This is a genomic window from Bacillus sp. AFS053548 (genome assembly GCF_002575105.1).
Lineage (GTDB): Bacteria > Bacillota > Bacilli > Bacillales > Bacillaceae_G > Gottfriedia.
In genome coordinates this window covers 1-57,671 of sequence record NZ_NUHI01000003.1, presented here as the reverse complement: position 1 = coordinate 57,671, position 57,671 = coordinate 1, and the positions used below count along the sequence as shown (strand labels likewise).

Sequence of the window (57,671 nt, the reverse complement as noted above, 5' to 3'; positions counted from 1 at the left end):
ATTTTTGCGAAATCAGCCAATGTACCAAAATTCGCATCAACCACATCAATTGTTTGACCTTTTAGTAGTCTAGATTCAATTCCAAATCCAGTTGTACAATAACGAATTTCAGCAGTTGTTTGTTTGTTGGCAGAATTAAATGTTCCTACAAAACCTGGAAGCGCAACTTCGGTGTTTGTGGAACCAACTGTAATTGCCAATGGAGAAGCAGCTGGAGAACCTATAGTATACATAGCTCCTCCACTATTTCCAGCAGCTAATATAGCAGTTACTCCAGATATCACTGCATTATTAACCGCAACAGAAATAGGTGATAAAGGACTATTATATGTATTACCAAGGGACATATTGATAATATCCATTTTATCTTTTACAGCCTGTTCAACCCCTGCAATAATATTCTCTTCCGAACCTGTTGAATAAGGACCTAAAACACGATATACATGCAATTCTGCATCTGGTGCTACGCCCAGCTTTGAGTACATCGCATCATTTTTCTGCTGACCAGCAATAATTCCGGACACATGTGTCCCATGATCCGTATAATAAGCCCGTCCTCCATTTTCAGGTTTCCCAGCATTAATCCAATCATCATAAGTAGTTTCCATTGGATCATTATCATCATCTACAAAATCGTATCCACCTTTAAAAGCATCCTTTAAATCAGGGTGATTATAGTCCATTCCCGTATCTAAGATGCCAATTTTAACTCCTTTACCTGTAATACCTTCCTTGTGTAGCTTGTCTACACCCATAATTTCTTGAGGGTCCTTACCAGTGTAAGCTGAAGTTCCTTGTGCTTCTGTCTCAGTCGTACTATCTAATTGAATTGTTTGGTTTTCCCAAACACTTTTTACAGCTTTTGATTCCAATAAGTTCTTAACTTCATTAGCAGGCAGACTCAAAGATACACCATTAAACACTTGCCCATAAGTTCGATCAATTTTACCTTTTATCTTTAAAGATTCTAAGTCTTGAATAAATGTAGCATGGTCTTTTTCGACCAATTCGTCGGCCTCATCTTGAGTCAGGTCTTTACCATTCATTTTTTCGATTAATACCGCTGTTTTTGAAGGTTTATTTTTAAACTCAACGATTACAGAAATCTCTTTTTCTGTTGACAAATCGGTTTCAGGTGACATTTGAAGTCCTGTTGTCGTTGATTGCGTCAAATTTTGAATCGCTCTTCGTTGTTCTGGCGTCATTTGTTGTAATGCTTGATCAACCTTAGTTTGAGTAGATGCTTGTACTACATGAACTGGCTTCATTGTAGTAGCAAATAATTCGGCTACCATCGCTGTTGCTAAGACAGCGGAAACAACTTTCATTTTCAATGTTAGTCCTCCTCAGAAAATATGAATTTAAGTTTATGTATTATACGTTTATTAACCTCTTCAACGTTCTACCTTAAATAGAACTCTTAAATTACCTCCTCCCCTCTTTTGTAAGATTTTATATAAACATAGATTCATAGTAAATTGGGGGATTTTAACATTTTTCAACTTTGCAAGAATATGACCTTTAACTTATTTTATCGACGTTTAACTGTGGAATTATTTAATATTTTTAAGATTATTTGGAATTTTATTAAAAACATCTTAAAAATTGTATGATGTAATTGGGGGAATATAGAAGGATTTGATAATTTTTAAGTATTTCGTTAATAAATCATTAATTAAATTAGGAAAATTGTGCTAATTATTAATTTGTACAAATAAATCCACTCTTAGGTAAGGTATTTATTATTTTTAGCCTTTTTACTTACTCATGAACCTCTTATGAGTATGCTGACTTCAACTTTTTACACTTATATATATACCCATAAACCACTTACGAGTTAATTCATACAATTTCACAAAAAAACACCAGAACTAGTCTGGTGGGAATCCTGAATTAATATGAATTAAGACCTAACTCTTGAAGAACATCTTCCAATTTCTGTCCTTTGTATTTTGTTACTGGTTTTTTCTGAATCGTAACATCTGGGTTTAGTAATAAATAGTTATTTTTTACGTACTCAATATCTTTTGCATCAACTATTCCATCATAATTTATATCTGCATTTCGTTTATTTGTTCCCCAGTATGTTTGAATATAGATCGCATCTAGATATCAATTACATTATCTTGATTTACGTCTCCAGCTCTTGCTGTTCTGTAGAAGATATACTTCAGCCTTCCGACTTCTTGACCTTCGTAAAGATCAATTAAATCGTCAACTTTTGTATGTCTATCAAAATGACCTGGTACTTTAACGACGAGTTCATAAGTTTGTTGTTTTAGTGGTAGATTCTTAATTGAAAATCTTGCAGAACAATTAATCGTTGCATCACCTTCTTCGTTATCTTTCCATTTTCTCCATTTATCGATTAACAAACCTATCAGTATACTATAGATAGATATAAGGTTATCAAAGGCACACTTCATTCTGGTCTTTTATTAATGATATTTGTTTTTATGTATTCAGTATGATTCTTATTATCCTTATCAACCCAACTGATTTTCAAATAGACTTCTTTTATGTTTGCTGCCGCTTCTTCAAATTTGATATCAGGCAAAAGATTAAAACTTCTACCAGTTGAAATTCCAGCTGGAGATTCAATTTTAGGAGATATCGTATATTGTTTAGTGGTTTCTTTATCAGAAAACGAATCCTTAATTAAAACATTCGAAACCAACAAATCAGAAGTATGAAGATATTGATATGCATTTTGCATTAGGATACCAGAGATGATGATGTTCTTCATAAAAGATTTTGGTTCTGTTAAGTTGATATCGATTTCGATTTTGTTTTGTATTGATTGATAAGTAATTGCTTCAATTATATAGTTGCTACTGCTTTCTATAAATGTAGAAGAATTTTTCTTCTCTAAATCTTTTGTTTCTAATTGTAAATAGTTATTTTCTTCAACGTTTTGGGATACCGATTGATTTTGTGCGTTTTTTACTGTTGTTGCTTTTGTCTTAAGTACTTCGTGATTTTCACAAGCTGTTAGAGATAAAAGTAAAAGAGATGAAGCAAAAAGCACGTTTGTTTTTTTCATATATTTATAGAACGAAATAGGAGGACATCCCCTTATTTCTCTCCTTATCCGTTTTTATTTTATTTTTTAATAATATTCCGGACTACTATAATATTAGTAACCTTTGTACCAGTTTTTCCAACCTTGCATAACAGTCTTCATGATATGGTACTACCTTGAAAAACGATGTGGCGGTTACTAAGTCACCTTGAATACGTATTTCTTTTAAACATCCCTTACTCAAATTCAATAAATATTAATTAAGTAATTCGATTATTTGTTACCGTTTCCTTTAACCCAATTTTAATAATTTGCTAGATTTACATTTGTTTTTTTTAACATTCAAATCATTTAGTTGATAAAAGAAATAGTAATTATGTTTATAACATGATAAAAACAAAATAGGAGAAGGAATAATAAATATCTCAATTTTTTCACTTTAGAAAATGGCCCATTTTGTTTTGTCCATTTATGATAGTTAACATAAAACAAATAGTTGATTAACTATATAACATTCAAACTCTAAGCAAGGATAAAGAATCCTCTACTTCAATAGCAGAAGAGATTATGACTGATAATCTTACAAAAAAAAGAAGTTATTACAATAGTTTAGTAGTGATGTAAGAAGACTTTTACTAGTTTTGTACAGGAGAATGCCCTAAATTGCAAAAAAAAGACCATTCAAATGATTGGTCTCCAAAATTACTTAAGATTTCTTTTTAGTATTTTCCCAGTACTATTTTTAGGAAGTTCTTTTACAAAATTAATTTCCTTAGGAACTTTATAATAAACAAGTGCTTTTTTACAAAAATCGATGATCTCACATTCTAAAAGTGAATCATTTGAAACGACTAAATAAGCACACACGCTTTCACCTATTAATTGATTAGGTTTTCCGACTACCGCTGCTTCAATAACTGTAGGATGTTGATAAAGTCTCTCTTCTATTTCTCTAGGGTAAACATTATATCCGTTCGTTATAATAACATCTTTTTTTCGATCTAATAAAAATAAATATCCATCTTCATCTTTTTTACCGAGATCACCAGTTTTAAACCAACCGTTAAAAAATGCCTTTTCAGTTTCTTCTATATTATTTAAATAACCACTCATCACATTCGGTCCAATCGCAACAACTTCCCCTACTTCACCAGTTGGAACTTCTTCGCCATTTTCATTTACTATTCTTGTCTTAACACTAGGTAGATCAAGACCAACTGATCCTGGTTTACAAATTCCTCGATATGGATTGAAAGTAAGAACCGGAGCTGTTTCAGATAGTCCATAGCCTTCTACAATTAAAACATTGTATTTTTCTTGAATTGACTGTAATAATTCGATTGGTATAGATGCCCCGCCTGAAATACATGCTCTCAAACTACTAAAATCGTTTGCTGTCGCACTATTTAATTGATATAAATAATTATAAATCGTCGGTACTGCCGCAATTAAAGTAGCTTTTTCTTTTTTAATTACCTCAACTAATTCAACTGGGTTAAATTTAGGAATGATGATTGTTGATGCTCCATTTAACAAAATCATATTCACACATAACGTTAAGCAAAATGAATGAAACATTGGAAGGACGGAGATCATTTGATCATTTTCGCTTAATTCGATTAACTTGGAAAAATCATTTGCATTTTCAATTAAATTAAAATGAGACAACATTGCACCTTTAGGGTTACCGGTTGTTCCTGATGTATATAGAATAACAGCTGTATCATTTTGTAGAGTTTCAATTTCTTCTAATTGATTTTTTATTTTTACGGTCGGTTGTATTTCATCAATTAAAATAATATTTAATAATGTAGGACACTGATTTTTAACACTTTTTAGTTTTTTCTCCTGTTCACTAGTTGAAATAACAAGTTTTGCAGAAGAGTCTTTTAAAATATAGCTGAGTTCACTTTCCGTAAAAGCTGGATTTAATGGAATGACGATTGCACCTATTCTTAAGATTGCTAAATAGGTTTGTACAAACTCAGGAGAATTCCCTAATAAAATCGCTATTTTATCTCCCTTTTCAATCTTATTTTCAACTAATAGATGTGCTATATTTTCACACGATGAAATGAGTTCATCATAATTCATTTTGCTTCCATCGTATCGATAAGCTATATTTTTACCTTTATTATCTGCTACTTCTTTAATCATCCCATATATATTCATTACTTTATCAATCCTTAGTTAATTTCATATAATAAAATATTCTAGAAAAACGCAAAAGTTAGAAAGATAACTTTCTAACATTTACTTACACTCATCTATTTTGTTATTTTCATCTTAAGCTTCTTCTTTTTATCTCAGTAAAAGGGCAGACTTTAGTCCCTATTTCTTTATTATTCTATCAAACAAATAATCTTTAATGATATAATTTTTATACTCATAATCATATCATAATTAGCGAGAAGGTGAAAATGAATGGCACAACCAATGATCAATAATAAAACGAAAAAATCGTTAACAAGAATCGGTATTGTAGTCGCACTAATAGGTACAAAATTAAAGCTACTTTTACCTCTATTAAAAGCTGCAAAATTTTTATCTTTTTTAAGCATGATCTTGTATTTATTTGTATACGGATTTACTTTTGGATGGTATTTTGCTTTCGCACTTGTTTACTTATTAATTTGTCATGAAGGCGGGCATTTAATTGCTGCAAAACAAAAGGGCCTACCAACTTCACCAGCATTTTTTATTCCTTTTGTTGGAGCGGTTATTTCACTTAAAGAAATGCCAAAAGATGCTGTAACTGAATCTTATGTAGCTTTTGGCGGTCCGTTTTTAGGCTTAATTTCAGTTCTACCAGCAATTCCTCTCTATCACTACACACATAATGAATTTTTCGGATTAGTAATTGCTTTAGGCTGTATACTTAATTTGTTTAATTTAATTCCGATTTCTCCTCTAGATGGAGGGAGAATTTTAAGTGTATTACCTCCAATTTTTTGGTTTATCGGTATTATGATGATGCTAGTGTACTTATTTTATCAACCTAACTTTATCGCATTTTATATTATTATTTTAGGTATTACTACATTCATTAAACGAATTCGAGAAGCTTACCAGTTAAAGGTAATTAAGGAAAAAATAAAACTATACGAACATACTATTAAACAATTTCAATTTGGGATTTTTAATGTCTATTCTGATCGAACGATTGTAAAACGTTTCTTTTTCCCATTTTTTGAGGATCATAAGAAATTAGAATTAGAAATTCATAAGGAACGTCTTGAATTAAACTATCTAATCCGTTCCGTTCGAGCACGTTTACATGAACCAGACTTAGACTGGAGAACTTATATTGATGAAAAGATTCAAGAAATTAAGCATAAAAGGATTGCACCTTTACTGAAACAACAAGATACATTAGAAACTTACTATGTTTCTAGTAATCGTAAAAAATGGCAAATTTTTATTGCCTATATCATTCTAGCAAGTAGTTTAGCTTTACTTGGATTTTGGAGTTTTAGTTTAATTGAACATGTTTTAGGAAAATAAGAGAAAAAGAACCTATTTTGAAAATAATTCTTTCAAGATAGGTTCTTTTATTTTAATTATTAATACTCTCTTGGTATTCGTGACTGTTTTCCATTTATCTCGAGCGTTGAATAGTGCAGGGCTAAGCCGTTGTTAGAGCTAAGTGGAATTTTAGTTCAAAAAGGAAGAGGAATTTTATGGCAAAAAATGGAATATCTTAAGATAGAACTAAAACGAATTTTTATTATACATACATTTTGTGTAAATTTGAGTTTTGTCTATATAACAATTAAAAATGACAGGAGGTATACGACATTGTTTGGATATATAATATTGGGATTTGTTATTATTATGATTGCATTTGGTTTTTTTATGGAAAAGAAGTTTGGAACTGGCACTCCAACTAAAAGTGATATTCAAACATTTAATGAAGAAATTGGGAAAAATACAACTATTCCTACTAATTCGAATAATATTAATGGACCAAATTAAAAAGTTTCGCTAAAAAGGAGATTTATGTTAAGGAGCAAATTAATTTCTGATTTGGTAAATAAAATATTGTGCTTAAAAACGGATCATCCAATTCGAGTAGGAGTTAGTGGAATCACGGCATCTGGTAAGACAACAATTGCTAATGAAATCGCACAAGAACTTAAACGCAGGAGAAAGAAAGTGATTAGAACAAGTATAGATTATTTTCATAACCCGAGAGAAATTCGTTACAAACACGGGAAGGAATCTGCTTTAGGCTATTATGAGGCTGCCCATGATTACGAGTCTTTTAAGCAAAAACTTTTAATACCTTTAGGGCCAAATGGCAACCTGCAATATCAAACAACCTCCTTCGACTTACTAAAGGATGAGTATGTTAATTCAGATTTAAAAGTTGCAACAAATGATATGATTTTTATTATAGATGGAACATTTTTATTTAAAAGGGATTTATGTAACCTGTACGATTTTAAAATATTCGTAGATACCGATTTTAATATAGCAAGAAAAAGAGGAGCAATCCGCGAAGAACGAGCATTTGGAAGCTATGAAAAAGCCGAAGAAATGTTTATTAAAAGGTATCATGCAGCTTCGAAACTCTATTTGGAAGAACACTCACCCCAACTCACTGCTGATGTAATCATTAAAAATAATGATTTAAATAACCCGAGTTTTGTATATAAAAAATAAATTTTACTATGCGTTAACTATTAAAAGCAACTTCATAAAAATGAAATTATTTTAGTAGCTTAATTTTCTATATTAGGAGGAGTTTTAATTGCAAATGTTTTTTAGATATAATTGGTCGGTAAGACAAGAATGGTATAGGTGGTGTGAAGAGTTAAGTGAAGAAGAACTACTGTTGACCCGAACTGGTGGAGTGGGAAGTATTTTACATACTCTTTTTCATATAGTTGATGTAGAGTGGAGCTGGATACGTGTTTTACAAGGCAAATCTGATTTTCAGGAGAGTTTTAATGATTATAAAAGCTTAGATAAAGTTCGAGAATTGGACGCAGAATTTCATATTGAAGTGAAAAATTTTGTAGACAGCTGGGATAATGAAATGGAAAATCGTTTATTTTACCATACCTTACCAGATGGAAGAAATGTGACGGATACTTGGGGTGAAATCATTAGACATACCATCGCTCATGAAATTCACCATATAGGACAATTATCAATTTGGGCAAGGGAAATCGGGAAACAACCTGTTTCTGCAAATCTAATTGGACGAGGTCTTGCTACTTATTCGAATAGATAATTAACAAAGAATATAGTTTAATCGATTTTTGGGTTATGTTTAAGTTCTAGCTACCAGCGACGGTAGCTTTTTTTCATTTGTACTCCTTTAAGTTAGTTTTATTAAAGTATAACTCTTGCCCAATTATACCAACAAAATATGCTTTTTGATTTGGGGGAATTTCACATTTTTTCATATAAAATCAAACATTCCTTATTGTACTAAACAGCCATTTTGTGCAATAAAAAAGAGTCACCAAAGTAACTCTTGATCTGCAACTAATGCATTGCTTTAGTTGAATATGGTTAACAATTATCTTAATCTCCTAGTGCTTCGACTAAATTATTTCCCTGGAGTGCTTCTTCACATAACTCCTTCAACTTCATTGAAAAGTATCTTACTTTTTGGTCATCTATTTTATCAGAATTGTATTTTTCCGATAAACCTTTACAAATGTTTATTAACTCGATTATCTCTTGTATGGAAAAATCTTTGTCAACGTATTGATCTAAACCTATAAGTAAATCAAACTTCTCTCTTGGGCCATTTGCTTTATATCTTTGCCAATATTTCTCACTTGTGCAAAGAAAACCCTGTAATTCTTCTCTAAACTTTATATGATTTCCAGAATACCTTGATTTGATATAGAAATCTAAACCTACACCAGAATCAAAAAATTCACTTAAACTTTTTTTATGGAAATTTTTACCCATAATTTAACCACCATTTCTTTTAAATATCCGTTCTATAGCGGGGTACAACTATCCATGTATTAGTTCTATAAGTGGATCCTATTTAATTACTAAACCAAAGCCCAATTTAGTAAAAATACTTCAATTAATATTACTGATATGTAAACGATAATAACTAAGAATATTTCTTTTTTAGCTATTTCTTTGGCTAATTTATACCTTTTAATAAAATATACACCTAAAAAAGTTGTTAACAATCCAATACTAGAGGATTGATGTCTAAAGTAAAAAGAAACAAAACATGTTAAGAGTAGCCCACATACTATAAAGAATACACCTAGAATTTTCATAGTTTTAATGCTTTTCATCATTTCTTATTCCTAATAGTGTCGTATTAAAGAATTTAATGACAATACCAATAAGAGGACACCAGTAAACAATGTAAGATAGCCTATGAATTTTGGTTTTACAATCTTTATAGTAATTATTCCTCCAAGAATAATTGTCAGAGACATTACTGGCAAGAATAACATTGAAATTTTAGTAATAGTTATTAGGCTAATTATGTAAAACGTCAAACTAATTATAGCAAGAAATAGATTAACATCGGCTAGTATTTTTCTTGATTTCAAAACTTTCCTCCTACCTCAATCTGATTCATATTTCCAACAATTATATCAACACAGTGAGTAATTGTGATTTGGGGGATTTCGCCTTTTTTCTTATAAACCAGACAATCCATATGCAAATATACGGCCATTTTGTGCAATAAAAAAGACTACATAAGTAGCCGTTTCTGTTAAACTAAAGCACTGCACTAGTTAAAAAGAATAAATTTATATCTAATGCATATCCCGCATCTTTAACTCTCCATTTTCCATTTTTACTATCTCTAACCAGCGTCCAACCAAAATTATCCATCGTTTTATTTGCATCCCAACCCCCTACAACTGTAGGAGCGGTTTTAATGGTAGAAAAGACAACAATGGCATTTTCATCTTCCATATAAGCTTGAATTGTATCTGCATCGATCGCTTGAAACTCTGAATAGTGTAGTTCTGTAATTGAGCATCCTTTGTTAGTATCAACCTTATTGAATTCTTTCTTGACGGTTTCAAACGCAGTGATTATATCGTCCTTCGTTAACTTTTTAGATAAACCTATTCTTACTTTTACATGATCAGCATCAGTATAATTATCTTCCGCTTGTTCAACTCTCCATTTACCCTTTTCATTATTTCTTATTAAAGTCCAAGTATATCTAGTCTGAGTTGAATTGGGCTTCCAACTTCCATCACCACCGGAAGAATCGACTTTAAAGTTTGATAGCAAAACAATTACATTTTTATTGCCTACAACTGTTTCATAGCCTCCACCATAATTCATATAATCTTTGGTGATAGCAAGAGAATCTTTTTCTGAGTACCATAGATCCGTCAATGTGCACCCTTTATAACCTTTGAACTTTTCCTTTACAGTACTTACTGCTGCCTTTATTTCGTCCTTCGTGAACTGATTTGATTGCCCTATTTTTACCTTTACAGTTTCAGCATTAGTTTGGTGCTTATATAATAGAATTGAAGATACAACAACTATTACTATAAAAAGAGAGAAATATCGTTTTTTATTTTTCATACTATGTACTCCTATTTATATTTTTGTTTCAAATTTCCAGTTACTCCCACAAAGATGATTATACAGTAAAGAACTACTACTGTAATTTGGGGTAATTTCGCTTTTTTTGACACAAAAATATTCTTTTGTAACTAAACTGCCACATAGCTGTATAAGAAAATCAAAAATCTACTCTAACAGATCCTAATATTTCAGCCAATAAAAAACTAATAAAATTTTGTATGTAAATCTTTAAAAACATTTATAGCTTGAAAAAAATATTCATTATAAGTACCTTCATCTTCTAAACTCCAACATGTTGATAACACAGCATGTGAATAACCCCACAGTAGTACTCTTTCTTTATTTAGATTCAATTCTTTTACTAGTAGATTAATTCGATTTTCTAGAGTCGTAGAAATATCTTTCCCCTCTAAGTTGTTCAAAAGAAACTGGATAATGTCATATTCTCTTTCGCCTATTAATCCTTTTGGATCAATCACTTTCCATGAGTTTTCTCCTGATTTTAATATATTATAATGATGTAAGTCTCCGTGAAGTAAGTATTTTGTAGATTGTGTACGATTCATTTCTTTGAAAATATCAAAAGCATCTATTAGCATTTCTTTTGATACAGGGCCTAAGCCATTAGGAAATTTTTCAACGATTCGACTTAAGCTTTTTTCTCTACTTAATATGGATGGTATTTTAGTGGATTTAGGCGCAGCTTTCCATAAATTTTTCATCACTTTGACGGCAATCCCCATTGCCTCTTGTTCATTTTCAATCGTAGCAAGAGTATCACCAGGCAATAGTTGTTCTAAAATTAGGATTCCTTCATAAAGATCTGAATCAATGACTTTAACGAATTCATTATTTTTAAACTCTTTTAAAGCTTCAACCTCACTATTAAATTCCTCATTAGGGACTGCTAGTTTAATAACTGCGTTTTTTTGACCATCAATTAAAATTGGCGCTACAAAATTATATGATAATTCAAATGGAGATAATATTTTCATATTCCATCGAATTTCACATCTATTACACAAGTCATCAAAATTTCTAAGCCAAATTTCTCCTTTTTCTTTATGGATATCTTTAATCGTTTTTATAAACTGATCTGGAAGGGTTATCATTTAATCATCCTTTTTTATAAAGAATAAATGTAGAGTTAAACTGAAGTAAAATGCTTTTTATAAAAGTAGAAAAATTAAGTCCCTCACTTTTTTAAAATATCACATGGAGGGACTCAACTCACATTAAATGTAAGAAGATGAGAATAATCATATTAGTTGTTCTTTTAATTTGTCCTCTTCAATTAATCGATTTTTTTGATACATACCTTTTGCATATTGAATAATTTGATCTTTAATATTTGGATATAAGATGATATTGTCTAATTCATTAATCGGTATCCACTTTACGCCAGTTTGATTTGGATCTGGATTTGGTGGCATCTTAGGAATTGAGTCTTCTTTAATATGGCAGCGGAACATTAAACTTAATCCATGTATTCTATGACCGGTCAAATGAGGTGCATTTTCTGAAACAAATACTAGTTCGCCAACCTCAACTTCTACACCGGCTTCTTCAAATGCTTCTCTTTTTACAGCCTCAATAATTGTCTCACCAGGTTCGGTACCGCCAGCTGGTAAATTATAGTGAATTCCGTCTTCATCTGTAAATTGAATTAATAAAACTGAATCATTTTCAACTATTAAAGCACATGCTCTTACACGAATATGATACATAGCCTAGCTCCACCCCCAATAAAAGTGATTATTCCATTATCTAAAAAATAAACTCAACTTTCAATCTATTTTTACGAATCAAGCAGAAAGACCTAAATAATAAAAAGGCATCATGGAATATGTCCATGAATGCCTTCTAGTCAAAATATACTATCCCTCATTTAACTTGGCTATCTAAAAAATAAGAAGAAAGAACTTGTTTCATTATTTGGATTGCTTCATCTATTTCTTCGTATGATAAATTGATCGGTGGTAATAATCTTAATACATTAGGTCCTGCAGTACCAACGATTAAACCATTCTTTAAAAATTGCTCCACGAGTTGATCCACAGATAGATTTAACTCGATACCAACCATTAACCCTTTACCGCGTATTTCTACTATTTGCGGAAACTCTTCTTTTATTTCAGCTAATTTATCAACTAAATACTGTCCTTTATCTTTTACACTTTTTAAAAATTGCAAATCATTAATAATATTGATTGTTTCATAAGCAGCCGCCATTGCTAAATAATTTCCTCCAAAAGTTGAACCATGCGCTCCTAACGAGAATGTATTAGCTAGCTTTTTCTTACCGAGCATTGCCCCAACTGGAAAACCATTTCCTAAACCTTTTGCTAGCGTAATAATATCTGGATTCAGTGGAGTTTGTTCATAGGCAAACATTGTTCCTGTTCTGCCCACTCCGGTTTGTACTTCATCAACAATGAGTAATAATTCATGTTTTTCACAAAGAGCTTGAACCCCTTCAAAAAAATCATTATTACCAACAACTACACCACCTTCACCTTGGATTACCTCCAAAATAATTGCTCCAGTATTTTCATTAACTTCATTTTGTAAAGCATTCAAATCATTATATGGTACATATGTAAAACCACTTAACATTTCACCATATCCTTCATGGATTTTAGACTGACCTGTAGCAGCCATTGATCCAAATGTACGTCCATGAAAGCTTTGTTTAAAACTGATTATATGAGATTTACCTGAATGTTTTCTAGCTAATTTTATAGCTGCCTCATTCGCTTCTGTACCACTATTACAAAAAAATACTAATCCATCCTTAAAGCTTTTTACTAAAACTTTAGCTAGCTCTTCTTGTTTTTTTATTGTAAATAAATTTGATACGTGCCAAATCGATTCTACTTGCTCTTTTAATGCATTTACAACTTTTGGATGACAATGACCTAAGTTACAAACAGCAATTCCACTTAAAAAATCTAGGTACTTGTTATTTTCGTCATCATATAGATAAGTACCTTTTCCGTTTTGAAAATTAATATTTTTTTTATTATAAGTTGGGAATAAATTACTCACTTAACACAACTCCTTTTGTAAATACTGTACCGTTAATCGTTCCATTTTCATTTAAGAAATTCTCACCAACAATTGCCACTGAATTTACTACATTTAATGCATTTAAGGCACTCGTAACTTTAGGAATCATTCCACCATAAATTGTTTTTTCATCGATTAATTTATCAACTTCACTAGGCGTAATCTTTTCAATCAATTTTTGTTCTAGATCTAAAACACCACTTGTATTTGTGATAAAGCAGAGTAATTCCGCATTCATTGCCTTTGCAATACTTTTTGCTGCTTCATCTGCATTAATATTATATTTTTGGCCAATTTTATCCACCCCAACAGGTGAAATAACAGGTACATAATCATTATCAAGAAGTAAATTTAATAGATTCGTATTTACATCCTCAATTTCTCCAACCCAACCTAATTTTCCCTGATTATAAAGTGAAGCTTCTAGTAATAGATGATCACACCCTGATAGACCAATAGCTTTAATATTATATTGATTACAAATAATCGTTAAATCTTTATTGATTTTTCCATTTAGGACATATTCTACAATTTCTAAAACTTCCGATGAAGTCTTACGAATGCCGTCTTCCATTTCAACTGGAATTGAAAACTTTAATAATAAGTTATTTATAAGTGGTCCCCCTCCATGTACAAGGATGACTTTTTTACCACTCATTTTTAATTGATTAATATTTTCAAAGAATGTAATTGATAAGTTATGGATTAAACTACCACCAAGTTTAATAACTACTGTTTCCAATGTTTAATTCCCCCTTATGTGCGATAGCTTGCATTTATTTTCACATAATCATAAGTTAAATCGCAGCCCCATGCAGTACCAAGTGCATCTCCTTCGTGTAAATGGACATCAATATAAATAATCTCATTTTTCAAAGCAATTTTAGCCTCTTCTTCATTAAATTCAACTGGTTTGCTACCAAATAATACTGTTACACCATTAATGGAAATATCGATTTGATTAAAATTACCTTCGACCCCGCTATATCCAATGGCACCAATAATTCTTCCCCAGTTAGCGTCTTCTCCATAAACAGCTGTTTTTACTAAATTTGATCCGACGATCGTTTTAGCAATTTGATTTGCATTTTTTTGGCTTGAAGCTCCATTTACATTTACTTCAATTAACTTAGTTGCCCCTTCACCATCTCTAGCAATCTTTTTAGCCAAGTCTTCACAAACTAATTGAAATGCAGCTACAAAATTAGCCCAATCTGGATGACTTTCAGTTAATTCCTCATGTTCAACTGCTCCATTTGCCATTACTAAAACCATATCATTTGTTGAAGTATCTCCATCAACTGTAATTTGGTTAAATGTCTTATCTGTCACTTCTTTTAGTAAACTTTGTAACTGACCAGAACTAATCGTAGCGTCAGTTGTCACAAAACCAAGCATAGTTGCCATATTTGGATGAATCATTCCAGAACCTTTAGCAGACCCAGCAATCGTTACGACCTTTCCGTCAATCAATACTTCATAACAAGTAGTTTTTATAACAGTATCTGTCGTTAAGATTGCGTGACCGAAATCTCCTCCATCTTCCGACTTATTACCAAGCGTTAATTTGTCGATGCCACTTTTTAATCGATCCATTTTTAAATATTCACCGATTACACCAGTCGATGCGATTGCGACTAAATGTTCAGGTAAATTAAGATGCTCAGCACACCATGATCTCATTAAATAGGCATCCTCTTCTCCTTTTTTACCTGTACATGCATTTGCACAACCACTATTTACTAAAACTGCTTGAAGCTTATTACTATATGCAATACTCTTTTTTGTTATTGCAATTGGTGCTGCTGGAAATAAATTTAATGTATAAACTGCCGCAACTGATGCTGGCTTTTCAGAATAAATTAATCCTAAATCTTTACGTTTATAACGTAGTCCAGCATGAACTCCACTAGCGTAAAAACCATTTGGTGATGTAATTGTTCCATTTATTTTTTTTATATTCTTTTCTTTTGTTATCAACTTTTATCTCTCCTTATGGAAATATTGGTGTAAATTGTAAACCTGTTTCATCTGACAAACCTAACATTAAATTCATATTTTGAATTGCCTGCCCGGCCGCTCCCTTAACAAGATTATCAATGACAGAAACGATTGTAATTCGATTTGTACGTTTGTCGTAAGTAGCGTATAAATCACAAAAATTTGAACCATAAACATCTTTTGTAGAAGGTACTCCGTCTCGTACTCTCACAAAATAGGAATCTTCATAACTTTGGTTATAGATTTCTCTTAATTCTTCGTTACTAATTTCACGAGCTGACGTAGCATAAATTGTTGACAAAATCCCTCTTGTCATTGGAACTAAATGCGGTGTAAACGTTATAAAATCCTGTGTTGAATCAATTGTTCCAATAAATTGTTCAATTTCAGGTATATGTTGATGTTCAGTAATTTTATAGGCTGTTAAATTTTCATTTCGATTCATAAATTGAGTCGTTTGATTAGCCGTTTTACCAGCTCCAGAAATTCCAGATTTAGCATCTACTATAATTGAATTTTTCGCTACAATTCCTGCCTTTAATAACGGCGCGACTCCGAGTAGTGTTGCAGTTGGATAACATCCTGGATTAGCAATATTATTGGATTGTTTAATCGCTTCTCGATTAAGTTCAGATAGGCCGTATGTAAATTGATTCGTTTTTGAAAAACAAGGATGTGTATGTTTATACCATTTTTGGTATGTTTCTTCTTTTTTTAATCGAAAATCTCCAGATAGATCAATCAGTTTTGTTTTCGAAAAATCGATTTCTTCCATTAATTCACTGCTAACTCCATGTGGTGTAGCAAAAAATAAAATATCATTTTCTGAAACAGATTTATTTTTATTCCACTTTTTTATTGACCCATTAGTACTAGTAGTTAAATGTGGATAATACGTAGACAAATCTTCCGTATAATCTGATGTTGAATAAAAATTCATACCGCTTATTTCCGGATGCATTGATAGTAATCTTACGAGTTCAAGACCACCATATCCGGTTGCCCCCATAATACCGACTTTCATATTAATATCCCCTTTTATAAAATTATATTCTTCATTATAATTATGAATAAATATAAAATCAATTGTATTTTTATAAATATTTGAAAATAAAAAAAGATTAACCAATTTTCTTGATTAATCTTTCATTATTTTTTCATTGTATTCTTTAAATAAAAATAAAGTACAACTAGTTTTTACCCTATAAATAAAACTCAAATACTTTCGCTATTTTTTCTTTTATTTTTTCTTTAAAAGGTAAATTTTTAATATAAGTAGGCGTAATTTCAAAAGCATGATTAAATACATCGGCTAATTCTGGTTCTACCTGTTTGATAAATTGTTGATCGTAAATATAACAATTCAATTCATCCGTTAAATGAAATGACCTGGAATCAAAATTTGTAGTGCCAATCATAAGAACTTGATCATCAATTTTAATTACTTTACCGTGAAAAATACCTTTTTTAAACCCATATACTTTTATATTATTTTTCCAAGCTTGCTTTATATATGGAAATGCTGCTTGTTGTACTAGAAGTGCATCTGACTTATGAGAATATAGTATTTTTACTTCAATTCCTCTATTTGCTGCATCTAATAATGAATCCCAAATCACTTTATTATTCGGTATAAAGTATGGAGAATAAATTGTTATGGAATGTTTTGCTTGTTTAAACAATTTACTATATTCTTGTTCAATTCCTATTTTAGTATAAGAAACAAATTGATGCTGGCTTCGCCCAATTTTTTTACTGATCTCCATTTGAGTAATTTTTTGGTCTGAATTTTTTCTCCAATCATGTACAAATTGTTTTTCTAAGCCTTCAACACCGCTACCTACTAATCTAAGCTGAACATCTTCCCACGGTTTTAATCCTTTTTTTTCATCTATATACTTTTTACCTATATTAAACCCACCAATATAGCCAATTTCCCCATCAATAATCGTCATTCGACGATGATTTCTGTTATTTATCGATGCAAAAAAATAGGATAATTGCGGTTTATTAAAATAGGTAAAATGTACTCCATGATCGATTAAAGATTTTCTTTCTTTCCGTTCTAATAAAATTCCACCAAGACGATCAACAGCATAATAAACTGGAATTCCTTCATCACTCTTCTTTTTTAAGACATCTAAAAATTCATGTGAAACACGGTCATTCGAAACTGAAAAAAAGTAGATATGAACTTCCTTTTTTGCATTCCGAATATCATGAAATAATTGGTTATTTAACTTCCTTCCGTTCGTATAAATCGACAAATCACTATGTCCCATTGGATAAGTTATTGGCTTTTCAGTAAAAATATTCTTTTTTTGAGCTTTCTCCATTTCAATCTCATTTAAAGCAAATAATATGACCAATAGTGAAAATAGGAGTACTAAAGTTTTAAAAATGAATTTTATTATTTTTTTCATAGATTCCTCTTACATAGTCTGGCATAAGAGTATTTTTTGAATAAAATGACTTAAATATCCATATTTATTTTAATTATGGAATTTTTTTTCATTTAGGAACTGTTTAATTAAAAAGTTGATTTTTGGACTAAATAAAAGGGCTGTCTAATTAGACAACCTTTAACAACTCATAATACTGAGAATTTTTATTTCACCAATTAAGCCTTTAACATTTTCATCAAAAAATCAGCAGCTGGTAAACCAAATTTACTATCAACTAAATCTTGAATCGTTAAACTATTTATCACATTGAAATACCAAACTAATATTTTACGTGGATCTTCTTTTAAGAATTCACCACTTTCTTGTCCTCTTATAAAAATAGGAATTAGTAAATCAATTAAATAATCAGGTGAATATTTTGATAATAATTCAGTCACTTTTTCTGGTACTTCGGTGTTTTTCCTCGCTTGTTGGATCATCATAAATGCATACTTATGATTTTTGTCTAACATTTTTTCAGTTAATAATTCTAATAGTTGGTAAGGAGTTCCTTGGAAAAACTGCAATGAACTTAGCTCACTTTGAGACTCAATCATTAAACCTTCAATAATTTGAAAAAACAACTCTGCCTTTGATTGAAAATGGCGAAAAATTAAACCTTCACTAACATTTGCTTCAGTTGCAATTACACTTGTTTTCGTATTTTTATAACCATTCAATGCAAATATTTTCAATGCAGATTGTTTTATAAGCACCCTTCTATCAGTTTGTTGATTATGATCTTTTGGTAACAACTTACTCACTCCAATTTATATATTCTTACTTAATTATTAATTGCTAATGGTCTTACTCTATTTATTAATTCTTCTAAAAACTGCTCAGGTCTAGCAAAGCAAGCTAAATGACCAGCGTTATTTATATAAATAAACTCTTTTAATGGTGCTTCGATTTCTTTTAAAAATCGTTCTGCATTTTTGGTAGGGGTAATAATATCATTGTCTCCTTGAAAAATAAAGAAAGGTATTGAAAATACTGTTCCTAATCGTCCATAGTTAAAATTCTTTAGTTCGTTAAACAATTGTTCACCCGAAAATTTCATCCCTTTAAAAATATCGAATAAATCGTTAATATTATGTCGTGGTGATGAAAGCATTGAAGGTAAAATAAGATCCATTACCATATTAGGAACATTTTTTATAGATTTTACTAAGATCTGATTTCTTTTATCAAAATCTTTTAATGTCCATTTCGTTTGATCTGGTCCTAGTTCTTTAAATTTCCTCAGTCCCCTCGTATTCCCTGCATCAGACAAGGAATCAATAGCCAATTGGTATGCAATATTTTCATAATCAAAACAGTTTTGATCAGTCCCTACATACGCGTAAAAAAGATTTGGCTTTTCCTTAATCATTAATGTAGCTATAAGACTACCGACGGAACTTCCAACCAATATAATTTTATCTTTCTCAAGATCATTACAAATAAGATTACTTAATTCAATTCCATCTTCTGCCAACTGGTGTAATGTAATTTTACCACAGCCTTCTTTCCCATTCCTTTTAAACGTTTTTCCTGCACCGCGCTGATCCCATTGAACAATGGTAAAATGCTTTTCCCAAGGACGTATTAAAGAACTAAAAATAGTATAAGTTGAGGCAGGACCACCATGAATCAATAAAAGAACAGGGTTTCTTCTATCTTCTCCTCGGATTGAAATCCATTGATCAATCCCTCCAATCGTTACATACTTTTCTTCATTGATCATATATTCAGTATTAATTTCTAACTTCTTTTCATTTTTTCTTTGATTAAATTTACGAAAAAAGATATTGGGTAAAATATTGGATTTTGTCATTTAGAGTTTTTCCTTTCTAATATCTTTTAGTTAGTGAGTGAGTTACTCACTTATAATATATTATGCATGTTGCTCTGTCAATTCTACTTAGGGGATATAAAAATGTCGGAAAAGATCAATTTTACATTTAATCCCATATCTACCTTAAGATATTTATTTGTTAGTTCAATTATGTTTGTTATTCACCTTAACTGATTTTTTGTTCCAAAAAAAATCGACTTAAGTCGTTCAAGTTGTGCAACTAAGTATTCGTTAGTTCAATAAGAATTTAATAATAAGTATCTAGTGAAGTATGAGTAAAGCCCTAAAAAACTAATCCTCTTTTATTTCCAAATTTTTATTAGCTTTTTTTTCTAAAAAATAACACAAAATAGATGTTATCAATTACTAAACATCGGAGTTGATTTTTAGCTGTGAAAAAAGTTATTTTTATTGTAATCTTGTCTCTTTCATTAATTTGCTTTGCAGATTTTACTTACGCTAAGACAGACAAACCAGTACTCACCCCAATTAGCTTTCAAATAGAAATTCAGGATTGGGAAGCTGTTAACAAAATAATCCCAAAATACTCGTTGTTCACTGTAATCGATGTGGAAAGCGGCAAGAGCTTTAATGTACAAAGAAGAGCTGGTAGTAGGCATGCAGATGTGCAGCCTTTAACAAGAGAAGATACAAGGATAATGAAGGAAATATACGACGGGAACTGGAGTTGGCGAAGAAGGGCTGTATTAATTTTAGCTGATGATAACCTAATTCCTGCTTCCATGCACGGAATGCCACATGGTGCAGGTTCGCTTCCAAACGGTTTCTGTGGTCATTTTTGCATTCATTTTATGGGAAGCACGACACATCGGACAGGTAAAGCAGACTTTTCCCATCATGTGATGATCCTTAAAGCTGCTGGGAAGATAAATGAATATATGAATAACCTTCCACCATCTCAACTGCTAAATGTATTATTCGTAACGATTAAAAACAGAGATAAAGGCTTGGTTAAAAATATTGCCATAAGTAATCAAAAAAATATTAAAAAAGAGCTTAAGAAAATAGAAAAAATTGAAGCTATACAGTGGACTTTGCCACAAACAAAGGTGTTAGGGCCATCCTCTTTAGAAACTGAAATCCCAGTTGAGGTTACTCTTTTTATAAAAAATAAAGGTCGGTTAAGGACCAATCTTTCTTTTACCTTGGTGAGAACGTCACCTATCTCTCCATGGAAAGTGAATATCGACCCTTTGTTTTCAAGCATTAACTAGGTCGAGACAATTAAAAGGGCTACCATAAAGTAGCCCTTCTAATTATGCATATGTATTCCTTAAAGATCTGTACTTTTATATATTACTAAAATCTTGAATACTGTTCTAAATATATAAATAACTAACGAGATTATTAGCAACCAAAAGTAATAATCGTAATGATGTTCTGACCATATTGAAACAATCACAAAGGAAAATAATAAAATAGCTCCTATACTTTTCCATTCGTATGCGACTATAGACTTTAATTTATTCATTGTTGATTCCCCTCTTTTTCCTCAACAAGTTATTCCATGTTACCGTGTGGTTTACTCCCCACAATAAAAAACCTAGCTAATGATCTTTACCCTTTGTTTTTTCCTTAAAAATTCAACTAATGCAAAAATCGATAGACCTATTATTACCGTTATGATATGAAAAACCCATTTCTTTTCATTAGGAATATTGTCTTTTATAATCCCAAAACCTGCTATAAATGAATTTGAACCAATAAAATAGTTCATTCCATTACCAATTAATATGTACTTTCTATAACAATAAAAAGATGCAAATATAAAAAATACAAAAAATAATATATCAAAAATCAAAATTTTTCTCCCTATTTAATTGAGTATTTTGAAAGTCGTTTTATTAAATTTAATTATTGTATTGCGTTATTTCAATAAGAACTTTCTTTATATGTTTTATTACATATTTTCTGTACTACGATTTTACCATTTTTTTCTAAAGATTCTTTCCTTCGACTACTATATCTTCAGCTACAATCTTAAATTCTATAAGCGGGATGTCAAATAGGACATTAAGTTCGAAGCCTGATTTTGTTGGATAAACTTCATCGTAAAGCCAAAAACCACCTTTAATATTCTCAGGCATAATTATTTTTCTTTAACTCCCAAAAAAGTGAGTTTGATTTCAGAAAAATCATTAAATCCGCCTTCGCAATCTAGATTGATAACAAATGTATCATTTGTAGGATATTCAATAGATTTTACATTTGAATCATGTAAAGAAATCTCATTTAATTTTACAATGTTTAATGGAAGTAAATCTTTACTCGAGTTATAGTTTGATAGATACTCTTTATCCAGATCCTTCATTTGCTGGTTGTATTCGTCCTTCCAATTATTAATCATATTTCTAAGTTTGTCTGATGGATACGATGTATTCACTGTTCCATCATTAATATATTGATGGAACGGCTCAGGAAGAAAGTTTAGCAAATCATTTTTTAAAATTTCTAAGTCTTTTTTACGGATTTTAATATAATCTCTTCCATATGATTCAAAATTCTTAATAGATTCATCCCATTCTTCTTTTGTTTCTGGAAAGGACAACAAGAAACCATATACTTGCATTTTGTTGTACCAGTCTTTTGAATAATACTTCATTTATTTAATCTCCATTTCGCTGATAAGTCTCACTAAAATTTTACTTTCTAAATTTATTAAATTCGTCAATATATAATGCGACAAGTCCACAATTTGGACAAACAGCTGCTTTAGGGCTTACAGAAATATTGTTAAAAAATCTTTTTCCCTTTTGGCTTATCTTAATTTCAAAACCATTAAAACTATCAATGTTTATATTACAATTTTCTATCATTTCAGTTTTACATTGATTACAAATCCTCATTCAAACACTCCTAATACAGCGATAGATGATTAATTTCATTTTTTAACTAAAGCATACTTTTGTTAAATAAGATTTTCTATTAATTCTAAGTTTATTGTATCTAATATTTCTAACTTTGTAATTTGGGGGATTTTTGCTTTTTTACATAGAATTTCAGATATCACAATAAAAAAGCCACATATTGTAGCTCAGTTCTACAACTATTGAATGCTTTTGATGATGTAAATATAAGCCTAATAAGTCAAAAAAAAGAGAATGATTCAAAATCATCATTCTCTGTATATCTATTTATTTGTTTGTTTGCTCAGCATATTTTTTAAAGTTATCTAAAATTGCTTGCCATCCTTGTTGTTCAAACTCAACAGGATTAGTTGTTTCAGGATCGAATGTTTCAATTACTTCCGTTTCGCTTCCTTTACCACTAAATGTGATATTAACCTTTCTTCCATCACCTAGAGTATATGCAATAACCTCATATTTTTTTACTTCATCATAAATCCCACCAAAGTCGAAACCAAAACTACCATCTTTTGCTTCCATTCTTGAACGGAATTCTCCACCAACACGTAAGTCATTTTCTGCAATAGGTGTGTGCCAGTCGTCTGAAGCACTGTTCCATTTTTTAATATGTTCAGGTTCTGTCCAAAATTCCCATACTTTTTCAATTGATGCTTTAATAGTTGCTTTTACTGTTACTTTTTTAGAAGTTTCCATTTCAATACCGCCTCTCTTGATTCCAATATTTATTAAGTTAATCAATATTTGTGGCTAACTATATTGTATACGATTTCAAAAAATCATTCTATCTATTCATTTTTTTCTTTTCTTATCAATGTTTATTAAACTGCCAAAACAGGTTTAATTTATTTAATAAAATTTATAATTTAATGGGTAGAATATAAAGGATTTATCAGAGAAATGCAAAGAAAGGATGAATGAGGATGGAGAATTTAGAAAAAAAATCATCTAAAACAAGCATTAATTGTCCAAACTGTAATTCAAACGTTTCCATTAAAGAAGAAAATTCAAATATTAGTGACGAAATTCAAGAACATTATTTATATGAGTGCCCCAATTGTGGAAAACCAGAGCTTTTTTATAATAAGAAGTAATTTTAAAAACGACTCTTATGAGTCGTTTTTCTAAATAAACATAAAAAAGACTCCTAATTCTTCAATTGCTTCTCTTTGGGTTGTTTGTTCAGATGTTTCAATTTCCTTAATTCCTCCGCGTGTTAATAAAATTAAGTTTTTCTTTTTAATTGAAGGTTCGATTAGATAGTTGTGTTTTTAATTCAAGCATTTCTCACTTTGTTTATAATTTTAATAAACATATAAAATGCTAAATAAAAAGTTAAGAAATTAAAAATAACATCTTGTACTAAACCAGTATAATGCCCTGTCTCTGTATAGCCGAAAACTGCATTTGGTTTCCCAAACCAATTGTAATATGGTAATTCTTTGAGGTTTGTTATTGCCCCTTTAAATATTTTTTAGATAATTATATCAACCTAAAGATTTTGTAATTTGGGAAATTCCGTATATTTAATTAAATAAAATTTTTGCTGAACTATTCCATGTGTTAATTGAAGTACTTTAAACTTCAATACTAATTTTTAGGATTCACTATAAATTTTGCCACTCCAGAGTATACTTTATTGTTACCCTCACTCCATTTTAAAGTAAAAGATAAATGAGATTTTTTTCTAGAATAAACACTTCCTTCATAATCATAACTTCCAAAGGATTTGAGAGGTGAATTGGGTTTTACATTCTCATATCCTACTTCAGTATTAGCGTAATCCGATACAGTTAAATGAAGTATTTTTTTTCACCCAAATATGTAATCGACGTATCATAAACCCATTTATTATGATCTAAACTTGGTATTAATTTAATATCCCAATTCTTAATTTCTTTTGTTTGTAAAACGTCTAATCCTTTTGGTTGAGCTGTTTTATTAGTGACACTCATTGAACATGCTGACATAAAAAAGCAAAATGTTAGAATTAATCCTAAATAATATCGTTTTTTCATAAATTCTCCTTAATTATATAAAAATCTATGTTTTGAGTATTCAAAAACCATTTAAACTATTATTTTTATTGTATTATCTCGCTAGTTAGTCGATCACGTTGTAAATCTAACTCTCTGGGTTAGATAAATAAACAGCGATCTTTGGTTACATAAATATTACATTTTAAGAATCCAATTTAATCCATTTACCTTTAGTTTTCTTCTTTAAAATCAATCCAACCCCATACTGATTAAAAGCACAATCAGTGAAATCAATGCAGCTTTCCAATTAATCAAGATTTATCACCTCTATAAAATTTAAAACAGGTACTAAACTCTACTTGTATTAAGATAACAATGTAATCGGTACTTGTAATGTGGGGGATTTCTGCCTTTATCAACAGAATTTTCAATTATCCTAATTCAACTATACTGCATTTTATTGAACTACCTAAAGCTACCAAAACAGGTTTAGGTAGTTCAACTAATATATTGCGTTAGTTATATAAGAATCCTTGGAGTGATGCTAAGAACAAAAACATAGATACTATAAAATTAATAATAGTAAATCTTATTCGTTTTAGTTGAAAATCAGAAATACTTGCCAACAAGAACGTTGCTCCTAAAAAAAATTGCATATAGGGCGCTAATGCAAAGTTTTTAGTTATTAAGCCATGAATAATCAATATTAGGCTTATCAAACTAAATATTAATCTCAAATATTTTAACAATCGAATTTCCTCCACTAGATCTACTTAGTTATAAATTCCAACTATCTTATGCGTTATTCAATATGATTAGTTCGTTCGGTAGTTCAAGATTGAATTTAACTTGAATTTCTTCTATCTGTTTTTGAGTTGCTGGCTCATTAAATTCAGCTTCTTCAGAGATATTTTTTATTAAATCTTTCCACTTAGATTTCATACCTTCCAATACAAATTTCACTCCAAATTAGAGCATTGCTTCTTTCAGTGAATTGCCTTTGAAAGCAAAAAAAAGCAGGAGAACAAGTTAACCTGCTCTTCCTGCCTTTGAAGTCATTCTTATTTTGGCTGCATTCGAATTGCACCGTCTAAACGGATTACTTCACCATTTAACATTGGATTTTCAACAATGCTTTTCGCTAAGTGTGCGTATTCTGATGGCTTACCAAGACGTGATGGGAATGGAACCATATTTCCTAATGATTCTCTAGCTTTTTCTGGTAATACATCAAACATTGGCGTTTCAAATATTCCAGGAGCAATACTCATCACTCTGATGCCGTATCTTGATAAATCCCTAGCAATTGGTAATGTCATTCCAGCTACTGCACTTTTTGATGCACCGTAAGCTGCTTGCCCCATTTGGCCATCAAATGCTGCTACTGAAGCGGTGTTAATAATAACACCTCTTTCACCAAATTCATTTGGTTCATTGTTAATCATTTGTTCAGCTGCTAAACGAATAACGTTAAATGTACCAACTAAGTTTACATTAATGATTTTTTGGAAAGATTCTAATGAATGAATTCCGTCTCTTTTAATTACTTTTTCAGCTAAAACAATACCTGCACAGTTTACTACTGTATTGAATGAACCATATTTTGTTAAAACATTACTGATTGAATTTTTTACACTCTCTTCTGAAGATACATCTGTTTTTTCAAAACAAACATTGTCTTCACCCAATTCAGAAATTAAGCTAGCAACTCTTTCTTCATTTAAATCGAAAATAGCAGCTTTCCCACCATTTTCTACGATCATTCTAACTGTACCTGCACCTAGACCTGATGCTCCACCTGTAACGATTGCTATACTATCACGAATATTCATTTTTTAAATCCCCCAGTTTGTTGTTGGTTATTAATTTAATCTCTCAATAATCGTTGCATTTGCCATACCATGGCCTTCACAGATCGCTTGTAATCCGAAACGACCGCCTGTTTTCTCTAAAGCATTACACAAAGTAACCATAACCCTCGCACCACTTGCACCAAGTGGGTGGCCTAACGCGATCGCTCCACCGAATATATTTAATTTTTCAAATGGTACATTTAATTCTTTTTGCCATGCTAAAGGAACTGTGGCAAATGCCTCATTTATTTCAAACAAATCGATTTGATCGATTGTTAAACCACATTTATGTAGAACTTTTTGAGTTGCTTGAATTGGCCCTGTTAACATTAATTGAGGATCCGATCCTACTACCGTTCTCCCAATAATTCGAAACTTTGGCTTAAATCCTAATTGATGAGCTTTTTCTTTACTCATTAATAGTAATCCTGCTGCTCCATCACTAATTTGACTTGCATTTCCAGCAGTAACCGAACCATTTTCAGTAAATGCTGGTCTTAAAGTAGATAATTTCTCAATAGAAGAGTTTTCTCTCGGTCCTTCATCTTTCGTAACTTTAACAAGCTCACCTTCTTGATTCTTAACAGAAACTGCAACAATTTCGTCTTCAAAATAGGCTTGTTTCATTGCTTTTAATGCTTTTTGATGGCTATTATAAGCAAATTCATCTTGTTCACTTCGACTGATATTCCACTTATCATTTATGCGTTCTGCTGAGATTCCTTGGTTAAAGTCACCAAATTTATTCGTTAGTTTTTCATTCCATTTTGAACCTTTTAAATTCGAAAACATTGGTACACGTGTCATACTTTCAACACCAGCTGCAATGACAATGTCCATATCTCCACTTAAAATGGCTTGTGATGCAAAATGGACAGATTGTTGACTTGATCCGCATTGTCGGTCAATTGTAACTCCAGGCACTTCAATTGGTAGACCTGCTAATAAAGCAGCAACTCTACCAATATCACCAGCCTGTTCACCAATTTGAGTAACACAGCCCATAATCACATCATCTATTTCTTTCGGATCAAATTCATTTCGACTTACTAATTCCTTTAGTACAATTGCAGCCAAGTCATCAGGTCTTGTTTCGCTAAAGCTGCCGCCTCTTTTACCAATAGGTGTTCTTAAAGCATCAACAATAACTACTTCTCTCATCAATTTGATCCTCCAATTTTATGTCTGGTTTAATTTAATCCCATTTGTTTTGCGATAATTGTCTTCATGATTTCATTTGTCCCTGCATAAATTGACATGATTTGAATATCTCTGAAACGTCTAGCAATCTCGTATTCTTCCATATATCCATATCCACCATGCAATTGAAGACACTCTGAAGCTACTTTTTTACCTAAATCTGTAATCCACCATTTTGCCATTGATACTTGCTTAACAACATTTACGCCTTCCATATGCTTATAGATTAAGTCATCAATGAAAGTACGACCAATTTCAATTTCAGTAGCCAATTCTACAAGTTTAAATTGAGTATTTTGGAATCCAGCAATTGATTTCCCAAATGCTTTTCTACTTTTCACATACTCAGTTGTCACTTTCAGCATTTCTTCAGCTGAAACTAATGCTTCTAAAGCAACTACTAATCTTTCTTGCTGTAATTTTTCCATTAAGTAATAGAAGCCTTTTCCTTCTTCACCTAATAAATTCTTTACAGGTACTTTAGCATCTTGGAAAATTAATTCAGCTGTATCTTGGCTATGAAGTCCTACTTTATTCAATTTCTTCCCTCTAGAAAACCCAACTGTATCTTTTTCGACAACTAGCAAGCTTATTCCTTTATGAGCAGGTCGAATTGTCGTATCAGTTTTAACTGCAATGATAATCAGGTCTGAATGAATACCATTCGTAATAAACGTTTTCTCACCGTTAACGATATAGTAATCACCTTCTTTTACCGCAGTTGTTTTAATATTTGCTAAATCTGATCCAGCACCTGGTTCAGTCATGGCAACTGCACTAATATATTCACCTGAAATACACTTAGGCAGCCATTCCATTTTTTGCTCTTCATTTGCATAAGCAGTCAAATAAGGTACAACAATATCATTGTGTAATGCTACACCAACTAAACTTGAACCAACTTTCTCAAGTTCCTCTATAATAATGACTGAATAGCCAAAGTCTACACCTAAACCACCATATTTTTCGTCAACATAAGGACACAAAAATCCTTCATTTCCTAATTTATCCCAGAATTCTCTAGGGATCATTTTGTTTTGTTCCCACTCTTCATAGAATGGTACAGCTTCTTTTTGTAAGAACTTTCTAAGAGCCGTGCGGAAGATTTCATGTTCTCTAGTTAAGTAAGAATGTTTCATAATAAGCCCCCCAAAATATTTAATCACTTTATTAAAACGCTTACAATACTCAAAATACTAAATTTTTTAAATATTACATTTGTAATAATCATATGATGTTAATTGTAATTTATCAAGGAGCAAAAAAAAAAGAACTGAATAGTTCAGTTCTTTTGATTGAAGACAAACTTCAAAAAATAATACAAATTAACCAATTTTCACTGTAATCTTACCAAAATTATTTCCCTCACCCATTCGTTGTAATGCACTTAGGACATCCGTAAATTCAAATGATTGATCTATAATTGGTTTAATTTTATGTTCTTCAAAAAATGCTAACATTTGTTCAAACTCTCTTGGACTTCCCATCGTTGTCCCTCTAATGTCCATATTTTTAAAGAATACTTTTGGTAATACTGTTTGAGGAACTGGTCCATTTGTCGCACCGAATGATACGATTCTTCCACCTTGATCAGTCAAATCAATTAATCGATTAAATGATTCTCCACCAACTCCATCGATTGTAAGGTTTACAAATCCAAATTCTTTACGAAGTTTTTTATACCAATCATTTTCTCGATAATTAAATCCAGCAGTCGCACCCATTTCAATTGCCTTTTCAATTTTTTCATTGCTACTAGATGTAACTAGTACTTTTGACCCGAATGCAACAGCAATTTGTAATGCATATAATGCTACACCACTACCAATACCTGGAATCAATACCGTATCATTCTTTTGTAATTGACCACGTGTTATTAATGCTCTAAATGCAGTAAGTGCAGCTAATGGAATTGCTCCAGCCTCTTCCCATGACAAGTACGCAGGTTTTTTATAAACATTTTCAACTGGTAGTTTAATAAATTCAGCAAATGTACCATTTGAGGGCATTCCAAGTACAGTGAATTCATCAGAATTGATATCGTCACGATCTCCCCAGTTTAAACTCGGGTTCATGATAACTTCATCACCTACAGTAAACCCCGTTACTTCTTCTCCAATTGATTCAATAACTCCGGCACCGTCAGATCCTAAAATTCCATCTAATTTCATCCCTGGATACATACCGTGCGTTATAAAAAAGTCACGTCTATTTAATGATGCTGCCTTTAACTTAATCACTACTTCATTCGGATGAACAGTACCAATCTCAACATTTTCCAATTTTAGTGACTCTGGCCCTTTAGTGTCTCTTAAAATATAAGCTTTCAATTACATCACTCCTATTCATAAAAGAATTAATATATGTAAAAAGACGATAAATAAATCTTACTCAATTTTATTTTACCAAAAAAGTTAAATACGGTTTAGTAAAATGATCAGGTAGGTAAGATTATGGGGGAAAATAGGAGGTGGATTCTGGGTTTTATGTGATATAGTTTATGATGTTTAGGGCAGGTTTTTAGATATTAATAGATTTTTGTTTTACTTTATTGATTAGTTTTGTGTTTTTTTATTTATTCAAATTAAATTCGGTACGTGAAATTTCTTTTAATGCCCTGGTTTGAGTTCTTAAACAAAGTGGAGCGTTATTCATAATAAACTAGACATTATTAGCAAAGTACTTCTATTTTTGTTCTAATTAAAAGCTTTTTATAGAGGATTCTCTTGATTTTAAGCTTATTTTGAACGTTGCACACAGATTGGAGCATCTTATTTGCAGTTTTGGGTATTTTGTTTGCAGTTTTAATATTTTTATTGGTACATTTGATAATTTTAATTGCAGCTCAATGAATTAGTTTGCAATTTTAACAATTATATTTGCAGATTAGATAATTTTGTTTGCACTTTTGACGTTTTTATTTGCAGTTGTTAAAAACGACAATCCACCAATAGTCCTTAATTACAGAATATTATCACTCTATTTTTTCGAACGTTCTTTCCTATTGAAATAATGGTAACTTAAACTTCTATCCTACTAAAATTAATTTCCACAGGAATAATCTACTGATTTCAAAATAGAAGTGTTTTTATACTTAAAAATTACAAATTTTCTGATATTTTTGCATTTCGCTTTGTCAAAAGTTGTTTTATCACCAATAATTATGTCTCTTTATAAACAACAGAAATTTGTTCTTATTTACTTTTAAACTACTTTTTATTATATCTATAAACTTTTTAATTTGAAAGTTTTACTAAACAAAAAAACTCTCACCACTTTGAGAGTCGAAATGAATTTTCTTAATTAGCTAGAAAAAAGATTCCTATTGCACTAGGACCAGTGTGAACGCCGACTGCTGAACCAACTGAGTTTTCTATTATTTGCTCACTACCAATTAGTTCCTTTAATTGTTTAATAAATTGTTCGGTAGAATCATCTTTTACCCCATATACAACACCAACATTTTTACTAAGTTCATCTTTTCGGATCTTCATTAATTCTAGCATGCGATTTAATGCTTTTTTTCGACCTCGTACCTTTTCAAGTGGTTTAAATTTTCCTTCGCTTACTTCCATAATCGGATTTATATTTAGCATGCCACCTAAAAATCCGGCAAACTTACCAACACGACCGCCACGTATTAAATATTGGAGATCTTCTATCGTAAAAATATGTTGGATCTTATTTATATTGTAATTTAATTGTTTCATTAGATTCTCAAATGATTCATTATTATTTAAGCCTTCTATTAACTCCATTACTAATACGCAAATTCCTAGTGAAACTGATCTAGTATCGATAATATGAATAGAGGCATTTGGATTATTTTCTAAAATATCTAGTTTTACTAATTGTGCAAAATTGTACGTACCTGATAAGTCACCAGAACAAGTAAGATAGACACAATTTTGTTCTGCACTACACGAGACTAAAGTTTGGTAAATTGCATCGTAAGAAGGTAAGGACGAAGTAAAGTTCTCTCCATTTTTCATTCTTTGCATTAACTCATGTGATTGTAAATTTACTCCATCAAGATACTCTTTTTCTAATTGGTCATACACTCTTAATGGAATAACTGAAATATCGTATTTCTTCAATAGATCAGTAGGAAGATCAGAAGAGCTATCTACAATAATTTTTAGGTTCAATTTAATCACCTCTCTCTAGATTAATAATGTATTTAATCTTATTAAACAATAATCCAAATATTCAAACAACTATTTTTTATTTAAGTTAATTTTATCGACAAATTTGCATTAAAAAGGAGCAACTTATCTATTTTCCGTATTCCTCATGCTTGAAATTAAAAAGAAGTATCTCATAAGTAAGTTAACTTATAAGACACTTCCTATTTTAGTTATGCGTGTAATTTTTCATATTTCTCAATGTCAATTTCATATTTCATCGTAATCGAAATATCATCTAAGCCATTTAGTAACTTTTCTTTCCAAACAGGATCGATTGCAAAATCAAAGTCCCCAAATATCGTTTTAACGACTTGTTTTTCTAAATCCACTTCAATTTCTTGGTTCCCACTTAATGTAGATAATTGTGAGCGAATCTCATCTTTTAAGACAATCGGTAGCATCCCATTTTTTATACAGTTATTGTAGAAAATATCTGCGAAGCTACCAGCAATTATAATTGTAAATCCATAATCATTTAACGCCCAAGGTGCGTGTTCTCTAGATGAACCGCAACCAAAATTATTTCCACTTACTAAGATTGAAGCATTTTTTCGATCCTCATTATTTAATGAAAAAGATTGATTAGGTGAGCGATCATCATGATATCGCCATTCATCAAATAAAAATTCTCCAAAGCCAGTTCGTTCTATTCGCTTTAAATATTGTTTTGGAATAATTTGGTCTGTGTCGATATTATCTAACATAATTGATACAGTTGTGCCTTTATGCGTACGTAACGGTTTCATTTGCTTGCTCCTTTCGAATATCAATAAAATGACCATGTACTGCAGCAGCCGCTGCCATTACCGGACTTACTAAATGTGTTCTTGCTCCTTTACCTTGTCTTCCTTCAAAGTTTCGGTTTGAAGTAGATGCACAATGTTCGCCAGCTGGCACTTGGTCTGGATTCATTGCTAGACACATTGAACAACCAGCTTCCCTCCATTCAAATCCTGCTTCTATAAAGACTTTATGTAGTCCTTTTGCCATCGCTGCATTACGAACCTTTTTTGATCCTGGAACAACTAATGCACGCACATCAGATTTTACTTTCTTTCCTTTTAGATAATTTGCTGCTTCCTCTAAATCTGACAATCTAGAATTTGTACATGAACCGATAAATACATGTTGAACTGGAATCTCATTAGGTGTGATTTCTGGCTTTAATCCCATATATTCATAAGCTCGTTCGTAGTTCTCATCCTTGGCTTTTGGAAGGGCTTCATCAATTCTTACGCCCATTCCAGGATTTGTTCCCCAAGTTACGTAAGGTGCTAGGGTAGCTACATCCACTTCGATTGTTTTATCAAATGTCGCTCCCTCTTCAGTATATAATTTCTTCCATTCTACTAATTTTTCATCATATGAATTTACTGTATATTTTCGCCCTTTTAGATAATCGAATGTTTTTTGATCAGGAGCAACTAATCCTGCTTTTGCTCCTCCCTCAATCGCCATATTACATAAAGTCATACGCTCTTCCATTGACATATTTGTAATTGCTTCACCATAAAACTCAATGACAAATCCAGTTCCCATTGATACACCATAAGTTGCTAGTAAATGAAGAATGATATCTTTAGCATATACGCCTTTTGGAAGCTTACCTTCAAGTTTTACACCCATCGATTTCGGCTTAACTTGCCATAAAGTTTGTGTTGCTAAAACATGTTCAACTTCACTTGTTCCAATCCCAAATGCTAAAGCACCAAAAGCACCGTGGGTAGATGTATGACTATCTCCACAGACAATTGTTTTTCCTGGCTGAGTTAACCCAAGTTCTGGTCCAATTACGTGGACAATGCCTTGGTCTTCATCCGTAATATCTGCTAAAGGAATATTGAACTGCTGACAATTATTTCTTAACGTATCCATTTGTTGTTTAGCAATTAAGTCAGTGATGACTAATTGATTTTGTGTTGGTACATTATGATCCATCGTCGCAAATGTTAATTCTGGTCTTCTTACTTTTCGATTGGATAATCTCAATCCTTCGAAAGCTTGGGGAGAAGTTACTTCATGGACTAAGTGTAAATCGATATACAAAAGCTGGGGTTTACCCACTTCACCTGTTACAACATGATTTTGCCAAAGTTTATCAAACAATGTTTGTTTCATCAAATACTACCCCCAACTGTTTGAAATTGTAATTCCTTTACTACTTGCTCTGTAAATTCAATCGTTGAACTTTTACCACCTAGGTCACCAGTTAAATAGCCATTATTTATTGAATTAACAATCGCGTTTTCAATCGAGTTAGCTTCATCAACTAAGTTAAAATCGCGAAGCATCATCGCCACTGACCTTAATATTGCAATTGGGTTAGCCTTATTTTGTCCAGCGATATCTGGTGCTGAACCGTGAATTGGTTCATATAATGAAGGACCTTTGCCAGATCTACTTGCTGAAGGTAGCATTCCTAATGAACCAGTAATCATGGAAGCTTCATCACTTAAAATATCCCCAAATAAATTTTCAGTAACGATTACATCAAACCTTCTTGGGTTTCGAATTAACTCCATCGCTGCTGCATCAACAAGAATATGCTCAACTTCTACTTCTGGATAGTTTGAACTTAATTCATTTACAATTTTTCGCCAAAGTTTACTAGATTCTAATACATTTGCTTTATCAACTGATGTAAGCTTGCCTTTTCTAGTTTTTGCTAGCTCAAATCCATACTTTACAATTCGTTCAATTTCTTCTCTAGTATAGGAAAGAGTATCTGTTGCTTCATTTTCATTATGGAAACGAGGTTCAGAAAAATAAATTCCGCCTGTTAATTCTCGAACGACGACAAAGCTTACATTTCTTACTTGTTCAGATTTTAAAGGTGAATGATTGACAAGTTCATCATAAACATCGACTGGTCTAATGTTTGCGTATAAATTAAGTGATTTTCTTAACCTTAATAAGCCACTTTCTGGTCGTTCAACACCTTGATCCCATTTTGGTCCACCTACTGCTGCTAATAATACGGCATCCGAATTTAAACAATTATCTAATGTTTCTTTCGGTAATGAAGTGCCTGTTTCATCAATCGCGTGACCGCCGAATAAATTTGTTGAAAAAGTAAAGTCATGTTGATAAGATTGTGCAATCTGTTCTAAAACCTGTACTGCTGAATTCATAATTTCTGGTCCGATTCCGTCTCCTGGAAGACATGCGATCTTTAATTTCATTTTAGAACCTCCTTTTTGCTCCACTTACTAATAATGTTTAATAAATCTGCATCTGTAATTTCTTTTTTAGTATCTGTCAAAGCTTTAAATTGAATAAACGCTTCGTTTATAATTTCTGTTGAAAAGTTGAATCCAAGTTCTTTTAATCTGTCAGTAAAAGCATGACGTCCTGAATGTTTCCCTAGTACTAATGAATTTGTAGAAAGTCCAATTAGTGAAGGGGGGATAATTTCATATGTTGTTGGTTCTTTTAGGACACCATCTTGATGAATACCTGATTCATGAGCAAATGCATTTGTACCAACAATTGCTTTATTCTTCTGGACAACCATACCTGTAAGACGACTAACAAGTTCACTTGTCTTCGTAATTTCATGTAATCGTAAATTAGAATTTTTTCGGTAAACATCTTCCCTAATATGTAGTGCAACGGCTATTTCTTCTAGTGCTGCATTTCCTGCTCTTTCCCCAATTCCATTTACGGTGCATTCTACTTGGGTTGCTCCAGCTTGTATTGCTGCTAAAGAATTCGCTACTGCCATTCCTAAGTCATCATGACAGTGACAAGAAAAAATGGATTTATGATAAGACGGTACATTTTCTTGTAAATATTTAAATAGATCGTAGTATTCTGAAGGACTTGTGTAACCAACAGTATCTGGAATATTAATCACATCTGCCCCTGCTTTAATGGCAGTCTCTGCGAATTCGGCAAGAAATGCTCGATCAGTACGACAGGCATCCTCAGCTGAAATTTGGACTTTTGGAAAAAAGGATTTTGCAAGTTGCACACAATGTTTAGCAGTTTCCAAAACTTCTGATCTCGTCATGTTTAATTTATATTTCATATGAATATCACTTGTTGCTAGAAATATATGAAGTCTCGGTTCTGCAGCATTTTTTAACGCATCCCATGCTGTTTTAATATCTGAATCTTTTGCTCGAGAAAGGCTTGAGACGGAGACAGAACGAATCTGTCTCGCAATCTCTTGAATACCTAAAAAGTCACCTTCTGAGGAAGCGGCAAAACCAGCCTCAATGATATCAACACCTAAAGCTTCTAGTTGTCTTGCAATTTCGAGCTTTTCAAATCGATTTAAATTAACCCCAGGAGATTGTTCGCCATCACGTAATGTTGTATCAAGAAACTGAATTTTACTCATTTTTTATTTCACCTCGACCTTTTCTTTTCTTTGGATAAATGGCATCATAGCACGAAGTTTTTCTCCAACCTCTTCAAGTTGATGTTGTTTTTCACTTTCATTAATTTCATTGAATACTGGACGACCATTTTTATTTTCGTTAATCCAGCCTTTAGCAAACGTACCATCTTGAATTTCTGCTAAAATATCCTTCATCGCTAATTTTGACTCATTCGCTACTACTCTAGGACCAGATACGAAATCACCCCACTGTGCAGTATCAGAGATTGAATATCTCATATAGCTCATTCCGCCTTCGTACATTAAATCAACGATTAGCTTCAACTCATGTAAACACTCAAAGTATGCTACTTCTGGCTGATAACCTGCTTCTACTAATGTTTCAAATCCCGATTTTACTAAAGAAGTTACACCACCACATAGTACCGCTTGCTCTCCGAATAGATCTGTTTCAGTTTCCTCTTTAAATGTAGTTTCAAGAACTCCTGCTCTAGTAGAACCAATTCCTTCAGCATAAGAAAGTGCTACATTTTTTGCTTCGCCTGTTACATCTTGGTAAACAGCGAATAATGCTGGAACCGCTGCTCCATCGACAAAAGTACGTCGAACAAGATGTCCTGGACCTTTTGGAGCTACTAAAAATACATCAACATTTGCAGGGGGAACAATTTGATCAAAGTGAACATTAAATCCATGTGCAAACGCAAGCGCATTTCCATTTTCAAGATATGGTTCAATTTCATTTTTATAAACAGTTGGTTGATGCTCATCCGGTAATAGAATCATTACTACGTCTGCTACCTTTGAAGCCTCTGCAACCGTAGTTACATGTAGTCCATCATTTGCTGCAGCGTCCCATGATTTACCAGGGCGACAACCAACAACTACCTTATGACCATTTTCATGTAAATTTAAAGCATGTGCGTGACCTTGTGATCCATAACCAATTACTGCAATCGTTTTCCCTACTAATACATTTTCCTTCACGTCTGTACCATAATATACTTTAGCCATTTTCAAATTCCTCCAATTTTTTGTTTTATATTTTTATATTTTTATTTAATAAGAGAGTAGCTTTTGAGCATGCTCCTTATGTTTAGCAGATCTAGTAAATGCGGTTACACCTGTTCGAGCTATTTCTTTTAGTTCGAAAGGTCTTAATAATTCAATCAAAGCCTCTACCTTATCAGAAGTACCAGTTACTTGAACGACAATCTGATCACGGCTTACATCAATAACTGAGGCTCTAAACGGTTCAATTAGACTATAAATTTCATTTCTAGTAGCTGCATTTGTACTCACCTTTATTAAGGCCAGTTCTCTAGCAATAACTGATTCTTCTGTTATATCTGCTACTTTTATCACATCAATTTGCTTGTGAAGCTGTTTAATCAATTGTTCAACCTGTTGTAAATCCTCTACATGTACGACAAACGTAATTCTTGAAATATGATCTTGTTCAGTATGTCCTACAGAAATACTTTCGATATTAAAGCGTCTTCTGGAGATTACTCCTGTAATTCTGTTAAGTACGCCACTGTTATTTAATACAGTTGATGTAATGACCCGTTTCATTATTTCACCCCTTCCATTTCATGAATTCCTTTACCAGGTGGAACCATTGGTGTAACGATTTCAGCTTGATGAACTCGACAATCAATTAAAACTGGCCCATCAAATTCAATTGCTTCTCTTAATTGACTTTCAACTAAATTTGGATCTGAGATTGTCATCCCTTTTATACCGTAAGCTTCAGCAAGTTTCGTAAAACTAGGCTGGCAGTCTAATAGAGAACTAGAGAAGCGGTCATTATAAAAAGCTGATTGCCACTGTCTTACCATTCCTAAAGCTGCGTTATTTAAAATTAAAATTTTAACTTGTAAATTATGTTCCTTGATCATGCTCAATTCTTGCAATGTCATTTGGAATCCGGCATCACCTACGATGGCTACAACTAATTCATCAGGCTTTGCAAATTGTGCTCCAATTGCAGCTGGTAAACCAAATCCCATCGTTCCGAGTCCACCTGAAGTGATCCATTTATGTGGTTCGTCAAAAGGATAATACTGAGCCGCCCACATTTGATGTTGACCTACATCCGTGGAAATCGTCGCTTTCCCATTTGTAATCGAATGGAGTAAAGTTAAGACATTTTGTGGTTTAATGACTTCTCTACTCGGTTCATACTGCAAAGGAAAGGCTTCTTTACGACTTTTAAGTAGCTCTAACCATTCACTATGGTTTTGTTTTTCTACTTTTTGTTTTAATAGAACTTTCAGAACTTCCTTAGCACATCCAACGATTGGAATATTTGTTGGAATAACTTTGTTTATTTCGGCAGGATCTATATCGATATGTGCTACAATCGCATTTTTAGCAAAGTGTGCTAAATTACCCGTTAACCTATCATCGAATCTTGCTCCGATGTTTATTAGTAAATCACTTTCATACATTGCCATATTTGCTGTATAAGTTCCGTGCATGCCCCCCATTCCTAGGAATAATTCCTCATTTGCTGGAAATCCACCTAGCCCTAAGAGCGTATTTACAACTGGGATATTGAACTTTTTTATAAATTCAGTAAACTCATCAGCTGCTTTTGCATGTAATATTCCTGCTCCAGCTAATACGACTGGTTTTTTAGCTTTTTCAATTGCTCCTATTAACTTTGTAATTTGAATATAATTTGGTTCATATGTCGGTTGATAACCTGGTAGTTGAATTTCTACTTCGTCCTTTTTCACTCCTTTTTCAACCATCATATTTTTTGGTAGATCGATGACGACTGGACCTGGACGGCCTGTTGAAGCAATATGGAATGCTTCTTTTACGATTTGTGGGACATCTTCAACATTACGCACTTGGTAGTTATGTTTTGTTACTGGCATTGTAATTCCGATCACATCTGCTTCTTGAAAGGCATCCGTTCCGATTACATTTGTAGCAACCTGACCAGTAAAAACAACTAGTGGTAATGAATCCATCATCGCATCTGCTAAACCAGTCACTACGTTTGTTGCACCTGGACCACTTGTTGCGATTACAACTCCTGGTCGACCAGTCACTCGTGCATATCCTTCTGCAGCGTGGATGGCCCCTTGTTCATGCCTTGCTAGAATGTGAGGAATATCAGCATCATAAAGTGCATCATATAATGGTAATACTGCCCCTCCAGGGTAACCAAAAATCATTTCAACATTTTCATTTTTCAAAGCATCAATTAGTAAATTTGCACCTGACAATTCTTTTGACAGAGTTCTTATCGAATGATGACTCATTTCTACATTTCCCTCCATTTTTGGATAAAATTTACCCATTTATTCGCAATAAAAAAAGCCGTAACTCCACACTTCAGCAGATGCTGAAGGGGCGAAAGACTTTTCGCGGTACCACCCTTCTTCTTAGGTTAATAACCTAACTTTGGGATTTTGGCTAACCAAAATCTGGTTATAACGTGACCAACGTTCAAGCTTACATTACAATTAATTCAGCTTGACACTCAAGAGTGAGTTTCATTAATCAAGGTCATCGGTTCACACCAGCCACCGACTCTCTGAAGATCCTTTTCATAACTACTTTTCTCTTTCAATGCTTTTTCATATTTTTAATACTCCACCTGTATTAGCAGAAGTAACTAACTTTGCATATCTTGCTAAATAACCCGTTTTAACTTTTGGTTCATGTAATTTATATGATGATTTACGAGATTCTAAAATTTCGTTTGAAATTGATAATGTAATACTTCTTGATAAAAGATCGATTATGATTTCATCGCCGTCTTCAATATATGCAATTGGTCCACCTTCAGCTGCTTCTGGGGAAATATGTCCGATTGCAATTCCTCTAGTAGCACCTGAAAAACGACCATCTGTAATTAACGCAACTTTTGTTCCTAAGCCTCTTCCAACAATTGATGAAGTTGGTGCAAGCATTTCAGGCATTCCAGGTCCACCTTTTGGACCCTCATATCGAATGACAACGACATGACCTTCTTTAACGAGACCATTGTCAATCGCTTCAACAGCTTCATCGTGTGAGTCAAAACAAATTGCTTCACCAATAAATGTTTGAATTGAAGGGTCAACGGCACCTACTTTAATAACTGCTCCGTCTGGGGCTAGATTCCCATGCAAGATCGATAATCCGCCTGTTTGTGAATAAGGATTTTCTTTTTTACGAATCACATCACTATTAGTGATTGTAGCTTCTTGCACATTCTCGAATAAAGTTTTTCCGGTAATTGTAATGCGGTCACTATTGATGGCTCCAGGAATGGTAGTAAGTTCTTTAATAATTGCTGGAACACCACCTGCTAAATGAACATCATGCATTGAATAGTGCGAAGCGGGACTAATTTTAGATAAATAAGGTACTCTTCTAGCTACGTCATTTATATCCTTTAAGTCGTAATCAACTCCTGCTTCATTTGCGATGGCCATTAAGTGTAAAACAGTATTTGTCGATCCACCCATTGCCATATCTAGTGCAAATGCATCATCAATTGCCTCTTTTGTAATAATATCTCTTGGTTTAATATCATTTTCAATGCAATCCATTAGATGATAAGCTGCATCACGGATTAATTGATGTCTGTCTTTACTAGTTGCAAGTATTGTTCCGTTATATGGTAGTGCAACACCAAGCATCTCCATAATGCAATTCATTGAATTTGCTGTGAACATTCCTGAACATGATCCACATGTAGGACATGCTGACTTTTCAATATCGAGTAATTCTTCTACACTCATTTTTCCTGATTTAAAAGCACCTACACCTTCAAATACTGAAACAAGAGATAGAGCCTTTCCATCTTTAGATAGCCCACCTGCCATTGGTCCACCTGATACAAAAACTGCTGGTACATTTGTACGAACAGCTGCCATTAGCATTCCAGGTGTGATTTTATCGCAGTTTGGCATATAAAATACTCCATCAAACCAATGTGCATTAATTACAGTTTCGGCTGCATCGGCAATGATTTCCCTACTTGGTAAAGAATACCTCATTCCGATATGCCCCATTGCGATTCCATCATCGACACCAATCGTATTAAACTCAAATGGAACTCCGCCAGCATCGCGAATCGCTTGTTTTACAACATCAGCCATTTCCCTTAAATGAATATGACCTGGAACAATATCAATATATGAATTACAAATCGCTATAAATGGTTTATTAAAATCTTCCTCTTTTACACCTGCCGCTAATAATAAGCTACGATGCGGCGCACGGTCGATTCCTTTTTTGATCATGTCACTTCGCACAATTTATCACCCTTGTTTTACGTAAATTTTTTCTCCATCTTCAACTACTAATTGACGAAATGCTTTTAATAATCTTTGTGTATTTGGTCCTGGTTTTCCATCACCAATCACTCGTCCATCTACCTTAGATACGCCAATTACTTCAGCTGCTGTTCCTGTTAAGAAAACCTCATCGGCAATATAAACATCATGTCGAGTGAACAATTTTTCCTCAACTTCGTAACCTAATGTGTCACCTAATTCCATAATTGCATTTCGAGTAATTCCTTCTAATGCACCTGCTGAACTCGGTGGAGTAATTAACTTATTCCCTTTTACTAAAAAGACATTATCTCCTGAACCTTCAGCTACAAAGCCTTGATCGTTTAGCATTAATGCTTCTTGAACACCAGCTAGTTTCGCTTCAATTTTTACTAATATGTTATTTAAGTAATTTAAAGATTTAATTTGTGGATTTAATACATCACTTCGATTTCTTCTCGTTGCTACTGTTACAATTTCCATACCATTTTCGTATAGTTCTTGTGGGAACAGTGCTAGTTGTTCTGCAATGACAACAACATTTGCTCTTGGACAAGAAGTTGGATCTAATCCAAGATTTCCTTCACCTCTTGAGACGACGAGTCGAATATAACCACTATGTAAATTATTTCGATTTACTGTATCAACAACAATTTGTGTTAACTCTTCTAAAGAATAAGGAATAGTTAATAAAATTGATTTTGCTGATTCATATAATCGAATGAGATGTTCTTTTAAGCGAAATACATTGCCATCGTAAACGCGAATCCCTTCGAATACTCCATCTCCATATAGATATCCATGATCATATACAGAAACTTTAGCATCTTGTTTTTGAACGAATTCACCATTTAAAAAAATCTGTTGCTCTGTCACGGTTAATCCTCCTCAAGAGTTAAAATATTTGTACTTACTTTATTCCAATCTACTAAATAAATCAATAAGTTTTTAGAAAATTTAAAATTCACAATTTATTCAAATGTCGTACAAATATTGGTAAATCAACAATGAAAACCTTTACATTTTTTTAAAATAACTTTTCGACAAAATTCTACCCTTGAAAAATGTTTTTAAAAGGATTATCATATGATTAATTTATACAGAATTTTCTGTAAATTAAAATCGGAGGCGAGTAAAAATGGCTACTTTACAAATTAATGGGACTGTTAACGAAATCAATGAAGTGTTGAAAGTAATGAGTAATCATTTTGACATTCAGATTAAAGACGAAAAATCCGATCAGGAGTATTCAGTAGATTTCTCTTATGAAGAATGGGAAAATGATTCTTTTGTAAGTGAGATGTTAACAGGAGCCTATAATGATTAAACATTAAAATTCTTATCGTGTGATAACAAAAAGAGGGTAGCCGATTATTTAGGCAACCCTCTTTTTTATTAGTTGTGCAAATAAGGGATGATAAGCTGCAAATAAACGGAGGAGTACAATTAAGGGATCTGTCTGTGCAATTAAGGGATGAAAAACTGCAAATAAACGGCGAACTGCAAATAAAATTAGTAAATCTGCAATTAAATCTAGTGAATCTGCAATTAAATTTGTTAAAACAGCAATTAAAATTATCAAATCTGCAATTAAATCTATTAAAAGTGCAATTAAGATACAAAATTACCCCTACCAGTTAAGGTATTTCATCCCAAAAACTGTTCATATGTTCATACACTTTAAAAGAAAACTAGCAATTTCTCACTAATTCTATCTTTATCGAATAAAAAGTCGCTACGAATCTGCTAAAAATATTAATTGTGATAGATCAGCGCTCTACGTTTAAGTGTATTACAACATAAAAAGGACCGCTTAGATCAGTTCCCCTGACCAATAAGACAGTCCATTTCGTTTATTTTAGCAAACCCTCATTCTTCAAAAACTCTCTAGCAACACTTTCGGCAGATTTTCCTCCAACATTTACTTTATAATTCATTTCTCGCATTTCATCATCCGTTATTTTATTTTTTAATTTATTTAATATATTTTTGACTTCTGGATATTTTTTAAGTGTTTCTTTTCTTAGAAGTGGTGCACATTGATATGGTGGGAATAAATTTTTATCATCGACTAACACTTTCATGTTATAACTTTGGAGCTCGCTATCAGTTGAATACGCGTCGATTATTGAGAGATCCCCTGATTGAATTGCGTCATATCGCAATTTGGGCTCCATCGTTTTTAAATTTTGGAACTTCAATCCATATAATTTTTGTAATCCTAAATATCCGTCTTCACGATCTGTAAATTCTAACGTGAAACCTGCTTTTAACTGATTTTCTACTTTGGTTGCATCTGAAATTGTTTCGATTCCATATTGTTTTGAAATGTGTTCAGGAACAGCTAATGCATACGTGTCATTAAATTTCATAGGTTCCAAATAGCTCAAATTATACTTTTTTGCTAAACCTTCAGCAGCTTGTTCATATACTGCATTTGCATCATTACTAACAGCCTTTTCTTTCAAAAAAGTTGAAATGACCGTACCTGTATATTCTGGATAAATATCAATGTCACCTTTTTTTAATGCATTATATACAAATGTTGTTTTACCAAAATTGGGCTTAACTTCAACGTTTAGATTTGTTTCATCTTCAATCATTAATTTATACATATTCATTATTATTTCTGGTTCAGCACCTAATTTTCCAGCGATCACTAGATCGGTTTTATTCCAAGATTTAATTGTTAATGGAGAAAATAATAATGCTAATAAAATAAAACTAGCAGTTATTATTCTTAATGAAAAACTCTTAAAACTCCTCTTCTCTATTAATCTTAAAATAAAATCAAATATAATGGCTAAAAGTGCAGATGGTATTGCCCCTATTATGATAAAATTCATATCGTTTCGGTCGATTCCTAATAATATTAAACTACCTAAACCTCCAGCTCCTATTAAGGCAGCGATTGTTGCAGTTCCAACAATTATGACCATCGCAGTTCGGATTCCCGCCATCATAACTGGTAATGCTAATGGTAATTCAACCTTAAAAAGTCTTTGTCTACCGTTCATTCCTAACCCAGTTGCAGCTTCTAATAGGATTGGATCAATCTCCTTAATTCCGGTATATGTATTTCGCAAAATCGGCAATAATGCATAAACACTTAACGCAATTACCGCTGGAATCTTTCCAATACCGACCAATGGTATTAAAATCCCTAACAGCGCCAATGAAGGAATCGTTTGAATAACTGCCGTCGTTCCAATTACAAATTCAGAGAGAACTTTCTTCCTCGTTAAATAAATTCCTAACGGGACAGCTATAATTATTGCAATAATTAGTGCAAATACTGAAATTTGAATATGTTCTAACAAAGCTGTTAATAATTGCTCTTTTCTATTTTCAAGAGTCGTTGTAAATGAAGTGAGAATCATCTTATATTCCCTCCTTTACAACAGCTTTACCACGATAATTGTCTATAAATTGTTCAACAAAAGGATTGACTGGATTATTTAAAATTTCATCCTTCGTTCCAACTTGAACTAGTTCACCATCGTGCATGATTCCGATTCGGTCTCCTAAATAAAATGCCTCCTCTAAATCATGAGTAACGAAAAGGATCGTTTTATTAATCTTTGTTTTTAATTGTTTAAGGTCCTTTCGTAATTGTAATCTTGTAATCGGATCTAATGCACTAAATGGTTCGTCCATTAATAATAAGTTTGGATCACCTGCTAAAGCCCTCGCTACACCTACCCGCTGTTGTTGACCCCCAGATAATTCTGAAACTGGTCTTTTACTAAATTCCAATGGATTTAATTTTACTAATTCTAATAGTTCTCGAGTGCGCTCTTTTATTTGTGCTTTGTTCCATTTTTTTAATTCTGGTACGATTGAAATATTTTCTTCAACATTCAAATGGGGAAATAGTGCAATCTGTTGAAGTACATATCCAAACTCTCTCCTCAGCTTATGTTCATCATAATCTTTAATGTTTTTATCATTATAAAAAATTTCACCATCAGTTGGTTTAATTAATCTATTTATTAATTTAATTGTTGTTGTTTTTCCACTGCCACTTGGGCCAATTAAAACAAAGCATTCACCTGTTTGAATTGAAAAAGATAAATCCTGAACTGCATTTTTTCCATTTGAAAACCTAAAAGATATATCTTGAAATTGGATCATTCTAGTCCTCCCTTAAAAAAGCCTATAAGTATATATAGTTAGAGGACAAGTTATCTTATGCTTTAAGTATTAAAAATTAGGACAAAAGAAAAAAAATTTCATTATTTATGAAAATTGTAAGAATTTTAATAGATTTTGTAGTAAATAGAGTTATTTTTTGGTAGAATGAGAAAATCATTTTCAAAATGCAACTATGTTCGAGGTGAATTATTTGAATACTTTAACAAAAAAAGAAATACTGTTTATTGGATTTATGTTATTTTCGATGTTATTTGGCGCTGGTAATTTAATTTTCCCAGCATACATTGGACAAGCAGCCGGAGAGAATGTATGGCAAGCAATTATTGGATTTATTATTTCGGATGCAGGCATTGCGATTTTAGCATTTATTGCAATCGCAAAATCCGGTAATTTTGATACGCTTGTAAAGAGAGTACATCCTATTTTTGCGCTTCTCTTCCCGATGGCAATCTACTTGTCGATCGGACCTGGACTTGCAATTCCACGAGCTAGTAGTCTGGCATATGAAATGGGAGTTAAACCATTTTTGTCCGAAGGTTTGACTATTTCGCCAATAGGACTATTAGTTTATACGATTGTGTTTTTTAGTATCGTTTATTGGTTTGCTAAATCACCTTCAAAATTAGTTGACAGATTCGGTAAAATTTTAACTCCAGCTTTACTAATCTTAATTTTTATTGTTTTTATTAAAGCAATGTTTACAGACTTATCTAGTTTTAAGGTTGCATCCTTAACATACAAATCTAATCCTGTCTCACAAGGAATTTTAGATGGCTATCAAACAATGGATGGGATTTGTGCATTAATCTACGGGATTGTTTTCATCAATATTTTTCAAAGATTAAATGTAACAAATCAAAAATTACATATTAAGTATTTAATTATTTTCGGTTTAATTTGTGCATTATTATTATCGATGACTTATTTTATAATTGGCTACTTAGGTGCCTCAGCAACGATTACTGGACAAATTGACAATGGAGCAATCGTCTTAACAACAGTAATGAATCAATTATTTGGCAATGGTGGAACGATTGTTTTAGGACTTATTTTTACACTTGCATGTTTAAGTGTTTGTATTGGTTTAATCACATCATGTTCTCAATATTTTAATAGTATTTTCCCTAAATTATCTTATAAAAAATGGGCAATCTTATTATGTTTTGTTAGTGGATTCGTAGCAAATTTAGGACTTACGCAAATATTAAAAGTATCTGTTCCAATATTAGGTCTTTTATATCCAGTGGCAATTGCGCTGATTGTATTAGCACTTTTACATGATCAATTACCATTTAAAGGTAGACCTGTTTATTTATTAACAATTTTATTTGTTGGAGTTTATAGCTTAATCGAGATTATCAATTCATCATTTTTAAATAACGGACTAAATGAATTATTATCGATTGTTCCGATGCAAGAAAAAGGTTTCGGTTGGGTAATACCTGGTTTAATCGGTTTTGTAATAGGATGTATGATGGAAAAGTTATTCGTTAAAGAATATACCGAAGTAAAGAACGCAGCATAATTCTATTCTAAAAAATAAAGAGCGACTCATTAGTCTAAGCACTCACTGAGATCGCTCTTTTTAATTTTTAAAAATGTTTACTAAGGTTTTCTTTCACTAACAAAGATGGCTTTAATTCACTAATCCTTTTTTGTCCGGATAAAGCCATCGTTAAATCAAAATCAGCTAAAATATTTTTCATGACTTGAACTACCCCGTTTTTACCTGCAAGAGCTAGGCCATACATATACGGTCGACCAATTAATACTGCATCAGCACCGATTGCTAATGCTTTATATACATCTGATCCCCTTCTAATGCCACTATCCATTAAAATCGGTAATCTACCTTTTAATTCACTACTAATACTCTCTAATGCATCTAAAGTACTAATTGTTCCATCAACTTGTCTACCACCATGATTTGAAACGATAATGCCATCCATACCATATTCAAGAGCAAGCATCGCATCGTCCTTATGTAAAATCCCTTTTAATAAAATAGGTAATTTAGTTTGATCTCGCAAAAATGCTAAATCTTCCCATGTTAATGCCGGATTCCCAAATAGTCTTGTCCATAATAAAATTGCTGAATGTAGATCTTCTTCAGGTGATTTAGTTAAGCGTGAGCGAAATACAGGATCCTCTAAATAGTTACCAATACCTTGCCCTTGTAAAAATGGTAAATATGCATTTTCAATATCTTTTTCTCTCCAACCCATAATCGAGGTATCAAGCGTAATAACAATCGCTTCGTAGCCATTTGCTTCAGCCCGTTTCATCATACTTGCTGCTATTTCCATATCACTACTACAGTATAATTGATACCATTTAGGTGAGTTTCCTAGAACAGTTGAAACCTTTTCTAATGAGTAAGTAGATGCAGTGCTAGTAATGTATGGAATATTCAATTCTGCTGCTGCTCTAGCAGCTTCAAGTTCCCCTTCTGGATGCGCAATCGACTGAACACCGATTGGAGCAAATAAAATTGGCGAATTATATGTTTTGCCGAATAAATTTATACTAATATCACGCTCAGCGACATTACGTAACATACGCGGTACAATTTTCCACTTATCAAATGCTACACGATTTTCATTCATCGAGCGCTCACTACCAGCACCCCCTGCTATATAATAAAAAGGCCCTTCCTCTAATTGATCTTGTGCTAACTTTTCTAAATCCTCAAATCTAACAGGAATCTCACTTTTTTTCCCGTCACTATAAACTTGCAATTGAATATAATTTCCGAAGTTCTTCATTCGAAACACATCCTTAAAAAAGTTGTAACCGTTTACATATTCTAATTCGGTTCAAATAACTCCTTTAAATTTCTGAATAAATTATTCGACATTTTCAATATTTATAAGTTTTCTTATCTCGTTAAGCACTAACTTTTATATTAAAAATTTTTGTTTGAATTATATTACTCTATTATTATTGTTCATAAAAAAATGAATTTTCTTACTTTATATTGATTAAATATGTTCTTAAATACAGTAATGGAGTGTACAAATAAGTAAGATACCCTTTTTAATATAATGGTTGATTTAAAGAATTGTATAACGATTAACCAATTTGATTGACTACTTATTTATATTAATTTAATAGATTAGATAAATGTAAATACCTTTCGCCCTTATTACTATAAAGGTGGTGTTAGTTTGAATCACTCTGATTGGATTAAATTAAGTGTTAGACTTGCTTACGAAAACTTATTAAATAAGAATGGTGGGCCATTTGGAGCAGTTATTGTCCAAGATGGAAAAGTAATTGGTGCCGGCGTAAATGGAGTCACAACTTTAAATGATCCAACTGCACATGCAGAGGTCCAAGCAATTCGAAACGCATGTCAAAATTTAGGTACATATTTATTAAAGGATGCTGTCTTATATACTAGCTGTGAACCATGCCCGATGTGTCTAAGTGCCGCCTATTGGTCTAGAATTTCAAAAATATATTATTTTTTCACAAAAGATGATGCTGCAAAAATTGGATTTGATGATGCACATATTTATAATGAACTTTCATTGCCATATGAAGATCGAACAATCCCTAGTGAACAAATTATGATTAAAGTCAAAGATATTGAAAACCCTTTCATTGTTTGGTCAAAAGAAGATAGTCATGTACATTATTAAACAGTATAGAAAAGGTTGCTCATTAATAAATAATGGGCAACCTTATTTTAATTTTGATTTTTAAACTTTAATCTTTTAACTCATGATCTTGCTCTGACTCTTCAATTTCCACTAAATTTGTTAAATCATCTTTTTCGTTATTATTTTCTTTCCAAATTTTATACTTTTCAATATCTTTGTTAATTTGTTTAAATGTATACGCTAAAATCGTTGCATCATCTAAAAAGCCTAAGCCTACGATAAAATCTGGTATTGCGTCAATAGGACTGACAAAATAAATTAATGCCCCGATTACTGTCAAAATTGATTTTGTGGAAATATCTCTATAACTACCATTAATATATGATTTAAATAGATCGATAAATAAATTTACTTTTTCCCAAGCTTCACCAAGCGCGCCTTTTTTATCTGGTGCCAGCTTAGCTGCTTTTTTCAATAATTTCGTTGATTTTTCTTTATTTCCTAAATAGGAAGAAGCTTTCTTTAAATACTTTTTAAAAAACTTATTTTCATTTAGCTCAGACATTTTTTCTCCTCCCTTTTTTATAGTTTAACAAATATGAAATCAAGATGAAAGTACGAAAAACCACTAATCAATTGATTAGTGGTTTCACTCTTTTCACAAAGATTCACTTTCAACGTGAATGGCCTGTGCCGTTGGAATTACTTTTTATATAACTCTTCTACTTGCTTTTGTAAATCCTTGTTCTCTAAGAACTCATCATAAGTACACTCTTTATCAACTAAACCGTTTGGTGTTACTTCAATGATACGGTTTGCAATTGTTTGAATGAACTGATGGTCATGAGATGTAAATAATGCAGTACCTTTGAAGGCAATTAAACCATTATTTAATGCCGTAATTGACTCTAAGTCTAAGTGGTTAGTAGGATCATCTAATACCAATACGTTTGCACCACTTAACATCATTTTTGAAAGCATACAACGAACTTTTTCTCCCCCAGATAGAACAGAAGCTTTTTTCATTACTTCCTCTCCTGAGAATAGCATACGTCCTAAGAAACCACGTAGGAAGCTTTCAGACTCATCTTGTGGAGAGAACTGACGTAACCATTCGATTAAGTTCATATCACTTTTTTCGAAGAACTCAGAGTTATCTTTAGGGAAAAATGCTTGTGAAGTTGTTACACCCCATTTAAATGAACCAGTATCTGGCTCCATTTCACCCATTAAGATTTTAAATAAAGTTGAAATTGCAACGTCATTTTTACCAACAAACGCAATTTTATCACCTTTATTTACAGTAAAACGTACATTATCTAATACTTTTTCACCATCGATTGTTTTTGAAATTCCGTCAACAGTTAATAAATCATTCCCAACTTCTCTCTCTGGCGTAAATCCAACGAATGGATAACGACGAGAAGATGGTCTAATATCATCAAGCGTAATTTTATCTAAAAGTTTTTTACGAGAAGTAGCTTGTTTTGCTTTTGATGCATTTGAGCTAAATCGAGCAATAAATCCTTGTAGTTCTTTAATTTTCTCTTCTTTTTTCTTATTAGCATCAGACATTAATCTTTGAGCTAATTGACTTGATTCATACCAGAAATCATAGTTACCAACATAAAGTTGAATTTTACCAAAATCTAAATCAGCCATATGCGTACATACTTGATTTAAGAAGTGACGGTCATGTGATACAACGATAACTGTGTTTTCAAAGTTAATTAAGAAGTTTTCTAACCATTGAACAGCTTTAAGATCTAAGTTATTCGTTGGCTCATCTAGTAAAAGAATATCTGGTTGACCAAATAATGCTTGAGCAAGTAAAACTTTTACTTTCTCGCCTGCTTGTAATTCAGCCATTTTTTTATCATGTAATTCTTCTGTAATGCCAAGACCTTTTAATAAAATCGCAGCTTCTGATTCTGCTTCCCAACCATTTAACTCTGCAAACTCACCTTCAAGTTCTGCAGCTTTCATGCCATCTTCTTCAGTGAAATCTTCCTTCATGTAGATTGCATCTTTTTCTTTCATTACTTCGAAAAGACGAGTATGACCCATAATAACAGTTTGAAGAACTTCAAACTCTTCATATTCAAATTGGTTTTGTTTTAATACTGCAAGACGCTCACCTGGCGTTACAATTACATCACCTGTTGAAGGCTCAATATCACCAGATAAAATTTTAATAAAAGTAGATTTACCCGCACCATTTGCACCAATTAAACCGTAACAGTTACCTGGTGTAAACTTTATATTAACATCATCAAATAATTTTCTGTCCGCAAAACGCAAACTAACATTGCTTACTGTAATCATTTTAATTATATTCCTCCAACTCTTTTGCTCTACTCTTTACAATACCATACTTTAAAAGGAAATTAAATTTTTTCTAGAATAAATTCAAAAACATTCACCAAATTTTGTAAAAAAACAGCTAAGTTTAGTTTTTCATTTCCTTTTTAAAGGCAATATATGAGTATATAGTTGGAAAACCAACTAATAATATGATTAAAGGAATGACAACTATTCCCTTATTACTCACTGGTATAAAATAAAGCAATAAAAAACATAAACCAACGATCATAAATAATCTACCGCTAACTCGATGAGTTTTTTTCCAAACATTTTCATTACTTAATGTCCATGGTGTACGGACGCCAATAAAATAATTCGAACGAACATGAGGCATATAATTTCCAAGAAACATAAACAAAAGGCCAATAAAAAGAAAACTCATTGAGCCGATATGAACGTCGTAACCTAATCCATAAAATAAAACACTCATATTAATTAAAAAGAAAATAAATAAAATCCCTGTAGCCATAAAGTACAAGCTTCTTTGGAATAACTTATAATTCTCTTTTCTTGGATCAATCTTTGGAGTTACAATTGGCAATAAATAAACGAAAAGCATGATCGCATGTAGCTCGATAAAGGTTTGCATTTTTGAATCAAAATTATTAACATTACCTGAAAAATCCCAGTGTACTGGTAGTTGACTTGGTAAATTATGAAAGTTAATAATCCATAATATTAGTGAACAAATAAATAGTAAAATTGCTATGATATGCTTCTTCAAAATATGTCACCTCTCAATTATTTTTCTTTAAAACTATATGCCCAGCTTATAATTTCCTGGAAAACTGTCATATTTAGAGAATAAATAATAAATTGCCCCTTCTTTTCATCTTGAATTAACTGGGCTGATTTTAAAATTTTAAGATGCTGAGAAATACTAGGTTTTGACATATCGAATTGTTCTGAGATTTCTCCAGCAGTTAAATCCTTCTCTTTTAATAAATCTAAAATTTTCCTTCGAGTTGGATCCGATAATGCTTTAAATAATTCGTTCACATTTCACACCTCTAAGATTTAGTATTTAGTTAATTAACTAAATACTAAAATCTATTTGTCTAATTGTCAATTATGCTAAAATTAGGAATAGATTATTTTAAGTTTTTATTTCGTTTCTATATAATTTAAATTAAACATCAATTTTGGAAATTAAAAGATTAGAGGTATTATCATGGCAAATAAATTATATTTTGAACACCCCTCATTAAAAAAATGGTTTACTAAAATTACAGACATTAAAGAAGTCGATTCTTTGTTTCAGATCAAACTTGAAGATTCTGCATTTTATCCTGAAGGTGGCGGGCAACCATCTGATTTCGGTACAATTAATGGAATCGAAATTGTTGATTTAATAGAAGATGATGAAGAAGTGATCCATGTCTTAAATGCAAGACCGGATACAATTGAAGCAACTTGTGAGATAAATTGGGACCGTAGAATTGATCATATGCAGCATCATAGTGGCCAACATTTACTTTCAGCAACAATTATTGAACTATTTGACGTACCTACTGTAAGTTTTCATTTAGGAAAAGAGACCGTTACAATTGATTTAGATACACCTTCTCTTTCTGCTGTACAATTAAATCAAATTGAAAGAGCAGTATATGAAAAGATTCTTGCTAATATTGAAATTAAAACTTACTTCGTAAATCAAGAAGAATTAAATGCACTTCAACTACGCAAATTACCAAAAGTTGAAGACAACATTCGAATTGTTGAGATTTTACATACTGATTTATCTGCTTGTTGTGGTACACATGTAAAACAAACGGGTGAAATTGGACTAATTAAATTAATTAAAACTGAAAAAGTAAGACAAACTACACGACTTCATTTTAAATGTGGCTTTAGAGCACTAGAAGAAGTTCAAAAGACTAGTAAAACAATATCAAATATTAATCAATTATTTAATACACATACTGATCAAGTTAAGGAAAAAGTCGAAACGACGATTAATGAATTAAAAGAGGCGCAAAAAGAAATCGACAAAATGAAAGAAACGATCTTTAACTCAATTTCTAACGAATTACTATTAAATGCAACGAATGATATCATTATTAAAACATTTGAAGAAGAATCTGTAAAAGACTTACAGTTACTCGCAAAGACAATCCAAGCTAAAAAACCCTCATTACTTGTATTATTAAGTGTAAAAGAGCAAAAATTATTGCTAATTAATCAACTAAAAAATGATGTACATTGCGGAGAGCTAATTAAAAATTTACTAAAACAAGTTGAAGGAAAAGGTGGAGGCGGTGCAGGGCAGGCACAAGCTACTTTTGAAACTTCAATCCAATTAAACGAAGCTGAAAATACTATAAAACGTATTCTTTATAGTCAGGTAAATGCATAATTCTTTAAAAACAATTTTCACCTAAAAATGATTATCAAATTAGACAATCATTCTAAAAAGAACAACGACGGACTGCTCAAGTCCACGGTTGTTCTTTTTTTGTTATGTATTCATTTCTATCTATTCAACCAAATACTTATAGAATTTTTTATCGACCTTCATTACTGGAAATTTTTCAGGTAAATCTGTAACTTCTATACTTGTAAAACCATTTTTCTCATAAAATCTATGAGCAGCTAAAAATTGAGGAGTTGTTCCAAGATAAATTGCTTTTATTGACATTTCTTTCGCCCATTTAATAGCATTATTTAATAAGAGACTTGCAGTTTTATATTTTGCACCTCTGTATTCTTTGTCTACAAACATCTTTCTTAACGCAACTTCTTGATTCCCTATGTCTAAAAGGCTGATAGTACCAACTACTTTATCACCATAAAGAGCCACCCAAAAGTTCCCGTTTCCATTCTGATAAAATTCTTCTATCGTAAACAAATCAGGCTGGTCATCTTTGGTGATCTTAATATTGTATTCTTGCTGCTGAATATCAAGAATCAAATCTACTACTTGAACTTGATAATCATTAGAGTATTCTTTCACAATTGGACTGCTGTTCATAATTTTACACCGCCTTTAAAATATTAAGATATTACTGTTTTCAATTTAACCACTGCACTTTACTATCACAGTTACCTCTTTATTCAATATAGGGATCGAGATGTCCTTTTTTATATTTAACAAAATTGCTAAATTGTACAATATAAAAAACTGCAATTAAGCAACTTGTGAAATTAAGAAAACCTATTATTTTACTGAAAATATTTAATAAAAAACTTGTTTGATGCTTCGTCTAATTTTCTTAGAAAAAGTTCTTTACATCGTTCATCATTTTCCAATAAAGTAGAAAACCAATGCAAATTTGATAATAAATTGATATTCCGTTTCATTCTTTCATTTTGCTGTTTATTAAACTCCCTAGAGGAGGAAGAAGGTGTTAACATTTCCCCAATAACATCTAATATAAATTCTAAAATAATACTCATTTATTCTAAAATCTCCCTATAACATTATTAATTTATAAAAGATTTTTTATCTCATAGTAACTGAATCTAATCAATCGTATTTAGAGATATTAATCATCGGATTTGTGCTAATTTGTTTACACGTGTAAGTTCCTTCGTCAGTCTTGATTTTTATAGATTGATTTTTTAAATTATATTTAATTTCTACATTGTTAAATTTAGGACTATTGATTACATACCGTGTATCAGTTTTTTTTACGTAGAAACCTTTGTCGAATTCTCGTGAAAACTTTCCCGATTCCGAAAGTATAAAATTATCGAAAATAAAAGCATAATCATTCTCTTTATCAAATACGAACGACCCAAAAGGAAGCTCTTCACATCGATAAGTTCCTTCCAGTGTTGGTTTAAATGAAATTTGTATTTTAGGAGCATTTAGAGCTAAAAAAAATCAACATTAAAACTAAAAATAAAATTAGTCCTCTATCGATAACTTTTTTGCTTCTAACTTCAGCCACCCAGATCATTCCTATAAAGATTAATCCTAATTTAATGTTATTAGATGATACGGTCAATTAATCTTTTTTAGAGTTAAAATATTTTCTTATTCAAAACTAACCAGTTAAATTTTTAAAAAAGAGAAGTTACTTGTATATTGAATTAGCTGTTTCAACTAGGTCTTTAATTGTGTAATTTTTATCTATATCTGATAATTTAACTAACATTATTTCGTGATAAAATCCATCTTTTTTCCATCGAATTATTTTCGAACCCTCCTTATCATCTCTTACTATTATTACCTTTGTTCCATCTTTTAACTTTGTTGTTAATTGTTGTCCCTCACCTGAGAACTCGATGTTTTTTTGATGATATGTCGTGACTTCCAAAATAACCCTTTTTCCGTCCGCATAATTAATTGAAGTTCGATCAATCATATCAGTTCCAATCTTTTTTTGAACATCTATTGAGACATTCTTTACATTGAATGGTAACCTCTTTGGTACAACTATTTCATTTTGAATATCCTTAGGTAACACTTCTGCTTCTTTTTTTACTGTTTTAGGGTAATCTTCTTTTAGCTTATCAAGTGCACTATTCCCGTTCGTACAGGCAGTTAATATAAGAATTGAGATTGTTAAAATGATATTTTGGACCAACTGCTAATAATAGTAACTCTGTTGCTGTTTTTCCTTTTTCACTTGGGGAGACATTAAACTTTAATTGGTCTGGATTTGTTTTATAATTTTTTTCATCTGTTAATACATTATTAATGAAAATTAGATCATTAGGAGTACTATTAATAAATTCATTTACTTGTAAATTGAATTTTTTTATATATTCAAAAACTAAATAGTGAAATGAAGGTATCCGCATTGCACCAAGATCTATATATTCATGATTAATAAAAGGTTCCCTTTTTGTGTAAATTCTCCCCCCTATTCTGTTATTTGCTTCTATAATAGTAACTTGATGTCCAGCTTCTTTTAAGAGTGAGGCAGCTACTAAGCCAGATATTCCTGCCCCTATAATAGTTACATGTTTTGGTGAATTAGTTTTTTGCAAACCATTTTGAATTATGTATATCATTTGATCCTTTGAAAGAAGTAATTTTTGAATCAAAGATATCCCCCTCCTTGCAAAAAAATAACTATCAATAAAATGTTATTCGATTTCAAGTTGAAGTAGAATGTTGACTGTGATTAATTTAATTAAGATACAAATTAAAAGTAAAAACTTATTGAACTAACCTGCCATTTAGTTAAACAAAAAAGAGTCACCGAAGTAACTCTTGATCTTCAACTAATGCATGCGTTAGCTTAATAAGGTTTTATCTAGTAGGATAATTCCTTCTTTAACTAAATCTTCAAACTTAAAGTTTTTAAACTTAAAGTTTTGTACTCTTTGAAGATGATTCTTATTCATTAAAGAAAAAGGTTTTCTCGAAGCATTAACTTCTGGCCAAGCTTCAATTATATTGACATCTGTTTCCACCCACAATTTCTTGGAAAGTTCTATAAATGGGGTAATTTTTGTGGGAATAAATTTATTATTATCATCTAATACATCAGATTCTGAAGTAATTAGAACAAGCTCAATTTCTTCATCATTTCTATAAAACCAAAACAACCTTAACCCTTCATAACCTTCCCGATCCAACAGAATTTGCTTATAATCATGTTTTTCCCAATCTTGTTTACCACCTAAAATGAATTTGTTCTCTAATTTTTTCTGATTCCAACTAATAACATCTTCTAAACTAAATCTTGGTGCATAATATGGCTTCTTATAAGGAAATCCGTTTTGAAATATTGTGCTGTATACATCCTTAACAAAATTAGAATGTATGCTTTTATAACGGTATGAAAAAACAACCTCAAAATAGGGTGCTGACATTTTTACCCTTCTTTCTATATTTAATAAAATTCAACACTTAAAAAATAAGTCCTTCTTATGCCACAAACCTGCCATTTAGTTAAACAAAAAAGAGTCACCGAAGTAACTCTTGATCTTCAACTA

At 31.9% G+C, this 57,671-nt stretch carries 57 protein-coding genes, 1 pseudogene and 1 other annotated feature (1 of these 59 running past the window's edge); of the genes and pseudogenes, 10 read left to right on the top strand and 48 right to left on the bottom strand.

The features are described 5' to 3' along the window. The 4 genes from CN946_RS01100 to CN946_RS01085 all read right to left on the bottom strand — a co-directional run. Positions 1-1,328: the 5' end (the start) of a S8 family serine peptidase gene (locus CN946_RS01100; protein ID WP_286133782.1), read on the bottom strand. 2,695 nt of this gene lie to the left of the window's left edge; only the first 1,328 of its 4,023 coding nucleotides appear in the window; it begins with the start codon at positions 1,326-1,328; its stop codon lies off the left edge, out of view. Between the two features lie 777 nt (positions 1,329-2,105). After that, a complete protein-coding gene (locus CN946_RS01095; RefSeq protein WP_141546839.1) occupies positions 2,106-2,375 on the bottom strand; it encodes a hypothetical protein in 270 nt (89 codons plus the stop codon). Positions 2,376-2,422: 47 nt separating this feature from the next. Continuing rightward, positions 2,423-3,043 (bottom strand): hypothetical protein, encoded by a 621-nt coding sequence (locus tag CN946_RS01090; protein WP_098859530.1) that lies wholly within the window; start codon positions 3,041-3,043, stop codon positions 2,423-2,425. 681 nt (positions 3,044-3,724) lie between these two features. Then, positions 3,725-5,194: a long-chain-fatty-acid--CoA ligase gene (locus CN946_RS01085; RefSeq protein WP_098859529.1), complete on the bottom strand. Its 1,470-nt coding sequence runs from the start codon at positions 5,192-5,194 to the stop codon at positions 3,725-3,727. Positions 5,195-5,446: 252 nt separating this feature from the next. On the opposite strand from CN946_RS01085, the gene CN946_RS01080 reads away from it, so the two are divergent. The 4 genes from CN946_RS01080 to CN946_RS01070 all read left to right on the top strand — a co-directional run bounded on the left by CN946_RS01080 (position 5,447) and on the right by CN946_RS01070 (position 8,261). Continuing rightward, positions 5,447-6,526 (top strand): site-2 protease family protein, encoded by a 1,080-nt coding sequence (locus CN946_RS01080; RefSeq protein ID WP_098859528.1) that lies wholly within the window; start codon positions 5,447-5,449, stop codon positions 6,524-6,526. 294 nt (positions 6,527-6,820) lie between these two features. Continuing rightward, positions 6,821-6,997: a hypothetical protein gene (locus tag CN946_RS23260; RefSeq protein WP_176547159.1), complete on the top strand. Its 177-nt coding sequence runs from the start codon at positions 6,821-6,823 to the stop codon at positions 6,995-6,997. A 24-nt stretch (positions 6,998-7,021) separates the two neighbouring features. Next, positions 7,022-7,687: a nucleoside/nucleotide kinase family protein gene (locus tag CN946_RS01075; RefSeq protein ID WP_098859527.1), complete on the top strand. Its 666-nt coding sequence runs from the start codon at positions 7,022-7,024 to the stop codon at positions 7,685-7,687. Positions 7,688-7,775: 88 nt separating this feature from the next. Next, the gene (locus CN946_RS01070; protein WP_098859526.1) at positions 7,776-8,261 is read left to right on the top strand and encodes a DinB family protein; all 486 of its coding nucleotides are present in this window, start codon (positions 7,776-7,778) and stop codon (positions 8,259-8,261) included. A 296-nt stretch (positions 8,262-8,557) separates the two neighbouring features. Here the strand turns inward: CN946_RS01070 and CN946_RS01065 are convergent, their stop codons facing one another. From CN946_RS01065 to CN946_RS01005, 11 genes are all read right to left on the bottom strand, one after another. Then, on the bottom strand, positions 8,558-8,953 hold the full coding sequence (locus CN946_RS01065; RefSeq protein ID WP_098859525.1) for a hypothetical protein: 396 nt from the start codon (positions 8,951-8,953) through the stop codon (positions 8,558-8,560). A 783-nt stretch (positions 8,954-9,736) separates the two neighbouring features. After that, on the bottom strand, positions 9,737-10,567 hold the full coding sequence (locus CN946_RS01050) for a hypothetical protein (protein ID WP_098859522.1): 831 nt from the start codon (positions 10,565-10,567) through the stop codon (positions 9,737-9,739). A gap of 206 nt (positions 10,568-10,773) precedes the next feature. Further along, positions 10,774-11,682 carry an aminoglycoside phosphotransferase family protein gene (locus CN946_RS01045; protein ID WP_098859521.1) on the bottom strand — a complete coding sequence of 303 codons (909 nt, stop codon included), beginning with the start codon at positions 11,680-11,682 and terminating at the stop codon, positions 10,774-10,776. A 147-nt stretch (positions 11,683-11,829) separates the two neighbouring features. Then, a complete protein-coding gene (locus tag CN946_RS01040; RefSeq protein WP_098859520.1) occupies positions 11,830-12,297 on the bottom strand; it encodes an NUDIX domain-containing protein in 468 nt (155 codons plus the stop codon). A gap of 157 nt (positions 12,298-12,454) precedes the next feature. Further along, positions 12,455-13,618 carry an acetylornithine transaminase gene (locus tag CN946_RS01035; protein ID WP_098859519.1) on the bottom strand — a complete coding sequence of 388 codons (1,164 nt, stop codon included), beginning with the start codon at positions 13,616-13,618 and terminating at the stop codon, positions 12,455-12,457. After that, complete coding sequence (gene argB / locus CN946_RS01030; RefSeq protein ID WP_098859518.1) at positions 13,611-14,381, bottom strand: acetylglutamate kinase; 771 nt, start codon at positions 14,379-14,381, stop codon at positions 13,611-13,613. The genes CN946_RS01035 and argB overlap by 8 nt, the downstream gene beginning before the upstream one ends. 14 nt (positions 14,382-14,395) lie before the next feature. Beyond that, on the bottom strand, positions 14,396-15,619 hold the full coding sequence (argJ, locus tag CN946_RS01025) for a bifunctional ornithine acetyltransferase/N-acetylglutamate synthase (RefSeq protein ID WP_098859517.1): 1,224 nt from the start codon (positions 15,617-15,619) through the stop codon (positions 14,396-14,398). Positions 15,620-15,632: 13 nt separating this feature from the next. Further along, positions 15,633-16,664: an N-acetyl-gamma-glutamyl-phosphate reductase gene (argC, locus tag CN946_RS01020; RefSeq protein ID WP_098859516.1), complete on the bottom strand. Its 1,032-nt coding sequence runs from the start codon at positions 16,662-16,664 to the stop codon at positions 15,633-15,635. A 178-nt stretch (positions 16,665-16,842) separates the two neighbouring features. Further along, positions 16,843-18,063, bottom strand: coding sequence for a phospholipase D-like domain-containing protein (locus tag CN946_RS01015; RefSeq protein ID WP_098859515.1), 1,221 nt, complete (start codon positions 18,061-18,063; stop codon positions 16,843-16,845). A gap of 197 nt (positions 18,064-18,260) precedes the next feature. After that, positions 18,261-18,839, bottom strand: a complete 579-nt coding sequence (locus CN946_RS01010) for a TetR/AcrR family transcriptional regulator (RefSeq protein WP_176547158.1) — start codon at positions 18,837-18,839, stop codon at positions 18,261-18,263. A gap of 29 nt (positions 18,840-18,868) precedes the next feature. Next, a complete protein-coding gene (locus CN946_RS01005) occupies positions 18,869-19,900 on the bottom strand; it encodes an alpha/beta fold hydrolase (protein ID WP_098859513.1) in 1,032 nt (343 codons plus the stop codon). A 413-nt stretch (positions 19,901-20,313) separates the two neighbouring features. On the opposite strand from CN946_RS01005, the gene CN946_RS01000 reads away from it, so the two are divergent. Beyond that, positions 20,314-21,156 (top strand): hypothetical protein, encoded by an 843-nt coding sequence (locus tag CN946_RS01000; protein ID WP_098859512.1) that lies wholly within the window; start codon positions 20,314-20,316, stop codon positions 21,154-21,156. Positions 21,157-21,485: 329 nt separating this feature from the next. Here the strand turns inward: CN946_RS01000 and CN946_RS00990 are convergent, their stop codons facing one another. From CN946_RS00990 to CN946_RS00970, 5 genes are all read right to left on the bottom strand, one after another. Further along, complete coding sequence (locus CN946_RS00990; protein ID WP_098859510.1) at positions 21,486-21,743, bottom strand: hypothetical protein; 258 nt, start codon at positions 21,741-21,743, stop codon at positions 21,486-21,488. Positions 21,744-21,879: 136 nt separating this feature from the next. After that, the gene (locus CN946_RS00985; protein ID WP_098859509.1) at positions 21,880-22,029 is read right to left on the bottom strand and encodes a DUF4085 family protein; all 150 of its coding nucleotides are present in this window, start codon (positions 22,027-22,029) and stop codon (positions 21,880-21,882) included. Between the two features lie 2 nt (positions 22,030-22,031). Continuing rightward, on the bottom strand, positions 22,032-22,544 hold the full coding sequence (locus CN946_RS00980; RefSeq protein WP_098859508.1) for a DUF4085 family protein: 513 nt from the start codon (positions 22,542-22,544) through the stop codon (positions 22,032-22,034). 40 nt (positions 22,545-22,584) lie between these two features. Next, positions 22,585-22,788, bottom strand: a complete 204-nt coding sequence (locus tag CN946_RS00975) for a nucleic acid-binding protein (RefSeq protein WP_098859507.1) — start codon at positions 22,786-22,788, stop codon at positions 22,585-22,587. 288 nt (positions 22,789-23,076) lie between these two features. After that, positions 23,077-23,502 carry an SRPBCC family protein gene (locus CN946_RS00970; RefSeq protein WP_098859506.1) on the bottom strand — a complete coding sequence of 142 codons (426 nt, stop codon included), beginning with the start codon at positions 23,500-23,502 and terminating at the stop codon, positions 23,077-23,079. 227 nt (positions 23,503-23,729) lie between these two features. Between CN946_RS00970 and CN946_RS23255 the strand changes: the two genes are divergently transcribed. Further along, complete coding sequence (locus tag CN946_RS23255; protein ID WP_176547157.1) at positions 23,730-23,900, top strand: hypothetical protein; 171 nt, start codon at positions 23,730-23,732, stop codon at positions 23,898-23,900. A 699-nt stretch (positions 23,901-24,599) separates the two neighbouring features. On the opposite strand, the gene CN946_RS00965 is transcribed toward CN946_RS23255, so the two are convergent. The 16 genes and pseudogenes from CN946_RS00965 to ilvE all read right to left on the bottom strand — a co-directional run bounded on the left by CN946_RS00965 (position 24,600) and on the right by ilvE (position 42,531). Then, positions 24,600-24,824 (bottom strand): hypothetical protein, encoded by a 225-nt coding sequence (locus tag CN946_RS00965; RefSeq protein WP_098859505.1) that lies wholly within the window; start codon positions 24,822-24,824, stop codon positions 24,600-24,602. Between the two features lie 756 nt (positions 24,825-25,580). Next, positions 25,581-25,736, bottom strand: a complete 156-nt coding sequence (locus CN946_RS23080) for an SMI1/KNR4 family protein (RefSeq protein ID WP_176547156.1) — start codon at positions 25,734-25,736, stop codon at positions 25,581-25,583. A 110-nt stretch (positions 25,737-25,846) separates the two neighbouring features. Next, positions 25,847-26,617: a 3-hydroxyacyl-CoA dehydrogenase gene (locus CN946_RS00960; RefSeq protein ID WP_098859504.1), complete on the bottom strand. Its 771-nt coding sequence runs from the start codon at positions 26,615-26,617 to the stop codon at positions 25,847-25,849. Positions 26,618-26,647: 30 nt separating this feature from the next. Continuing rightward, positions 26,648-27,799 (bottom strand): thiolase family protein, encoded by a 1,152-nt coding sequence (locus CN946_RS00955; protein ID WP_098859503.1) that lies wholly within the window; start codon positions 27,797-27,799, stop codon positions 26,648-26,650. Between the two features lie 29 nt (positions 27,800-27,828). Continuing rightward, the gene (locus CN946_RS00950) at positions 27,829-28,977 is read right to left on the bottom strand and encodes an acyl-CoA dehydrogenase family protein (RefSeq protein ID WP_176547155.1); all 1,149 of its coding nucleotides are present in this window, start codon (positions 28,975-28,977) and stop codon (positions 27,829-27,831) included. Positions 28,978-29,163: 186 nt separating this feature from the next. Beyond that, positions 29,164-30,168, bottom strand: a complete 1,005-nt coding sequence (locus CN946_RS00945; RefSeq protein WP_098859502.1) for a zinc-dependent alcohol dehydrogenase family protein — start codon at positions 30,166-30,168, stop codon at positions 29,164-29,166. 969 nt (positions 30,169-31,137) lie between these two features. After that, the gene (locus CN946_RS00940; protein WP_176547154.1) at positions 31,138-31,986 is read right to left on the bottom strand and encodes a DegV family protein; all 849 of its coding nucleotides are present in this window, start codon (positions 31,984-31,986) and stop codon (positions 31,138-31,140) included. Positions 31,987-32,195: 209 nt separating this feature from the next. Further along, on the bottom strand, positions 32,196-32,771 hold the full coding sequence (gene leuD, locus CN946_RS00935) for a 3-isopropylmalate dehydratase small subunit (RefSeq protein ID WP_098859500.1): 576 nt from the start codon (positions 32,769-32,771) through the stop codon (positions 32,196-32,198). Then, positions 32,749-34,143: a 3-isopropylmalate dehydratase large subunit gene (gene leuC / locus CN946_RS00930; RefSeq protein ID WP_098859499.1), complete on the bottom strand. Its 1,395-nt coding sequence runs from the start codon at positions 34,141-34,143 to the stop codon at positions 32,749-32,751. The genes leuD and leuC overlap by 23 nt, the downstream gene beginning before the upstream one ends. Then, positions 34,143-35,207: a 3-isopropylmalate dehydrogenase gene (gene leuB / locus CN946_RS00925; protein WP_098859498.1), complete on the bottom strand. Its 1,065-nt coding sequence runs from the start codon at positions 35,205-35,207 to the stop codon at positions 34,143-34,145. The genes leuC and leuB overlap by 1 nt, the downstream gene beginning before the upstream one ends. Positions 35,208-35,248: 41 nt before the next feature. Beyond that, positions 35,249-36,370 (bottom strand): annotated as a pseudogene (locus CN946_RS00920) (2-isopropylmalate synthase); the annotation flags it as partial. A gap of 3 nt (positions 36,371-36,373) precedes the next feature. Then, on the bottom strand, positions 36,374-37,384 hold the full coding sequence (ilvC, locus tag CN946_RS00915) for a ketol-acid reductoisomerase (RefSeq protein WP_098859496.1): 1,011 nt from the start codon (positions 37,382-37,384) through the stop codon (positions 36,374-36,376). Positions 37,385-37,429: 45 nt separating this feature from the next. Next, positions 37,430-37,945, bottom strand: a complete 516-nt coding sequence (gene ilvN / locus CN946_RS00910) for an acetolactate synthase small subunit (RefSeq protein WP_025671139.1) — start codon at positions 37,943-37,945, stop codon at positions 37,430-37,432. Continuing rightward, positions 37,945-39,648: an acetolactate synthase large subunit gene (gene ilvB / locus CN946_RS00905; protein ID WP_098859604.1), complete on the bottom strand. Its 1,704-nt coding sequence runs from the start codon at positions 39,646-39,648 to the stop codon at positions 37,945-37,947. The genes ilvN and ilvB overlap by 1 nt, the downstream gene beginning before the upstream one ends. Before the next feature lie 84 nt (positions 39,649-39,732). Next, positions 39,733-39,968 (bottom strand) — a binding site (T-box leader). Continuing rightward, on the bottom strand, positions 39,967-41,634 hold the full coding sequence (ilvD, locus tag CN946_RS00900; protein WP_098859495.1) for a dihydroxy-acid dehydratase: 1,668 nt from the start codon (positions 41,632-41,634) through the stop codon (positions 39,967-39,969). (Overlaps the previous feature by 2 nt.) Positions 41,635-41,640: 6 nt before the next feature. After that, positions 41,641-42,531, bottom strand: a complete 891-nt coding sequence (gene ilvE, locus CN946_RS00895) for a branched-chain-amino-acid transaminase (protein WP_069032489.1) — start codon at positions 42,529-42,531, stop codon at positions 41,641-41,643. Between the two features lie 262 nt (positions 42,532-42,793). On the opposite strand from ilvE, the gene CN946_RS00890 reads away from it, so the two are divergent. Next, a complete protein-coding gene (locus CN946_RS00890) occupies positions 42,794-42,982 on the top strand; it encodes a hypothetical protein (protein ID WP_056477121.1) in 189 nt (62 codons plus the stop codon). A gap of 526 nt (positions 42,983-43,508) precedes the next feature. Here CN946_RS00890 and CN946_RS00880 read toward each other — a convergent pair. Together CN946_RS00880 and CN946_RS00875 are read right to left on the bottom strand one after the other, a co-directional pair. Then, positions 43,509-45,035 carry an ABC transporter permease/substrate-binding protein gene (locus CN946_RS00880; protein ID WP_098859493.1) on the bottom strand — a complete coding sequence of 509 codons (1,527 nt, stop codon included), beginning with the start codon at positions 45,033-45,035 and terminating at the stop codon, positions 43,509-43,511. 1 nt (position 45,036) lies between these two features. Further along, the gene (locus CN946_RS00875; protein WP_098859492.1) at positions 45,037-45,789 is read right to left on the bottom strand and encodes an ABC transporter ATP-binding protein; all 753 of its coding nucleotides are present in this window, start codon (positions 45,787-45,789) and stop codon (positions 45,037-45,039) included. 211 nt (positions 45,790-46,000) lie between these two features. Between CN946_RS00875 and brnQ the strand changes: the two genes are divergently transcribed. Further along, positions 46,001-47,335 (top strand): branched-chain amino acid transport system II carrier protein, encoded by a 1,335-nt coding sequence (brnQ, locus tag CN946_RS00870; protein WP_098859491.1) that lies wholly within the window; start codon positions 46,001-46,003, stop codon positions 47,333-47,335. A 67-nt stretch (positions 47,336-47,402) separates the two neighbouring features. Here brnQ and CN946_RS00865 read toward each other — a convergent pair whose 3' ends face one another. Next, complete coding sequence (locus tag CN946_RS00865; protein ID WP_098859490.1) at positions 47,403-48,575, bottom strand: alpha-hydroxy-acid oxidizing protein; 1,173 nt, start codon at positions 48,573-48,575, stop codon at positions 47,403-47,405. Between the two features lie 402 nt (positions 48,576-48,977). Between CN946_RS00865 and CN946_RS00860 the strand changes: the two genes are divergently transcribed. After that, on the top strand, positions 48,978-49,454 hold the full coding sequence (locus CN946_RS00860) for a nucleoside deaminase (protein ID WP_098429480.1): 477 nt from the start codon (positions 48,978-48,980) through the stop codon (positions 49,452-49,454). Positions 49,455-49,521: 67 nt separating this feature from the next. Here the strand turns inward: CN946_RS00860 and CN946_RS00855 are convergent, their stop codons facing one another. The 4 genes from CN946_RS00855 to CN946_RS00840 form a co-directional block, all read right to left on the bottom strand. Continuing rightward, on the bottom strand, positions 49,522-49,980 hold the full coding sequence (locus tag CN946_RS00855; RefSeq protein ID WP_098859489.1) for a YkvA family protein: 459 nt from the start codon (positions 49,978-49,980) through the stop codon (positions 49,522-49,524). A 137-nt stretch (positions 49,981-50,117) separates the two neighbouring features. Further along, positions 50,118-51,740, bottom strand: coding sequence for an ABC-F family ATP-binding cassette domain-containing protein (locus CN946_RS00850; RefSeq protein ID WP_098859488.1), 1,623 nt, complete (start codon positions 51,738-51,740; stop codon positions 50,118-50,120). Between the two features lie 124 nt (positions 51,741-51,864). Next, entirely contained in the window at positions 51,865-52,503 is a 639-nt protein-coding gene (locus CN946_RS00845; protein ID WP_098859487.1) for an SdpI family protein, read from the bottom strand. A 17-nt stretch (positions 52,504-52,520) separates the two neighbouring features. Beyond that, positions 52,521-52,778, bottom strand: coding sequence for an autorepressor SdpR family transcription factor (locus tag CN946_RS00840; RefSeq protein WP_097977665.1), 258 nt, complete (start codon positions 52,776-52,778; stop codon positions 52,521-52,523). Positions 52,779-52,950: 172 nt separating this feature from the next. Between CN946_RS00840 and CN946_RS00835 the strand changes: the two genes are divergently transcribed. Beyond that, a complete protein-coding gene (locus CN946_RS00835) occupies positions 52,951-54,135 on the top strand; it encodes an alanyl-tRNA editing protein (RefSeq protein WP_098859486.1) in 1,185 nt (394 codons plus the stop codon). 120 nt (positions 54,136-54,255) lie between these two features. On the opposite strand, the gene CN946_RS00830 is transcribed toward CN946_RS00835, so the two are convergent. The 5 genes from CN946_RS00830 to CN946_RS00810 form a co-directional block, all read right to left on the bottom strand. Beyond that, entirely contained in the window at positions 54,256-54,750 is a 495-nt protein-coding gene (locus CN946_RS00830; protein ID WP_098859485.1) for a GNAT family N-acetyltransferase, read from the bottom strand. A gap of 191 nt (positions 54,751-54,941) precedes the next feature. After that, a complete protein-coding gene (locus tag CN946_RS00825; protein ID WP_098859484.1) occupies positions 54,942-55,175 on the bottom strand; it encodes a hypothetical protein in 234 nt (77 codons plus the stop codon). Positions 55,176-55,798: 623 nt separating this feature from the next. Next, a complete protein-coding gene (locus CN946_RS00820) occupies positions 55,799-56,191 on the bottom strand; it encodes a hypothetical protein (RefSeq protein WP_218012628.1) in 393 nt (130 codons plus the stop codon). A gap of 55 nt (positions 56,192-56,246) precedes the next feature. Continuing rightward, positions 56,247-56,774: a flavin monoamine oxidase family protein gene (locus CN946_RS00815; RefSeq protein WP_098859482.1), complete on the bottom strand. Its 528-nt coding sequence runs from the start codon at positions 56,772-56,774 to the stop codon at positions 56,247-56,249. A 192-nt stretch (positions 56,775-56,966) separates the two neighbouring features. Further along, a complete protein-coding gene (locus CN946_RS00810) occupies positions 56,967-57,548 on the bottom strand; it encodes a hypothetical protein (protein ID WP_098859481.1) in 582 nt (193 codons plus the stop codon). Positions 57,549-57,671 lie beyond the last annotated feature (123 nt).

What these genes read in the sequence shown, in the direction of transcription:
- CN946_RS01090 (WP_098859530.1), bottom strand. Translation starts at nt 3,043, where the DNA reads ATGAAAAAAACAAACGTGCTTTTTGCTTCATCTCTTTTACTTTTATCT.
- CN946_RS01085 (WP_098859529.1), bottom strand. Translation starts at nt 5,194, where the DNA reads ATGAATATATATGGGATGATTAAAGAAGTAGCAGATAATAAAGGTAAA.
- CN946_RS01080 (WP_098859528.1), top strand. Translation starts at nt 5,447, where the DNA reads ATGGCACAACCAATGATCAATAATAAAACGAAAAAATCGTTAACAAGA.
- CN946_RS01075 (WP_098859527.1), top strand. Translation starts at nt 7,022, where the DNA reads ATGTTAAGGAGCAAATTAATTTCTGATTTGGTAAATAAAATATTGTGC.
- CN946_RS01065 (WP_098859525.1), bottom strand. Translation starts at nt 8,953, where the DNA reads ATGGGTAAAAATTTCCATAAAAAAAGTTTAAGTGAATTTTTTGATTCT.
- CN946_RS01050 (WP_098859522.1), bottom strand. Translation starts at nt 10,567, where the DNA reads ATGAAAAATAAAAAACGATATTTCTCTCTTTTTATAGTAATAGTTGTT.
- CN946_RS01045 (WP_098859521.1), bottom strand. Translation starts at nt 11,682, where the DNA reads ATGATAACCCTTCCAGATCAGTTTATAAAAACGATTAAAGATATCCAT.
- CN946_RS01040 (WP_098859520.1), bottom strand. Translation starts at nt 12,297, where the DNA reads ATGTATCATATTCGTGTAAGAGCATGTGCTTTAATAGTTGAAAATGAT.
- argC (WP_098859516.1), bottom strand. Translation starts at nt 16,664, where the DNA reads ATGAAAGTCGGTATTATGGGGGCAACCGGATATGGTGGTCTTGAACTC.
- CN946_RS01015 (WP_098859515.1), bottom strand. Translation starts at nt 18,063, where the DNA reads ATGAAAAAAATAATAAAATTCATTTTTAAAACTTTAGTACTCCTATTT.
- CN946_RS01005 (WP_098859513.1), bottom strand. Translation starts at nt 19,900, where the DNA reads ATGACAAAATCCAATATTTTACCCAATATCTTTTTTCGTAAATTTAAT.
- CN946_RS00985 (WP_098859509.1), bottom strand. Translation starts at nt 22,029, where the DNA reads ATGCCTGAGAATATTAAAGGTGGTTTTTGGCTTTACGATGAAGTTTAT.
- CN946_RS00980 (WP_098859508.1), bottom strand. Translation starts at nt 22,544, where the DNA reads ATGAAGTATTATTCAAAAGACTGGTACAACAAAATGCAAGTATATGGT.
- CN946_RS00975 (WP_098859507.1), bottom strand. Translation starts at nt 22,788, where the DNA reads ATGAGGATTTGTAATCAATGTAAAACTGAAATGATAGAAAATTGTAAT.
- CN946_RS00970 (WP_098859506.1), bottom strand. Translation starts at nt 23,502, where the DNA reads ATGGAAACTTCTAAAAAAGTAACAGTAAAAGCAACTATTAAAGCATCA.
- CN946_RS23255 (WP_176547157.1), top strand. Translation starts at nt 23,730, where the DNA reads ATGGAGAATTTAGAAAAAAAATCATCTAAAACAAGCATTAATTGTCCA.
- CN946_RS00965 (WP_098859505.1), bottom strand. Translation starts at nt 24,824, where the DNA reads ATGAAAAAACGATATTATTTAGGATTAATTCTAACATTTTGCTTTTTT.
- CN946_RS00960 (WP_098859504.1), bottom strand. Translation starts at nt 26,617, where the DNA reads ATGAATATTCGTGATAGTATAGCAATCGTTACAGGTGGAGCATCAGGT.
- CN946_RS00955 (WP_098859503.1), bottom strand. Translation starts at nt 27,799, where the DNA reads ATGAGAGAAGTAGTTATTGTTGATGCTTTAAGAACACCTATTGGTAAA.
- CN946_RS00950 (WP_176547155.1), bottom strand. Translation starts at nt 28,977, where the DNA reads ATGAAACATTCTTACTTAACTAGAGAACATGAAATCTTCCGCACGGCT.
- leuD (WP_098859500.1), bottom strand. Translation starts at nt 32,771, where the DNA reads ATGAAACCGTTACGTACGCATAAAGGCACAACTGTATCAATTATGTTA.
- leuC (WP_098859499.1), bottom strand. Translation starts at nt 34,143, where the DNA reads ATGAAACAAACATTGTTTGATAAACTTTGGCAAAATCATGTTGTAACA.
- leuB (WP_098859498.1), bottom strand. Translation starts at nt 35,207, where the DNA reads ATGAAATTAAAGATCGCATGTCTTCCAGGAGACGGAATCGGACCAGAA.
- ilvC (WP_098859496.1), bottom strand. Translation starts at nt 37,384, where the DNA reads ATGGCTAAAGTATATTATGGTACAGACGTGAAGGAAAATGTATTAGTA.
- ilvN (WP_025671139.1), bottom strand. Translation starts at nt 37,945, where the DNA reads ATGAAACGGGTCATTACATCAACTGTATTAAATAACAGTGGCGTACTT.
- ilvB (WP_098859604.1), bottom strand. Translation starts at nt 39,648, where the DNA reads ATGAGTCATCATTCGATAAGAACTCTGTCAAAAGAATTGTCAGGTGCA.
- CN946_RS00890 (WP_056477121.1), top strand. Translation starts at nt 42,794, where the DNA reads ATGGCTACTTTACAAATTAATGGGACTGTTAACGAAATCAATGAAGTG.
- CN946_RS00880 (WP_098859493.1), bottom strand. Translation starts at nt 45,035, where the DNA reads ATGATTCTCACTTCATTTACAACGACTCTTGAAAATAGAAAAGAGCAA.
- CN946_RS00875 (WP_098859492.1), bottom strand. Translation starts at nt 45,789, where the DNA reads ATGATCCAATTTCAAGATATATCTTTTAGGTTTTCAAATGGAAAAAAT.
- CN946_RS00865 (WP_098859490.1), bottom strand. Translation starts at nt 48,575, where the DNA reads ATGAAGAACTTCGGAAATTATATTCAATTGCAAGTTTATAGTGACGGG.
- CN946_RS00855 (WP_098859489.1), bottom strand. Translation starts at nt 49,980, where the DNA reads ATGTCTGAGCTAAATGAAAATAAGTTTTTTAAAAAGTATTTAAAGAAA.
- CN946_RS00850 (WP_098859488.1), bottom strand. Translation starts at nt 51,740, where the DNA reads ATGATTACAGTAAGCAATGTTAGTTTGCGTTTTGCGGACAGAAAATTA.
- CN946_RS00835 (WP_098859486.1), top strand. Translation starts at nt 52,951, where the DNA reads ATGGCAAATAAATTATATTTTGAACACCCCTCATTAAAAAAATGGTTT.
- CN946_RS00830 (WP_098859485.1), bottom strand. Translation starts at nt 54,750, where the DNA reads ATGAACAGCAGTCCAATTGTGAAAGAATACTCTAATGATTATCAAGTT.
- CN946_RS00825 (WP_098859484.1), bottom strand. Translation starts at nt 55,175, where the DNA reads ATGAGTATTATTTTAGAATTTATATTAGATGTTATTGGGGAAATGTTA.
- CN946_RS00810 (WP_098859481.1), bottom strand. Translation starts at nt 57,548, where the DNA reads ATGTCAGCACCCTATTTTGAGGTTGTTTTTTCATACCGTTATAAAAGC.